Here is a 57,671-nt window from a genome sequence, read left to right as displayed (position 1 = left end):
TATTCATCATAATTTAATGGTGTTACAAGGGCAGAAAATAGAAGATATAACAGAGGTTAGTTCTCACCCTATGGCTTTGTTGCAGTGTAAAGAATATTTTAGGCAATATCCGCACATTAAACTTGTGGAAGATGTTGATACGGCAGAAACGGCAAAGCGCATACAAGAGCAAAAATTAAAGCATGTAGCTGCCATTGCACCAAATGTAGCTGCAGAATTATATGAGTTGGACATCGTAGCGAGCGACATACAGACTATTAAAAATAATGCTACTCGTTTTATCATTGTAAAGACAAAAAACAATGCGTTGCCAGAGGCTGAAATTACTAAGGCTTCTATACGGTTTATAACCGACCATAAAAGGGGAAGTTTGGCGGCTGTGCTTAATGTTATGAGCGATTGTAGATTGAATTTGACAAAAATACAGTCATTACCGGTAATAGAAACACCATGGAAATATGCATTTTTTGTGGATGTAACTTTTGCCGAATATGCAGATTTTACAAAGGCGAAAAGTCTGTTGAACATCATGGCAGAGGACTTTAAGATTTTGGGTGAATATAAAAATGTAAGACAATGATACGTACCGCTGAAAGGTTAAATACCGTACAGGAATACTACTTCTCAAAAAAGTTGAGAGAGGTACGTGGCTTAATGGCACAAGGTAAGCCTATTATAAATATGGGTATTGGTAGTCCAGATTTAGCTCCGTCTAAAGAAGTATTGAATGCAATACAGGATGCGGTATTAGAAAACGGTGCCCACCAATACCAAAGCTACCAAGGTTTGCCACAGTTGAGAGCAGCTATCGCAAATTTCTATAAGAAGAAATTCAGGGTTGATGCTGATCCAAATACCGAGATTTTACCCTTAATGGGCTCAAAGGAGGGTATTATGCATATTAGCCTTGCATTTTTAAATGAAGGCGATGAGGTTTTAATTCCAAACCCTGGTTATCCTACATATACATCGGTTACGAAATTGGTAGGTGCAGTACCTGCATATTATGATCTGACCGAAGAAAATGGATGGTTTCCAGATTTAGAAGAACTGGCAAAGCAAGATTTAGCTAGGGTAAAGATCATGTGGTTAAGTTACCCACATATGCCAACTGGTGCTACGGCTACAAAAGAACAGTTTGTAAAAATGGTGGAATTTGCTCAAAAGCATGAAATACTTTTGGTAAATGACAATCCTTATAGTTTTGTCTTAAATGCTGAACCGGCAAGTATATTAAGTATACCTAATGCAAAAGAGGTTTGTTTAGAGCTTAATTCATTGAGCAAAACATTTAACATGGCAGGTTGGCGTGTTGGTTTTGTTTTGGGTAGCGAAGATCATATCAATGCTATTTTAAAGGTGAAGAGTAATATGGACTCTGGTATGTTCTACGGAATTCAGAAAGGTGCCATAGCGGCATTGGAGAGTAGTGATGATTGGTTTGCTGATTTGAACACGGTATATAATGAAAGAAGAGAATTGATTTATCAACTGGTAGACAAATTAGGTTGTACATATGATAGAAATGCTGTTGGCTTGTTCGTTTGGGCAAAATTACCGGAAGGTAGTACAACGTCAGAAGAATTTATAGATAATGTATTGTATACCAAAGACCTGTTTATTACTCCAGGTACCATATTTGGTAGTAATGGCGAAGGCTATATTCGCTTTTCACTTTGTATTTCAGAAGATAAAATAAAAGAAGCAATCGCAAGATTTTAGTGTGATGAATGTATTTGTAATAGGTATCGGTTTAATAGGTGGTTCTTTAGCGAAAGACATAAAGTCGGCAGTCGACAATGTTACCGTTTATGGCATAGAATCCAATGCATCAAATTTAGAAGAGGCATTGTCCTTGGGCATTATTGATCAAAAAGCCACCTATCAAGATTTACAATTAGCGGATATGGTCATTGTAAGTATACCGGTTGATGTTATGGTTACAGAGCTTCCGGTTATATTAGATGCTGTACATGAAGATTGCGTAGTTTTTGATGTGGGATCAACCAAATCTTTAATCTGTAAGGTGTTGGAAAATCATCCAAAGAGAAGAAATTTTTTAGCGTGTCACCCTATTGCAGGAACAGAATTTTCTGGTCCGTCAGCGGCAATACATGATTTGTTCAAAGACAAGACCAATATTATTTGCGAGGTAGAACTAACTGCATTTAAGCTTCAGGAAAGAGCTTTGAAAGTTTTTCAAGCTATTGGTATGAGAATTCGCTATATGAACCCTGTGGCTCATGATAAGCACATAGCTTACGTATCACATTTATCGCACATAAGTTCATTTATGTTGGGTAAAACGGTGATAGAGAAAGAGAAAAACGAACGCGATATTTTTGATATGGCGGGTAGTGGATTTGAAAGTACGGTACGTTTGGCAAAAAGTTCGCCGGCCATGTGGACACCAATTTTTAAACAGAATAAAGAGAATGTGGTAGAGACATTGGAAGAGTACATTCAAAATCTTACGGCATTTAAAGAAATGTTGCAGAAAGATGATTACGAGGGCATTTATAATGAAATGAATAATACGAATAAGATTAAAGGAATATTAAAAAGAAATACCGTTAAACAAGAAATAGAATAAGTAAAAATGGAAAATTCAAAACAAATGAGAACATGGTTGGATGATTTAAACCTTGACCATCCACTAGTAATAGCAGGGCCATGTAGTGCGGAAACAGAGGAACAAGTGTTAGGTATAGCACACTCTCTAAAAGATACCGATGTAAACTATTACAGAGCTGGTATATGGAAACCTCGTACTCGCCCAGGAAATTTTGAAGGTGTTGGTGCTTTAGGTCTTAAGTGGCTACAGAAAGTTAAGGAAGAAACAGGTTTAAAGACAGCTACGGAGGTTGCAAACCGTGCGCACGTAGAGTTGGCATTAGAACATGATATCGATTTATTGTGGATTGGTGCAAGATCAACCGTTAGTCCTTTTATAATGCAAGAATTGGCAGACGCTTTACAGGGGACAGACAAGATTGTATTGGTAAAAAATCCGGTAAATCCAGATTTAGCTTTATGGTTAGGTGGTATCGAAAGATTGCATACTGCAGGTATAAAAAAATTAGGTGCAATACACAGAGGTTTTTCTACATACGAGAAAACAAAGTATAGAAATATACCAGAATGGCAAGTAGCGATTGAATTTCAGAACAAGTTCCCTGATCTTCCATTAATAAACGATCCTTCGCATATTACAGGTAAGCGTGATATGATTTTTGATGTATCTCAAACTGCTTTAGATTTGAATTTTGACGGATTGATGATTGAAACGCACCACGATCCAGATAACGCATGGAGTGATGCTGCACAACAGGTTACGCCGGAGAAATTGGTTCAAATCATGAGAGATCTTAGAATTAGAAAAGAAAGTGATCCAGAAGCGGAATACAATTCAGAATTAAGTAACCTAAGAGCTCAAATTGATATCATCGATAATCAATTAATTGAGACATTGGGTAAAAGAATGAAAGTATCTGACGGTATTGGAGCACTTAAAAAGCAAAAAAACGTAGCGGTACTTCAGTCAAATAGATGGAATCAGATTCTAGGGGCAATGATTCTAGAAGGGGAAAGTAAAGGACTTAGTGAAGAGTTTGTTCTTCGTATGTTCAAGGCTATTCACCAAGAGTCTATCAACCACCAAGAGAAGATAGTAAACGCTTAAAGTTAGCTTAACTTTATAAAAACAAAACATCCGTAATATGCGGATGTTTTTTTTATGGCTCATTTTTAATAAGTAAGAAAAAGATTACATCTAAACAATAACCATTATAATGAATCGTTAGGGGACTAAAGAACCATTTTAACCAAACCAAAAGTATGAAGAAAATAGTATTAGTTGCTATCATGTTGATTGCATCATTTGCGGTAAAAGCACAATCTTATGTAGGCTTTTTGACCGATAATTACAGTGGTGTAAACAGTGTAATCTCCAACCCGGCGAATATCGCTGATTCTCGGTTTAAAACCGATATAAATTTAGTGGGTGCAAGTGCTTTTCTTGCCAATGACTATGTAGGTGTAGGGTATTCGAATTTAGTTTCAAGTGATTTTGATTATGATACAGACGCTATTCTGACATTATCTGATAATAATAACTTTTCCGGAAATGTAGATATCCTAGGACCGTCATTTATGTTTAATATAGGCAAGAAATCTTCCATTGCCATTTTTACCAGGGCAAGAACCTTTGTTACCGGAAATGAATTTAACGGTGAAAGTATTGATGACCTTGATGATAGCATTGATGAAAGTCAAGATTTTATAGTAAACGAAGGAGATTTTTTTGCATCTGGACATGGCTGGGCAGAAGTTGGTCTTACCTATGCACAAGAGTTAATGAATAATGAAGAGCATTTTCTAAAAGGAGGCCTTTCATTTAAGTATCTTAAAGGTTTTGGTAATGCCTACGTATCTGGTAGAAACGTAACCATAGATTATGATGCCGATGGTGCTACGTTACCAGACAGTTCCACTATTGGAACCTTAGAGTCTACCGGCGATTTAATCTATGGTCGTGCAGATGACTATGATGATGATAATTATGATTATGAAGTGCCAGATGCAAGCGGATTCGGATTCGATCTTGGTTTCGTGTATGAATGGAGACCAGATTATGAAGATTATGTGGTAACGGGTGCTGACGGAGAAAAAACCGTGATGAAAGATAAAAACAAGTACAAGCTTAAATTTGGTTTGTCACTAACAGATGTTGGTTCGGTAAATTACAAAGGTAGTTTGGTAGATACCTATAATATCAATAATACCATTACACAAGACGATTATGATAATATTGAAGATTCAGATGATCTTCAGAATTTATATACGTTCACACAAGCTACAGAAGATTTAAAGGCAGGTTTGCCAACGGCATTACATTTTAATGCAGATTGGAATATTAAAAATCATTTTTATTTAAACTTCAATACAGATTTGTCTATGCGTTCTGCAGGTGAGAATAACCTTAGAACTGCAAATGTATTTTCTTTGACCCCTCGTTTTGAAAGTAAGTGGTTCAGTTTTTATTTACCTGTGAGTAGCTATCAGTATAGTGGTATGCAAATAGGTGCAGGGTTACGTGCCGGACCTTTATATATTGGATCTGGTTCATTGATTTCTACATTTACAAGAAATGAAATTCAAGGAGCGGATGTATACGCAGGATTAAAAGTGCCTGTTTATTATGGTCAGCCTAAAGATTCTGATGGAGACGGTATTCCAAATAAAGAAGATGGTTGTCCAAAAAAAGCAGGTCCAATAGAAAACAACGGTTGCCCTTGGGGAGATACGGACGGAGATTCTGTTTTGGATAATGAAGATCAATGTCCAGATGAAGCAGGACCAGTTGAAAATAACGGTTGTCCATGGATTGATAGTGATGGTGATTCCATAATGGATAATGAAGATCAATGTCCTGATGAAGCTGGTCCACTAGAAAACAGCGGATGCCCTTGGCCAGATTCTGATGGGGATTCTGTTTTAGATAAAGATGATGAGTGCCCAAATGAAATGGGAACAGTAGCTAATAAGGGTTGTCCAGAGCCTGTGGTTACCGCTGAGGTTCAAAAATCATTGAACGAGTATGCAAAAACAATCTTATTTACCACGGGTAAATCTACACTTAAAGATGAATCCACACCTGTTTTAGTAGATATCATTAGTATTTTAAATGAATATCCTAATGCTAATTTCACCATTGAAGGTCATACGGATAGTATAGGTTCAGAAACTACTAATCAGAAATTATCTGAGAAGAGGGCACAAGCCGTATTACAATTTTTAATTAATGGAGGTATTTCTGCGGCTAGGTTAACAGCCGTAGGTTATGGGGAAAGCAAACCAATTGCCACGAACATGTATAAAGATGGTAGGCAGAAGAATAGACGTGTTGAGATTAATTTAGCCCAATAAACTCAAGTAGATAATAATAGAAAGCCCGGTATAAACCGGGCTTTTTTTATGATAATTAGTTTTATCTTTTAAAGATGTATCGGGTAATGAAAATACCTTGTCCGTCTGTATTACCGGCATCTGCTTCAACTCCGCTGGTAACAAAAACAAGTTCCCATCCATTTTGTGCCATATCACTCAGTTTGGAAGAGATAAGGGCATCATTTGCTGCAATGTTCTGAAAACGAATTCCTGCAATATTATAAAAGTTAAGCAATTTGGTTTCTTCAAAATCCTTAACCCTAATATCTCCACGTTTAGATTTGTTTCGTGTATTGTCATCTTCGGTCTGCTCAGATGTAAATTCCTTAAAATCTCTATCGGCATTGGCATCTATAATTCTGGATCTACCTAATCCGCTAGGTACAATAGATTCAACGCTGGTAATGACCTTGTATTCCTGTGCTGTAATTGTGGTGATTCCCATAAGGGCAAAAAAGCTAAATAAAATGATTTTTTTCATGTTAGTGTTTCTTCTAAATAGATTAATTAATGAGCATTGAAAGTAAAATGTAAAAAGAAGAATACAAAGAAATGCTCTTTATATCATTGTAAAATAATATGAAACCCTTACGTAGATATACCAGAAAACCAGTAGTCAAAAAAAAGTCCCGATACTAAAAGCATCGGGACTACTACCTATAAAATTATGTTTTGTTTCTATTGAATAGAGAAATCAAAAACCGATTGGTTCTCTCTACCTTGAGGTACTTGGCCTTGGTAGATAAAGCAATACTCACCTGGCTCTAAAGAATCTGGCGTAACTTTAAACTTGTTACCTTCAATTTCCTCAATAGCAAAATTTAGTGCATATTTAGGATCTATACCACTGCTGCTAGTGATCCAGCTACTTTTACCTGTAATTACCTCTCTAAGATTCTTTTTCTCTTTAACGGTAAGTTTAACCAAAACAAACTCGTTAGGATTACTTGCCATTCTAAACCACCAGTTAAAGATACCGGTATCTCCACCTTGGTTGTTTTGCATGTTGTCCACTTGAGTTACACTTGGGTCAAAGATGAACGTAAATTCTGGTCTGCTTTGGCGAATTACATTGTTGGATTGTGTTTTAGGTAACTGAGCTTTCTTTTTAGAATTGATCAATCCAGATACCAATTTCTGCGCCACTTGGTTAGAATTTGAACCAGAGAATACACTTGGTTGTATTAATTTATCTTCACCGCTAGCATCGGCATAGTAAATACCAGTTTTAGATTTTGTGTTTTGTTTTGATTTATCCATGATCAAGGATAATATTTCAGAAGAAACCCCTGCATTTTTCATAGCGCCTAGAGCGGAAATAGAAGCATCGAATTTAACATCCGAAGTGTTTATTTTATCTATGATCATATAATCGTCGAAACCTAGTTCAACCATTTGTACTACAGATTCGTTGGTAATAGTTTCTTGGGCCGCGCCAAAAGTGAATGCTGATAAAGCTAACATCAGCAATGATTTTTTAATGAATTTCATTTTCTTGATTTTGGTTGTTATTTAATGTTATAGTTCTAAATTCAAATTTATGTTAATTTTTATATTTAAAGCAGTTACTTTGTATAAATGGAAGGATTTTTGGGTAAATGGTAGGAATTGTTTATAAATCTACGGGTAGTTGGTACACTGTTAAGGCAGAAAATGGTGATTTCTATGAATGTAGAATAAAAGGGAAGTTTAGAATTAAAGGAATAAAAAGTACGAATCCTGTTGCTGTTGGTGATAGCGTTCGCTTTGATGTTGAGACCATTGGCGATGATACAAACGGTATTATACATGAAATAGAAGATCGTAAAAACTACATTATACGTAAGTCGGTCAACCTCTCTAAACAGACCCATATCATAGCTGCCAATTTAGATCAAGTCTTTCTATTGGTAACATTGAACAATCCGCCTACATACCCTGTTTTTATAGATCGATTTTTAATTACAGCCGAAGCATATGAGATTCCTGTAGTATTACTTTTCAATAAAGTAGATACATATGAGCCAGAAGAATTGGATGAAATTAAGTTTTTGGCGGCCTTATATCGTAATATAGGTTATACCTGTATTGGTATTTCTGCGGCTACAGGTAAGAATGTAGATAAGGTCAAAGAAATGATGAAAGGTAAAACCTCTATGTTCTCTGGTCATTCCGGTGTTGGTAAATCAACGTTGGTAAATGCGATAGAGCCTGATTTGGATATTAAGACCAAACAAATTTCTCAACAACACGCACAAGGTCAGCATACCACCACATTTGCGGAAATGTTCGATCTTAGTTTTAATGCTAGAATTATAGATACGCCCGGTATTAAAGGTTTTGGTATTGTAGATATGGAAAAGGAGGAGATAGGAAACTATTTTCCAGAGTTTTTTGAACTGAAACAAGACTGTAAGTTTAATAACTGCATTCATGTAGACGAGCCAAAATGTGCCGTTAAAGACGCTTTAGATGCTGGAGATATAGCATGGAGCAGGTATAATAGTTACTTACAGATGATAAAAGGTGAAGATGAAAATTATAGGGTTGATATACACGACGATAAAAAATGAGAGTAGTACTGCAAAGAGTTTCAAAAGCAAGTGTAACGGTTGAAGGTGCTAAAATAAGTACAATTGAAGGTGGAGTACTAATTCTTTTAGGTATCGAAAATGAGGATACACAAGTTGATATCGATTGGCTTACGAATAAAATTGTCAACCTTAGAATATTTAATGATGATGACGGAGTGATGAATACTTCGCTTTTAGATACGAATGGTGATGCTATTGTAGTTAGTCAATTTACGTTGCATGCCAGTACAAAAAAAGGGAATCGCCCGTCTTATATAAAAGCCGCAAGACCAGAAGTAGCTACACCATTGTACGAAGCTTTTATTAGCACTATGGAATCTAAAATGGGCAAAAAAGTAGGCACGGGAATATTTGGTGCAGATATGAAGGTAGAATTATTGAATGATGGACCAGTAACTATAATAATTGATACAAAAAATAAAGATTAATGAACATCAAAAACGCACAACTAGAAGTTGATAATTGGATTAAGGAACACGGCGTTCGTTACTTTAACGAGCTTACCAATATGGCGCAGCTTACAGAAGAAGTAGGGGAGGTTGCTAGAATTATAGCAAGACGTTACGGTGAGCAAAGTGAAAAAGAGTCTGATAAGAACAAAGATCTGGGCGAAGAATTAGCAGATGTAATGTTTGTAGTGCTGTGTTTGGCAAATCAAACAGGTATCGATTTGCAACAAGCTTTTGATAAAAAGTTAGATTTAAAAACAAAGCGTGATCATGACCGTCATCACAACAATAAAAAGTTGAAATAGACGTATATTTGTCGCTCTATTTTAAAATCACACGCATTGAAACTTCACCTAACTGGTCCATCGAATACAGAGCTTAATGATACCATAACTATTACGGGTTCTAAAAGTGAATCTAACCGTAGTTTATTATTATCCGCATTATTTCCCGATATAAATATTGAGAACATTTCAAACTCCGATGATGCCCAGGTAATGGCAAAGGGATTGAAAATTTCAGAAGGTACGGTAGATATTCATCATGCTGGTACGGCCATGCGTTTTTTAACCGGATATTTCTCTTCTCAAGAAGGTAAAGAAGTGGTGTTGACGGGATCCAAAAGAATGACCGAAAGACCTATAAAAATACTTGTAGAAGCATTAAGAACCTTAGGGGCAGAAATCTCTTATTTTCAAGATGAAGGTTATCCACCTATAAAAATAAAAGGGCAACGTTTAGTAAAAGACAAAGTAAGTTTACCTGCAAATGTGAGCAGTCAGTACATTTCTTCTTTATTGTTAATTGCACCAAGTTTAGAAAACGGATTGGAATTAGAACTGGTCGGTAAAATTACATCGGTACCTTATATAAAAATGACCTTGGCATTGCTTGAAGAAATAGGTGTAGAAACCTCTTTTGAAGGTAATAAGATTAAAGTATCGCCAAAAGCAAAAGTAGAGCCAACAACATTGGTGGTTGAATCTGACTGGAGTTCAGCATCTTATTTTTATGGAATTTGTGCACTTGCCGCTCCGGGTACTGAAATCACGTTATCTGCATACAAGCAGAAGAGTCTTCAGGGAGATAGCGTACTTGCCAGTATTTATACTTCATTTGGTGTGGAGACTACTTTTGGCAATAATACGGTTACCTTAAAGAAGACCGATAAAAAGATAGAAGCTAAGAATGAGTTTAATCTGGCAAATGCTCCAGATATAGCCCAAACAATTGCGGTTACCTGCTTTGGTTTGGGGGTAGGTTGTTATTTAACCGGACTGCACACGTTAAAGATCAAAGAAACGGATCGTTTAGAGGCTTTGCATACAGAACTGTCTAAATTAGGAGCAAACATATCCGTAACAGATAAAACGTTGACTATAATACCATCTGTAGGCATTCTGGAAGATATAGCTATAGATACCTATAACGATCATAGAATGGCTATGGCTTTTGCTCCATTGGCTATGAAAACTACTCTTTTTGTGAATGATGCAGAAGTAGTTTCAAAGTCTTATCCAGATTTTTGGAACGACTTAAAACAGCTTCATTTCGGGATAAAAGAATTATAATTAGTGTTTTACTTGACAAGGCCTATCTGCAGATTGTATATTTGCAGCCGCAATTTGCTACATTAAATATAACAGCTACATGAAATTATCAAATTTTAATTTTGAGCTTCCAGACGAATTATTGGCGGAGCATCCATCTGAAAATAGAGATGAGTCTAAATTAATGGTAATCCACAGAGATACCGGAAAAATTGAGCACAAGATGTTCAAAGACATGATCGACTATTTTGATGAAGGTGATGTTATGGTTTTGAACAACACTAAGGTTTTTCCTGCACGTTTATACGGTAACAAGGAAAAAACAGGTGCTCGTATAGAAGTTTTTCTTTTACGTGAGTTGAACGAAGAGCAACGTCTTTGGGATGTTCTTGTAGATCCAGCACGTAAAATACGTATTGGTAACAAGCTATATTTTGGTGATGATGAAACGTTGGTAGCTGAGGTTATTGATAATACTACATCTAGAGGTAGAACATTACGTTTCTTATATGATGGCGCTTACTTAGATTTCAGAAGAAAACTAAGAGAGCTGGGTGAAACACCTTTGCCAAAATATATTAAGAGAGATGTTGAGCCAGAAGATGAGGGTCGTTACCAAACTATCTATGCAAAACATGAAGGTGCAGTTGCTGCCCCTACTGCTGGTCTTCATTTTTCTAAGCACTTATTAAAGCGTTTAGAAATTAAAGGTGTTGATTTTGCTGAGCTTACATTGCATGTTGGTTTAGGTACTTTTAACCCAGTTGAGGTTGAAGATCTTTCTAAGCATAAAATGGACAGTGAAGAAATGTTCATTGATGAAAAAGCTGCTGAAATCGTTAATAATGCAAAGTTACAGAAGCGTCGTATTTGTGCTGTAGGTACAACTGCAATGCGTGGTTTGGAAAGTGCGGTTTCTTCTAAGCAAACATTGAACACATATGAAGGTTGGACGAATAAGTTCATTTTCCCTCCGTATGATTTTAGTATTGCAAATGCCATGATTACCAATTTCCACTTGCCAAAATCTACATTATTGATGATGGTATCTGCATTTATGGGTCATGATTTAATGAACAAAGCATATAAAGAAGCAATATTGGAAAGCTATAAGTTCTATTCTTATGGTGATGCCATGTTGATTATCTAAGTATATAGCATACCTTATTTTATAAGGACAAAGTTAAAATCCCGCTTTATCTACATATTGAGAAAGCGGGTTTTTTATCACTAGTAATACCTACCTTTAAGCAGATGGAAGAAATAAAGAAAAAAGATATCCGGGCACTAACGCGAGAGCAGCTTAGGGAGTTCTTTGTTTCTAATGGTGACAAAGCTTTTCGTGGTAATCAGGTTTATGAATGGTTATGGCAGAAAGCAGCGTACTCTTTTGATGTGATGACAAATCTATCAAAAAAAACTAGGGAAATGCTAGAAGCTAATTTTGTTATCAACCATATTAAGGTAGATCAAATGCAGCGTAGTAGTGACGGTACCATAAAAAATGCCGTTCGTTTACATGATGATTTAATTGTGGAGTCCGTACTCATTCCCACAAAATCAAGAACCACTGCCTGTGTATCTAGTCAGGTAGGTTGTAGTTTAGACTGTAGGTTCTGTGCAACGTCTCGTTTAAAACGAATGCGTAATTTAAATCCCGATGAAATTTACGATCAAGTAGTTGCTATTGACAATGAAAGTAGATTGTATTTTGAAAGACCGTTGAGCAATATCGTTTTTATGGGGATGGGAGAGCCTTTAATGAACTATAACAATGTGTTGAAGGCAATTGATAAGATAACTTCCCCTGACGGATTGGGAATGTCTCCAAAGCGAATTACGGTTTCCACTTCTGGTGTGCCAAAGTTGATTCGTAAAATGGCAGACGATGAAGTAAAATTCAAACTGGCGGTTTCTTTACATTCCGCTGTAGATGAAATACGTACTTCTATAATGCCATTCAATGCCAAGTTTACCTTGAGTGATTTAAGAGAGTCGTTACAGTATTGGTATGAAAAAACAAGAAGTCGGATTACGTATGAATATGTAGTTTGGGACGGAATTAACGATACACAAAAAGATGTAGATGCTTTGGTGGAATTCTGTCGATTTGCACCATCAAAAGTAAATTTGATAGAATATAATCCCATTGATGACGGAGAGTTCAAACAAGCCTCTAACGCAGCCATAGACCGCTACGTAAATTCATTGGAGAAGAATAATATTGTAGTAACCGTTCGTCGTTCTAGAGGAAAGGATATAGATGCCGCATGTGGGCAGTTGGCGAATAAAAGTTAGAAGTACAAAGTATTAAGTAGGAAGTTAGAAAAGAGAAAATAGAGTTTAGAGAATAGACTTGTTACGAAGTGTTATATTCAGCAAAGCTAAACTTAGAAAATACAAAGTATTAAGTAATATGAATTACTGGAGTAATTGCTAACGTAACATCTTAGTACTTTATACTTATTACTTAATGCTAAAAAACGCGAAGCGTTTAAACCAACCACCAACCACCAACCACCAACCACCAACCACCAACCACCAACCACCAACCACCAACCACCAACCACCAACCACCAACCAACAACCAACAACCAACAACACTTTTGCACTTGAACTTGAGTTTTGAACTGGTATTTGTATTTTGAAATTATTTTTTTCCTAACTCCTAACTCCTAACTCCTAACTCCTAACTCCTAACTCCTAACTCCTAACTCCTAACTCCTAACTCTAATAAAACCATTATCTCCTTTCCTAGTACTGTTAACTGCTAGCTTTTGACTAATTTTAGCGTTCTAATACAGAGCAACTGAAAATAGTAGCACAAATAAAGGAACCTGTTTATCAGGAAATGGAGTTGTTTGAATCGAAGTTTAGAGATTCAATGACCTCTCAGGTTGCACTACTCAATAGAATCACCCATTATATTGTAAACCGTAAGGGAAAGCAAATGCGCCCTATGTTCGTATTTCTAACGGCAAAAATGCTGAATAATGGAGAGGTGAACGAGCGTACCTATCGCGGAGCATCGGTTATAGAGTTGATACATACCGCAACATTGGTACATGATGATGTGGTTGATGAAAGTAATAAGCGTAGAGGATTCTTCTCCATAAATGCGCTGTGGAAAAATAAGATAGCTGTTTTAGTAGGCGATTACTTGTTGTCTAAAGGTCTTTTACTTTCTATAGATAATGAAGATTTCGATTTACTTAAAATAATCTCTGTTGCCGTTCGTGAAATGAGCGAAGGCGAGTTGTTACAAATAGAGAAAGCTAGACGTTTAGATATCACCGAAGATGTCTATTATGATATTATCAGACAAAAAACGGCAACATTGATAGCAGCATGCTGTTCTCTCGGTGCTTGTTCAGTAAAGCCCGAAAGCGAAGATGTAAAAACTTTCAGGAAATTCGGAGAACTCTGCGGAATGGCATTTCAAATCAAAGATGACCTTTTTGATTATGGTGGTGCTAAAATTGGTAAGCCCACAGGTATCGATATAAAGGAGCAAAAAATGACCTTGCCGCTAATTTATGCACTAAACCACTGTACCAAAAAAGAGAAAAGTTGGGTCATCAATTCCATCAAGAATCACAACAAGGATAAGAAACGGGTAAAAGAAGTTATTGCTTTTGTAAAAGAAAAAGGTGGACTGGATTATGCCGTGGCAAAAATGCTTCAATATAGAGATGAGGCACTAAAATTATTGAGTACTTATCCAGATTCTGACTATAAAAGTGCTTTGCAATTAATGGTAAATTACGTGGTAGATCGTAAAAAATAATTTTTATTTGTTTTCTAAAAATCTGTATTTCAGGTATTTGAAAATTATTTTTAAAATTTATTTATCTTCAGGCAACTATAAGGGTTTCTTCTGCGTCTATGCTAATAGAAGACCAAACCAATATTTTGAAAATTATACCTTTTTATAAAAACGAGAAGCAGCTCATTAAAAAAGCAACATCGGGTAACCGCGATGCACAAGAGCGCTTGTATAAAAAGCATGCTCCAAAAATGTTGAGTGTCTGCCGTCAGTATATTAAAGATATTCATTTTGCAGAAGATGTAATGGTGCAAGGTTTTCTTAAAATGTTCAACAAGCTAGATACGTTCAAGTTCGAAGGTAGTTTTGAAGGATGGTTGCGGCGGATAATGATCAGGGAAAGTATCTCTTATTTAAGAAAGCAACAGTTTGTAGTGTATGATGATGAGGTGTACGAAAAGAATCAATCTGAAGAAATATCGCAAAGTACAGATTTAGATACAGAGCATATTCAACAATTGATAGATGCTTTACCACAAGGCTATAAAATGGTATTTGTGCTGTATACCGTAGAAGGATATAAACATAAAGAAATCGCAGAAATGCTTTCCATAACCGAAAGCACTTCAAAAACTCAGTTATTAAAAGCCAGAAAATTGCTTCAAGAGCAATTAAGACAGCAAAATATTATAGGGTATGGAAACCGATAAATTTGAAAAACATATAAAAACCAAGTTTCAAGAACGGGAGATTCATCCGTCTGAAAATGGGTGGTCTAAAATAGCATCAGAATTAAAAGATGATGATACAAAGAAGAAACCTGTGTATTTATGGATGGGTGTTGCCGCTAGCGTTATAGTGTTGTTGGGTGTTGCATTATTTTATTTTAATGGTACTAATGAGTTAAACGAATCTCCAATAGAATTGGTAGAGATAGAAAACGAAGATAAGGTCGAAGAGGTAATCACTAAAGACCCAGCTCATCTTAAAGAAGAACAAATAGTTGTTCTGCAAACAGAAACTAAGACAGAGAGTATACCTGTAGAAAAGGTAGAAGTTGAAGTGCCTAATACAAAAGAGAATATCAATTTAAATGATGCTATAGAAGTAGCTGCAGTAGAACATGTATCTACGGATATTTCCAATACTAAATTAGAAGTATCAGATGAGATCATTAATTCCAAAGTTGCGGATATAGTAGCTCAAGTAGATGTTTTGGAGCAAAGTAGCGTGGTTACAGATGCAGAAGTAGATTCATTATTGAAACGGGCACAAGATGAAATTTTAAGAGAGCGAATATTTAATACAGATAATACTGTCGATGCTATGGCTTTGTTGACAGAGGTTGAAGAAGAACTTGATCAATCTTTCCGAGACCAAATTTTTGATTCCCTAAAAGCCGGTTTTATAAAAGTGCGAACTGCAGTGGCAGACCGCAATAATTAATCAATCACAAATCGTTTTATCCTACATCTCTATAAAATGCTATAGGGACAGGGAGCGGAGTTTTATTCATCAAAAAAATCAAAATCGAAATGAGAACAATTACAATGTATTTAATGGTGTTGCTGACACTCTTTATGGTGCAAAATTCAGTAGCGCAAGAAGATTATCAAAAGACGATCGATATTTTAAATGAGCAGAAGCTTAGTATTACTAGGCAAGAGAAAGAAGCATTAAAATTTGAAATAGCGAAAATAGTAAAACAGTTAGAGGGTGGAGAAATTACACAAGAAGAGGCGGATGCTTTGAAAATGAAAGCAGCTGAAAAGCATGCGTTAAATATTGAAGATAGAATAGCTATTATCAACAATAAAATTTCATTGCTAAAAAGGAACAACGGCGAAGTGAAAGAATTGGATACCTTGAATTATAAATTTGCATTTCAAATCGGATTTGGTGATGATGATAAGGATGGAGGTAAACTACTGGGTTTTAGACTTAATGAAAACCAGAATAGAAAAGAACCTATTTATGATAGAAGAACATATTCAGATTTGGTAATTGCAGTGGGTCTAAATAATGCAATAGTTGAAGGTCAGTCTCTTAATGATTCACCTTATAAAATAGGCGGTAGTAGATTTTTTGAAATGGGATGGCAGTGGCGTACCAGAGTATTTAAAAACACAAATTTCTTAAGATTCAATTACGGATTCTCATTTCAGTTTAACGGTTTAAAACCGAAGGATAATCAGTATTTAGTTTCTTTAGATAATGGACAGTCCGAACTTCAAGAGTTCGATTATGAGTTAGACAAGTCGAAATTCAGAATGGATAACCTGGTTTTTCCTATGCATTTCGAGTTTGGACCATCAAAACAGAGTACAAGCGAAAAAAAGATGAGATACTCTTTAAAGAACCAATTCAGAGTCGGAGTTGGGGGTTATGGAGGATTTAATTTAGGCACACGTCAAAAATTAAAATACAACCTTGACGGTGATAATGTAAAGGATAAGTTGAAGCGTAGCTATAATACCAATGATTTAATTTATGGTTTAAGTGCCTACGCCGGTGTTGAAGGTTTTCTATTATATGTGAAGTATGATTTAAATCCTATTTTTAAAGATGCAGCTGTAGAACAACGAAATGTTTCCTTAGGTCTTCGTTTCGACCTTTAAATAAGAAATTCATCAATCAAATTAGCTGTGGTGCCGTGTTTAATTACCGGTTACTGCAGCTAATCAGTTGTTTTAGAAAGTTCTAAATTCATCTCTTCGGTAAACTCATTCTCATAATAACCACGTTTACAGTGACTACATTCTATGGTAGAAGTACTAGAAATTTTAAAAAGCTTGATCCAAAAAATATGAAAGTAGTTCTTTTGGGTAATAGCACTTAAAGTTCCGCGTTGCTGGCAATACGGACATGTACTGTTAAAAAGTTTTTTAGTTTCTGGCTTTCCTAATCTAGTGCCAAAGAATAGAATCATTATTACTATTTTTGATAGTTCTAATTTACACAAATTTATTTCCCTTCTTCAGAGGGTTTAGGCAGGAATATGATTTCAAAAATTTCCATAGATAAGGTTTATGAAACCGCTCGTTTAGAAGAGGTAATTGGTGATTTTGTACAGTTGAAGAAGTCAGGCTCTAATTTTAAAGGACTTAGTCCGTTTACAGATGAACGTTCCCCAAGTTTTATGGTATCTCCCGTAAAACAGATTTGGAAAGATTTCAGTAGTGGAAAAGGGGGTAATGTGGTTGCTTTTTTAATGGAGCACGAGCATTTTACCTATCCTGAGGCTATAAAGTATTTAGCAAAGAAATACAATATTGAAGTAGAGGAGACAGAACAGTCTAACGAACAAAAAGAGCAGGCCAGTGAGCGCGAAAGCATGTATCTGGTGTCTGAATTCGCCCAAACACATTTTAAGGAAATGTTGTGGGAATCTGAGTTGGGTAAGGCAATTGGTTTAAGCTATTTCAAAGAGCGTGGTTTTACAGATGAAACTATTAAGAAATTTGAATTAGGATATTGTCTTGATCAATGGGACGGTTTTACAACTGCAGCATTAGATAAGGGGTATAAACTGGAATACCTCTCAAAAACGGGACTCACTATTGTAAAAGAAGATCCGAACAACCCAAACGGTTCAAGAAAGTTTGACCGATTTAAAGGTCGGGTTATGTTTCCTATTCACTCCTTAAGTGGTCGTGTACTGGGTTTTGGCGGTCGTATTTTGACGAACGATAAAAAGGCAGCCAAATATCTGAATTCTCCCGAAAGTGAGATTTACCATAAGAGTAAGGTGTTGTATGGTATTTACCATGCAAAGCAGTCTATTGCAAAAGAAGATAATTGTTATTTGGTAGAGGGCTATACAGATGTTATTCAATTTGCGCAACGTGGTATTGATAACGTGGTGTCTTCTAGCGGAACGGCATTAACGCCAGAGCAAATTAGGTTGATCAACAGATTGACCAAAAATATAACTGTGTTGTTTGATGGGGATGCGGCAGGTCTGCGTGCGTCGCTTCGTGGTATTGATTTAATTTTGGAGCAAGGTATGAATGTACGTGTATGTACATTTCCAGAAGGTGAGGATCCAGACAGTTTTGCCAAGAATAATGAGCTAGATGATGTCATGAGCTATCTTAATGACAATTCTAAAGATTTCATACAGTTTAAGGCGTCACTACTTGTGAAAGAGGCAGATAACGACCCAATTAAAAGGGCGGATACGGTAAGGGATATCGTAAATAGTATTTCTAAAATTCCCGATCGTATACAGAAAGAGATTTATATACAAGAGTGTGCCCAGATCATGAATATATCTGAGGCAGTATTGTTCAATACACTAGCGCAGATAGGCAAGAAGGAAGATAAAAATGTACAGGCGCAACAGAAAGAGGAACAAAAGGCTTTTGATGTTGTTCGAAATACCAATGAGGAAAAACAAGAAAAAGTAGATGTACAGTATTTGTTAGAGCGAAAAATTATTGAATCGCTTATGCTGTACGGTAATCATAAAGAGGAGTTTGAGGATTTGGTATTGAAAGAAAACGATGCCGGAGATTTAGTGTTGGAGCCAGAAATATCAGAAATTAAGGTGTACGAGAAAATCTACTTGGATCTGCAAGAAGATGAAATAGAGCTAGCAAACGAAGATTTTCGTAAAATGTATGCTAAGTTAATAGAAGCCTTAAATGAAAAAGAGGAATTTTCAATAACAATGTTCGTCAATAGTCTAGAGCAAGAAATGGCCAATCAGATATCTTCAATTTTAATGGAAGAAGAACGTTATGTGTTACATGATTGGGAGCGTAAAGAGATATTTCCTAAGAGTAAAGAAATAGGGGTGGCACAGTTGGTAAGTGAAACCATACTTACGCTACGTTGTTTTTTGATTAAAAAGAGAATGAGTACGTTGCAAAATACTACTGAAGATGCTACAAGAGATAATAGAGAAGTGCTAGAAGAAATTATGAACTACATTCAGTTAAATAAGTTGCTTAACAAGAAACTAAATAGAGTATTATCTTAATATTGGTAATAAATCTAAAATAAAAAAGACCTGCTTTTAACAGGTCTTTTTTTATTTTCTACAGTTGTAAGAATTTAGTACAATTCTAAGGCTTTTGCCTGTTGTAATAAATCTACCATGTTGTCTACATTTAATTTTTTCATTAAACGAGCTTTATAGGTACTAACTGTTTTTTCGTTTAGGTTTAAGCCTAAAGCAACTTCTTTGTTACGTTTACCACTAGCTAAAAGTTTTAATACTTCTATTTCTCTAGTAGATAGTTTTCTAAAGAACCTTCTTGGTTTTTTAGTTCCTTCATCAAAAGCAAGACGTTGTGCAAGTTCGTTTGTAATGAACATGCTACCTTCACTTACTTTAGTTACTGCTGCAGTAATGTATTCTACACCAGAAGATTTAGATAAATATCCAAAAGCACCTGCTCTTATAGCGCTTAAGGCGTAAACATCTTCAGATTGACCGCTGTACATAAGGACTTTTACGTCCGCGTAATCTTTTTTGATTTTGCGTAATGCCGCTATTCCATTAATATCTGGAATATCCATTTCTAGCATGACCACATCGGGGGTTGTGTCTTTGAGTTTTTCAAAAAGTTCTTCGGTAGTAGCTACCTCATCGATCAGTTCAAATCCCTCAGCGGATTCTAGAACCTTCCTAACTCCCATTCTAATGATAGGGTGGTTATCCGCTATTAAAACTTTGATCATTAATTATTTTTTTTATAGATTTCAGGACCTATTTTTGTCTGAAAAGACAACATGCAATGTAAGGCTTAAAATTCTAAATTAGAAGTCAAAGTTGCATTATTTTACTATTAACGTAAAATTTTAAGCTTTATTTTCGATTTAATACCCTGATTCTTAGTTGAGTTGTTATTTTAACTCTTTTGGTATCTCACAAACAGGTATTGGTAACATCTTATGTTGATTCATGGTATTCAGTCGCATAAAGATAGTATAAACTTCCTTTTTTCTTCCTTCAAAATCATCAATTGTTTTACCCTCGTCTTTCATGTTCATTGCCCATTCTAGCTCGGGGTAAGAGGCACCTATCTGATCTTCATCTGTTCTGTCATCGCCCCACAATCCGTCAGTTGGTGCAGCACCAATAATTTCTTCGTTTACACCTAATACCTTGGCAATTGCATACACTTCGGTCTTCATTAAATCAGCGATCGGGCTTAAATCTACACCGCCGTCACCGTATTTGGTGTAAAATCCTACTCCAAAGTCCTCCACTTTATTTCCCGTTCCCGCTACCAGATATCTTTCTAGGGCTGCGAAATAGTATAAACTGGTCATGCGTAAACGAGCTCTTGTATTGGCCAAAGACATAAATCTGTCCTCTTCATTGTCAACACTAGGTAGTGCATCCACTAAACTATCGAATACAGGTGTAAGGTTTACCGGTTGTCTTTTCACATTCGGAAAATTAGCGGTCAGCCAATCAATATGTCTAGAGGCACGGTCACTTTGGTTCTCTGCTTGGTGAATTGGCATCTCAAGGCAAAGTAGCTCTAAACCGGTCTTTGCACAGAGGGTAGAGGTAACCGCAGAATCAATTCCGCCAGATATACCAATGACAAAACCTTTCTGTTTTGCATTTGTAGCATAATCTTTTAACCATTTAACAATGTGCTCAATTACCTTTTCCGTTTGCATACCGCTCTAATTATTTAGTAAAATCAATTAACTTTGCCCTAAAAATAAGTTGAACACTGTAAATAATAAAATGTATTGTAAAATACTTGCCAAGGTCAAACCTATTTTTATGCTATTATCAGTTTTTTTCATTCTTTCTAGCTGTAATGATAGTGATAAGGTAGCAGAAGAGATTGCCGCTATACCTATGGATCTTAAAATTTCTCGATTTGATCGTGAGTTTGCCGCTTCTGGTGAAAAAGGTTTGCCTAGTTTACGTAAAATGTATCCGTATTTGTTTCCGGCACCAGATAGTGTTTGGATCGCAAAAATGGAAGATTCCCTTCAAATAGAATTATTTCAAGAAGTGGGCAACGCATTCCGCAGTTTTGAAGATGAAGAAGAAGGTTTGGTTCAGTTGTTTAAACATGTTAAATACTATTTTCCGCAGTATAAAGTTCCTAAGGTAATAACAGTGACCAATGATGTTGATTATAATAACAGAATTATTTTAACGGATAGTTTGTTGTTCATTAGCCTTGATAATTACTTGGGGTCTGAGCATAAGTATTATGGTGGTTTTCAGCGTTACATAGCACAATCCTTAGATCGCAATTATCTAGTTAGTGATGTTGCAAGCGCATTTGCCAAGCAGGTTGTACCAAGACCTAGAGACCGCACATACCTTGCCCGTATGATTTATTTTGGAAAAGAACTATACCTTAAGGATAAACTAATGTCCATGGCTAGCGATGGAAAAAAAATAGGGTATTCTCAAGAAGAAATAGACTGGGCTATAGCAAATGAAGAGCCTATGTGGAGAAATTTTATAGAGAACGAATATCTATATAGCACCGACAACAAATTAAATCAACGATTTTTAGAACCAGCACCCTTTTCTAAATTTGGATTAGAGTTGGACAATGAGTCACCAGGAAGGTTAGGTCGTTATATAGGCTGGCAAATAGTACGTGCCTTTATGGAAAACAATGACGTAAGCATGATGCAGTTAATGCCAATGCCTGCAGATGAAATATTTAAGAAATCAAATTACAAACCGAGAAATTAGATGGCAGATTTACATACTTCAGAAATTACACTGCGCGTAGGATTAGATGAAAATAGAATTCCGGAAACATTAAACTGGTCTGCACAAGACGGTGGTATAGAGAATGAAGCCGCAAAGGCAATGTTATTGTCCGTTTGGGATAGCAAGAACCAAGAGTCGTTAAAGATTGACTTGTGGACTAAAGATATGCCGGTAGATGAGATGAAAACATTCTTTCACCAAACCTTGGTTTCTTTGTCAGATACTTTTTTAAAGGCAACACAAGACGAAAAAATGACAGCTACCATGAAAGATTTCTGTGATTACTTCGCAGAAAACCTAAATCTTAAAGATCAAGGCTAAGCAGTTTTCAACTTCTTTTTTCCTTTTGTTTTTTTAATCCAGTAAATAATATAGGCAGTTCCTAATACGGATGGGGTAAGCCATGCCCAAAGATTATCTTGGTGCATACCTGCAACTATAAATGCAGTAACAGAGGCTATTAGAGCACCTAACATTCTGCTTAGGTGATTTATGAGCCAAAGTTTTCTGTTTTCTAACGTGGTCTTAAATAGTTTGTAATCGCCAAAGGTTAAAAAGAGACCGGTTAGACCAAATACTAGATATAGGATACTGTGAGAATAACCTTGTATAAGTCCGGTAGTACCAAAGCCGATCATTAATAGTGCGCAAACAGCCATAATTGCTGAAACTAAAATATCGGTCAAGTTCGCTTTTGTTTTTTTGGTCGATTTAAAGGTAAGCGCTCTATTACCTGCCAGTATCATGTAAATAGTAAAAATACCGATCAGGAATAAAAAAGTATTGATGTGATTGGGCATTCTAGCCACCACTAAAGAAATAGCAGAGCTTATAATCATAGACCAAGAAAACCATTTGCCCAACCGTTTATGGTTTAGCAGTCCTTTTTTTACAACAATACTTGCTATGCCGGTAATAAGTCCCACACCACCAAAAAAGGCGTGTATGTAAATGAATATTGTAATGATGCTCTCCATGGTCGGTTGGTTTTATGTTACTCAAAGATGGGGGAATTTTTGCTTAGAAAATAAGTTAAGTTACTCAATTGTAAGTTTTAGGTGCTGAGTTGTGTTGGGAGGTAATGAGTAAAAAGTATTAGGTACAAAGTATTAAGTAAAAAGTAAACGTCATTGCTAGGAATTTTTCGCGACGTGGTAACCTGTGGTCTTTATATTAACATTGTCAGTTCGATTGGTTTTATGATGTAGCATAGCGGAAGCATAAAAGTGTATCGAGAACAGGTTAGGAACACGATAGGTTCTTGATACCTACACATCGGCAGGCAGGCAAATTTTCTCATACTTCGAAAATTCACTCGAACTGACAATACGTTTTGCTATGGTAAAGAGTCTTAAGCAAAAAGTAAACGTCATTGCTAGGAATTTTTCGCGACGTGGCAATCTGTGGTCTTTATATTAACAATGTCAGTTCGAGTGGTTTTATGATGTAGCATAGCGGAAGCATAAAATTGTATCGAGAACAGGTTAGGAACACGATAGGTTCTCGATACAAATTTTCTCATGCTTCGAAAATTCACTCGAACTGACATTTCGTTTTTAAAAAGACTAATTAAAGAAAATCAAAATTTGGAGTTTCTGAGAACGGCTTAATACTTAATACAAAAAACGCGAAGCGTTTAAACAACCATCAACGAACAACCATCAACGAACAACCATCAACGAACAACCATCAACGAACAACCATCAACGAACAACCATCAACGAACAACCATCAACGAACAACCATCAACGAACAACCATCAACGAACAACCATCAACGAACAACTACTTCCTATTCTTCTTCGGCTTACAGGTCATGCAAAAATCGGAAAGGGCATTGATTTCATCAATCACCTTGTTATGTTCTTTTTGAAGTAATTCGGCATCTTTCCCAAAATCGGTGGCTTTGAAGACTTGAGCACTTACAGTGTTCATTTCCTCTTGTAGCTCATTGAAAATAGGTTGAAATAAACTAGCGTCGCTAAAAGCACCTTTTTCCTCGTAAATTTTCTTGCGAATTTTTCTAGAATACAGCTCTACCAAATCAAAATCGTACCGTCCGAATTGTAGTAGCTGATTTGCGGTCAACGAATCTGGGGCAACCAAAACAGCCAGGTTTTTTTGAAAAATAGCTTTTACTTTGTCGTTGAAGTTTTTGGTAAACATGAAAGAGACCGAATTCATGTTAAAACTAAAATCAATTTTAGCACCTGAATAGATAGAATAGGAGGTAAGCGTAGAGTCAATTTCCGATTCTGGAGATTGGTAGTCACTCAATTGTAATTCGTAATCTGGCGTCCATGCCATTGGTTCTTGAGCAAATACCAATGAAGATGAAAATGCTATGAATAAAGTAAATATGAATTTTTTCAAGGGAATTGTATTTTCCATCGAATGTACTATAAAAAATAATCTGTAAAGTAGATTGGTGAAATTTTGAATATTAAAGTTTGTTAAAACCTACAACTGAAACTCCGTCTGGTTAGTTCCGGTATCAAAAATATTGGGGTAGTGCTCGCGTGCATTCCGTTCCATAAATTCCATAGGTACATCTTCAAAGTGACCGTAGTCTTCCAGGTACTCCATAAATTGCGTTCCGTCTGCACTGAACTCCTGTAAAACAGCATCATTTTCACCATCAAAATCTAAAGGAGCAACATGAAGCATTTCACATAACGATGCATTGAATGTAGGGGATAGCTTCAGCCATTTATCGTTAATATATGCATCTACCATACCGTGGGGCGTAAGTTCGTTTGAGCCAAATTTCTCTATTAATCGTTCTACGCCAATATGGTTTTTAACTTTCGCCAAATGAATTCTAGCGGGTATACCAAGGGCACGAAGTCCTGCGATTAAAATGATAGACTTATCGATACAGTGACCCTTTGGGCGTTTTACAATTTCACTGGCTCGGTATTTTTCTTTGTTGAAGCTTAAGCTATATGGGTCATATCGCCATGTATCGCGTACTTTGTTGTAAAGTGCGATAGTAATTTCTTTCTCGGAAAGTGAAGTGTTTTTAAAATCTGATACTAAATCTTGTATCTCGTCACTTTCATAATCAAAAAAATAGGTAGGGGATAGGTAGTCCATAGAAGTTTCAATTTGAAAATTATTTCATGTTCAATTTACGAAATAGATTTGGCATACATGCTTCGTCAATGGTAGAGGGTTTAAATTAAGTAGCTATTGTAAAGTGGAATAGAGAAAATAGATGATAGAGAATAGACTTGTTTTATCAGAAGCTTAAAATCAGTATTAAGTACAAAGTATTAAGTAATAATTGTAAAGTTTAAAGAGAGAAAATAGAGTGTAGATGTTAGACTTATTTTTAATTTGTATTTAGCTAAGCTAAATTGTTTACACAGCCAATAGCCAATAGCCAATAGCCAATAGCCAATAGCCAATAGCCAATAGCCAATAGCCAATAGCCAATAGCCACTGAAAACTGAAACTGCCAACTGTTACTGAATACTGAATACTGCCTACTAAAACCTAAAACCTAGTTTTTAAATTCTTCCGGTCTACTTTGCCAAATGTGAATATACTGCCCTGTAGACATTCTACGGGCCATGTCTTTAGCTCTCGTAGCCAATTCGCCCTCGTACAGTTCGTCAATGGTTTCAAACCAAAGTTGTAGCCATTGTGCAAAGTGGTCTTGTGATATGGAATGATGGAGATTTTTATCGACCTTGACGTGGGCCTTAGACGGACTTCCCCTAAACGTGCGGACACCAAAAAGATTAGACTCCCAGAAATCTGTGAGTTTGCTTAAATGTGTAGGCCATTGCTCGTCGGTAATATGTCCGTTGAAAATGGGTCCTAGCATTTCGTTTTGCCGTATTTTATCGTAAAAGGTATGTACCAATACACGCACATCTTCTCTATTGGTAATTTGGGTCATAGTCTCTTTTTATGAATCGGCAACAACTTTTTCTATTCGTTCAGCGGCATCTTGTTTAGAAAGGGTAAGACGCACAATACTGTCGGATTTTGCTAAAAGGTCATGCGGAACATTGGCAGCTAAGGTAATGATATCTCCTTGTTTTAGCATATGAACTTTGCCTTCAACACCAAAGTCAATACTCCCTTCAACTATATGGATGATAATGGAAAAAGGAGCCTTGTGCTCTTTCATGAGTTGCCCTTTCTTTAAAAGAATTCTAATCTCTTTTGAGAAAGAAGTTTCTAAAAGAACTTTGGTGACTATTTTATCATCGTTAAAATCTAAATTTTCAGTGAAAGATACCTTTTGCATGCTCGTATTTTTACAATAGTATAAAACATTGGTATGCTAAACTATGACACTTCTCAGGTTACGGAAAGAGCAATTCGCTTTTGTTCCGTATTTTCTTATAGTGTTAGATAAAATTATGACCCTATGTAATTTCTTTTTTACTTCGGATTTTTGCCGTTCCGTGGGTCTTGTTTAAGCACCTTGGCGGTGGTACGGTAAAAGGTGGGCGAATAAGAATAAAACTCATGAGGTTGCTCAAAAAACGTTTCTAACGTAATGGCAAAAAGCTCCATTAAATTAGTGCCGCCATAGTCTCTAAAAATGGTGTATTTACCTTCACGTATAAGTGGTATTTTTTTAGTAGCCAGTTCTTTCCAAGCGTTGAGATCCGTATCATTGAATACCTTAGAGAAGTAGGAACCTTTAGCATGTTCAATAATCAGGCAATGGCTGAATTCGTGTATGGCAATGTTTAGTCCGTCATCGTTAATGATAAAACCCTTCTCTACGGCAGGCCATGACATGTTTACACGCTTGGTAACCGTATTTACATCACCATCATATAAAACATCTCTGCCTGTGTATGCGTATGAAGACGGAGTAACGAATACGGTTTTAAAGATGCTTAAAACATCTTGCTTTAGACCAAAAGTAATCTCAACAAAAGCACTGGAAATGACCAGTTTCATTTCTGTAGTAAGTTCAAAACCTTCCTTAGAGCCAAAATTTGTAGTATTTAAGAACAACAAAGTTCTCACCACAAAAGACTGTTGGTGTTTTTTGGATAAGGCGGTATAATACACGTTCCATTTGCTAAGCACTTCATGGCATTCATGCTTGCTGCTAGATTTTAGAAAAAAGTTGACGAAGGTATGTTTTACGTTCAAGTAACTGGTTTGGTTAGGAGTATGGTTTTTTGTTGAGGTTTAGCGAAGAACGCTGGCGTAAAATTAGTATTATTCGGTGATAATGACACTACCTTTTAGTTCATTTTCGGTAGGTTTTTCAAACCAGGTTTCCATGAAATCGAAATTCTCTTGGCTAACTTCAAACTCAAACGTAGCTCCTTTTTCGGTGTTGCGCTGTTGTACACGTTGCCATCTGGTTTCTTTAGAAATATCTAAATAGTGAAGTTGAATCTCGAACCCATTAGATGCTGCAAAAGCTCTAAATTTTTCGCGATGTTCAAATTTCGATAATCCCAAGTCTAAAATAGCATCGGTATCAGATTCCTCTAATTGCGTTACCAAATTTAATATCATCTTCTCAGCCCGTTCAATACGTTCTAAAAACCATGCTAATCCGTCGGTTGCAGTTTTGTCTGGTAGAAATAAGGTATTATTCCAAGTGTCTATAGAGAAAATCACACCTTTTGTTTTCTTTTTTAGTTCGTTTGAATAGGTTGTTTTACCTGAACCTGTATTACCGACGATGAGGTGTAGCATGTTTTTATTCTAAATTTAAGAAAAACACTATTATTTCATCAGAATCCAATATTAAATTAGAATTTTTATAATTCCAATTGTTTACCATCATTCTTTAGCCTGAAGAATTTCTCTTGCTTAATAAGCAGACCTTCGGAATTTTTGTTTGGCCAGTTTTTATTATAATCTTTTGGGTGTTTCACATCAATAGCATAAACTTTTCCATTAAATAGTTTTTTTACAGACCATTGTAGGGTGTGACCAACAATAATATCGGTTGCATTAAATTTTTCAATTCCTTGGGTAACATCTTCCTGTGATAGGTCATCTTTAAAATAACCTCTGTACCAACAGATTCCTTTTTTGTTAGAAGTAACTAATTGTTCAATAGTCTCTTCAGGTTTCGGAAAATAGGATAGGTGATAATTGTCTCTGTTTATTTGATTGGCCTGGTCTAATGTAATGTCATATCTGGCTATATCTGGGTGAATGCCTCCGTGAGCAAATAAATGCCCGTTAATACGCTCTATAGTATTTTTAGAAGCCATCCATCGTCCTAGAAAAGCGTTTTTATTATAGAGGTCATGGTGTTGTTTTTCTAAAATAGAGGCAACACCGTAATACTTGTAAGAAGCCGATTTAAATTTACCTTGCATGTTGTAAAGCTCATGATTGCCAATAATAAAATGTACGTGTCCGCCATTATTTTTAGCATCTTGTTCCAGTTTGTAAATGAACCAAAGTACTTGGGTAGTAGAAAAACCTCTATCCACAAAATCACCAACAAGTACAAGATGACCTTTCTTAAAAATCCAATTTAAGTTGGTGTCTATTACGTTGTGGGTAATTAAAAAATCGCGAAATGTTTTATAACCACTTTCAATATCAGAAATGGCTACAATAGGTTGGTTGTCGGTATAGGAGGTTGCCGGAATTTCAAATTCAGACCTGATTTTAAAACTAAAACTAGAGTTGTCTAAAGGAAATTGGCTTATAGCGGCAATGTGTTCTTTACTATTGTGCGTTGTTTTGTCCACATAAAAACCATCAGTTTTATTCCCTCTAATATATTGTACGTTAATGGTGCTGTCATTTTCATAAAATACATAAGGACCTTCCCTGTCTAAATTAAGGCTTAGTGGATCGGTACCGTAAGCCACACTTCCGTTTAACGAGACAACGACGATAATGCCAATGATTAATAAAACTATTATAGTGCCGAGTACATTTTTAAAATAGCGAATAATTCTTTCTTTCATGTTACTTGATTTCATGTTCGTTTTTTGATTGATGATGGCGCAAACATGGGGGCAAAAGAATAGACCTAAAATTTTATGTGATATACTTATATAATTGGAGGCTATACTTGCAACTGGGAGTGTTGAACTGTTTTTGACCTAGTTTAAAAGTTGTTTGTAACAGAAATAGATGCGTTTGTCACTATTAATTATTTGCGGTAGTATTTCTTTTATTTTTGTAGCATGATGCAATTTTTAAAGAAAAATAATTGGCTGGTAGTCAAAGTAGTGGTGCTAATAACTATACTGATCCCTTTGTCAATTACCACGTATGAGTTTATTATCTTAGGTAATGAATCTGTTGTTTTTCTGGCAGATTACCCATCGGTAGTAGGTGTAATCGTGGTTGTTTATTATTCACTCTTACTAGTGGTTGGGTTGCTATGGCTAATAAAACAATTGATCGCCATTTTAAATTTAAAAAATGAAACCAAAAAAAGTGAGTTGTTGCATTTGCAAAGTCAGGTGAACCCGCATTTCTTTTTTAACATGTTAAACAATGTGTACGGTATGGTTGATAAAGATACCGATGGGGCTAAAGACCTTATTTTAAAGTTGTCAGATTTAATGCGGTATAGTATTTATGAAGGGGAAAAGGAAACTGTTACGTTGGCAGAAGAGATTTCGTATTTACAAAATTACATAGCGTTACATAAAATGAGGTATCATAAGAAAATTGATATTGAGTTTATAATAGATGTAGTAGATGATACATTAAAAATAAGACCATTGTTATTGATTATTCTATTAGAGAATGCCTTTAAACATGGTGTAGAGAATTTGCGGGAAAAAGCATATGTTGCCATACATTTAAAAACCGGTAACGAAAGATTACTTTTTGAGATAAAAAACAATTTTGATCAAAATGAAATTACAGAGACAAAAGGGATAGGTCTCAAAAACTTAAAACGAAGATTGGCGCTGGCATATCCTAAAAAGCATCAACTTAGTGTAGAAAAGAACAATATAGTATTTAAAGCACAATTAGAACTACACGTATGATTACATATTTAATTATTGATGATGAACCAATAGCTCATGAAATCATAAAAGGCTATGGTGATTTGTTGTCAAATATGAAATTAGCTAAGCATTGTTATGACGCTATAGAAGCATTGGCCTATTTGCAGGGTAATCAAGTAGATTTAATTTTTTTAGATTTAAATATGCCCAAATTAAAGGGATTCGATTTTTTAAGAACACTACAGAATCCTCCAAAAATTATAGTCACTACAGCCTACAGGGAGTATGCTTTAGAAGGGTATGAGCTGAATGTTATAGATTATTTATTAAAACCATTTAGTTTTGAACGGTTTTTGAAAGCCATCAATAAAACCATACAACAAAAAGGTTATTCACTACAATTAGAAGCTATAAAAAATGTAGAAGAATCGTTCATTTTTCTATACAGCGATAAAAAGCATATTCAGGTAAAATTGAATGATATATTACTTGTTGAAGCAGCCGGAAACTATTGTAAGGTTATTTTAATCGAAGGTCAGATTCTAATTCGAGAAAAAATATCAGATGCATTAGAAATGCTTGCTGAAGATAAATTCATTCAAGTACATAAATCATTTATAGTAGCAAAAAAACATATTGAAACTTTAGAGGGCAATAGAATACAAATAAAAGAGCATCAAGTTCCCATAGGTAAAGTATATAAAACTAAAGTTCTTGATTTTCTGAAATTATAAGAGGCACTTTTATCTACTTGCTAAAATGCTACTCATTAAACGGTATTAATTTTTTACCCATTCGCCTCTTTCGCCTGTTTTTCTAAATCAGCAATATTTTCAAATTTTTGAAGTGGTAGTTCTTTATTGGTCGCTTTTATTTCAGCAACTAAGGCAAGAATTAAATCTAAGGGTTTAGCTTCATAGCCAAACATATTTTGGTCGAATTCAATACCTGCTAATATTCCGTCATTTTCCATGCCTACACCCCAATTTTCTATGAAATCAACTAATGCTATTTCTGTAATCTGGTAGTTCTCCCAATGGTTTATGGTACAAGATTTTGCTCTGCCATTTTCTGCCCAAAAACATAGTATGTCAACAGGTTTACCACGTTCATTTTCATAATGCGCAGAAGCTGAGGTGGCAAAGCCTTCATGATTTTGAAGCGCATAAACAATGTCTGTTTCGCAAACCGTTTTTATAAATTTCTTGTATCTATTTGCAATGATATCTGAGCCTTGTTGTTCCATGTATTGTGTTTGTGAATAGGGTTTGTGAATAGGGTTTGTTTAAATTAATTGACTTGATATTTCATTAACCTGTTCCTCGGTCAAGATAGGCTCAAAGTAATTAATATAGGCATTAAGTTCTCTCAATAATTTTACACTTACATATTTAAATTGAGTGTTAGGTTTATTGTTGATCATGACAATAAGATTTCGAATCGGAATTTTTTGTTCTCCCCAATGATGGTCATGCAAAGTTATGTTTTCTGAAATGTATATGTAAAGCGCAAAATTTAATCTTCTAATTTGTTCTATAGGCGACCTAAGGCTAAATGAATTGACAGACTTCTTGCTCCAGTTTTTTGTTTCTATTATAAAAATTCCAGCTTTTGAAATTAAAAGGTGGTCTATTTGTATAGAGTAAATTCTCTCGTTTTGTTGTTGGTAAAAAATTGGTGGAGAAAATTCTAATTTGAAGTCGTTAATTAAAACGTAATCGTCAGAAAGTTTTTTAATTTCTTTTACAACCAAGTTTTCTCCTATTGCTCCAGAAATTAGGTTTTTACATTCTTCTAAAACATCACGGGTGTATTCCACATCAGCAATTTTAAGATTAGCTCTTGTTTCAATCAATAATTGCTTGTCAGTTTCATATTCGTATATAAAATGCTCGTCAATTTTAATTTTTTGAGATAATGGCTGAACAACTTTATTGATTATTTTAGATTTCCTGACTTTAAAATCATTGCGTTGTTTGTTTAAATAATAAAGCTTTACACTTGATAGTAGTTTGTTTATAAAATTAAGACCGTTCTTTTTATGAATTATATCAATTTTTGATTGTAAATCTGCAATTTGTCCATCAATCTTTTCTGTCGCTAAGTTGCTTATTTCAACCCTTTTTTGGGTGTTGCTTTTAAGACGTATACAGGTTTTATGATATTCTTCATTCAGTTCGTTTTTAGTGTAATTTAGAACTGCTTGTTTTTCCGAATCAAATTCTTTTAAAAATTCTTTAATTTCTTTAACAGATTTAAATCTAGTAACACCTCTACTTTCTAACTCATATTTTAGAGATTTCAATGATTCTATGGTTCTGTATATTCTTGCCATTAAGGATAAATCTTTAAAAAGCGATAACGTATTTACTATTGATTAGTTGTCTTGTGATTTATAATTATCTAAAAAAAAAGCTCAAAGAATCTGATTTTAGAGTCTATGAGCTTAGAATAATATTGTATCAGATTCAAAGAAGAATTTGTTTGTTTTTGAGCTCATTGTAATACATAATTAAATTTAATCAACAATATTTTTCATAATTAATTCTATAACTTTATTGTAATATTCGATTCTTTTTAAAGGTTTTCCAATTATAAGGTTGACATTCAGGTTGTCAGCACTATTTCGCCATTGTATTTTTCCGCTATTGGTAATTATTGCGACTTGTTTTTCTATTTCAACTTCTCTGTTTAACTCAAGATTTTCAAAAGTCACTTTGCTCAAATCGATATATGATAAGTCAAATTTTAAAAAATTAATTATAGATTCTTTTTCAATAGAATTTTCCACTTTCTGAATTAAATTATTCGTTATTTTCCTGAATTGATTAATGGTTAAGTTTGTGTATTCTTCTGTTGGAAGTTTAGATAACATAAGTTTTTCCTTCTCTTTTTGAATTCGAATATTAAATAACTCTCTTTCTATATTTGCAAACTCTTTCCTATTCTTTGATATTTTAATTTCAATTAATTTCAATGATTTTTGGCGTTCAGAAAATTCAGAATTATACTCATTTAATATTTTCCTTATTTTGATGTTATCCAAAATCAAATACGAGCAAATTGCAATTAAAATAATTATAAAAGTAATATTCATGTCTGAACGGGGATATTAAATTTTGCCTGATGGTTTATGTATGAAACGAAATGTAAAAAAGCAGCTTATTTTTAATATAAACACAGAGCCAGATTTTAAAATTTGTCGTTTTTTGTAAATAAACAAAATCTTTCAGTTTAACTCTTATAAGCTATATTTTATTTACGTTGTTATAGAAAGTTATAATTTCAATTTATCCACTAATGCTATTAAAGATTTAGTGAAATTTGAAATGTGTGAATATTCTAATTAACAATCTTTATTTGGTATTTCGTTTCTCTAATTTTGTTCAATGGTCTCGGCTATTGACAGTTGGGGATTTCATGCTCTAACTTTTTATTTTAGAACAGACTTTTTATTATGGTTATACTTTTCTTTAATCACTTTATTCCCAATTGTTTATAGCTATTTTGTAGCTAATACTTTCTTCATTTAATAGCTATGAATTACAATCCAAGTTCAATAGATTTTAAATTGTATAGATTGATTTGGTCAATTTTATCCTCATGAATTATTATTGATAGTTTTGCGGGATATTTGAATTTCATTTCACTTAGTTTAAATGTCCATAGCATTATCTTTAATAAATCCTCGTCACCTATATTTTTGTGCTCTTTCAGTCGAGTTATCCCAGAGCCAAAAATGGGAACAGAAACATTTTTTTGTGCATAAATGCGGTTGACTCTATCCCAAAAGTTAATTAAAAATTCTATGTATTCAGGCATAGTCAAAGTTGCCTTATTATGTTCGTCAAACTTAGAAAATGCAGTTATTATATAATCATCATGCACAAATAATGTACTAAGTTTAAATTTAACTTTTTTACCTCCTCTTGTCCTTTCAAATTCGTTGTCAATTATATCTGAACTATCTGAATTTTCTACAATAAATGTATCAAGTTCATTTAGATTATCATTAAAAAATCGATTAATAAAAATACCGTTAAGAGATTTATTGGATATAATTTTATCATCTACTATTGTGTCAAAGAATTCATTAAAAGGTATTGTTTTTAGTCCTTTCTCAGAAAATAAGTCTCCGCATTTGATATTTACATTACTGCCCTCAATATCAATATTTATATTGGTAAGATTATTAGCTCTGTACCAAATAAATAAATAAATCAAAATTAATACTACAAATGCTGCATAACCAAAGTATTTTAAACAATTGTTGTATTGGTCAGGAATGATATTAAAAAGTAATATGAATGACAAAATACCAGAAATTACTGAAAAGTAAATCCAGAATTTGTTTCTTACATTTTTATCTAAAAAATTAACTTTCATATTTACTTAGTTATAAAAATAGTCTCCAGCTTCTTTTTTAGAACCCTCCCTTAAATTGACATTATTTAATGCTTTCCGAATAATCACTTTGTTCATTGGAACATGTAGCACAGGCACGTTCGATTTTGAATCTCTAAAAATTGGTAGCTTGTTCCACAATGCTTTCACAATATTATTCAAGCCAGTATTAGCATTATTTAGTAAATCTTCTTTTGTTTTTAAGTCTGGATAAATAACAATTATTGGAAGGTTTAATGTATTAGTTCCATAATCTATTTCTTCTCTCAACGCTCTAGAACTTTTTGTATTTTCACTTAAAAATAATATGATGTTTTTAGAGTTTCTTAATCTTTGCCTCAGTCTTGGTTTAAGTGTTAATTCCCAGTCACTGTTATCACGAACATTATAAGTTGTGTCATGAGCATTATTAAAAGGAAAAGAAGAGTCAGAACCTTTCCATGCCTTTAATATACTATAATAACAAAAATCTTTGGTAGCATGCGCTCCAAGAGATGATTCACTAAAAGGCTCACTAACATAAAACGCGCTATAGTTTTTACTCATAATTTTGGTTGTTTTTTAACTTTCTGTAATGTCTGATTTGCATTGGCTGCAACGTATTTGTATAATAATAGTTGTGGATTTTTATGCGAGGATTTTCCGAAGGAAAATCAGAAGTTACAAACACGCAACGACCTTTGATTAAGCACTAAATCGCAATTATTTTTATACGGTGTTTGCATTAGTTTTTATTTTATTCACGAACCTTATCAAATCTTTTTCTGGATCAATTTCTATTTGATAATAATTATCAAAATCAATCATTATTCCGTCTCGAGTTCTTTTATCAACAGCAATTGCTAAATCGTCATTCCTATAACCTGCGAAATGTGCTTCAGTACCAAATGGTAGTTCGTCTCCTTCAACCATTAACTTTATTCCCAATTCGGGTTTATAAACTGTTTTCAAACTATAAGGGAGTAGTAATGGTTTGATGTCTTCAATAGACTCAACTTTATCTACTCTTCCTTTAAGTTTATTTTGGAATTTTTTCCTTGATTCAAGCGTTGTGTATCCTATTAATTTATAATTCCCCCTATGAATTGATTTTTGATGTTTGTCTACTGCTTGCTTACTTGCTTTTATAGATTTTAAAATTTCTTCTTTTTCGGCTTTAGTAATTGTTTTTGCAGAATTTCTAATCGTTCGTACTAATTTCAGAAAAAAACTATCAAAACCACTTGAAATAAATTTAACTCTATCATTGTCGGGAAGAACAACTTCATCGGTTAAATCTGCATGAAGTAAATCCGAAATTTCATCAGGAACATTACATTCTTTATATTTTATAGGAATTATTTTTGAATTCAATCCAGTGCGATTATTTTTAATAGCTCTTTTCAATTCAAAATTTACCCAATCAGAATTTATAGAGGAAGGTGATAAAATGATTACTAAATGCGAGGAATCATCTAAAGCATTTTCAAGTTTATTAACCAATTTATCTCCTAAATCAAGTTGGTCTTCGTCAAACCAAGTTTCAATACTATTTTCTAATAAACTGTCTTTTAATAATCGAACAAATTTTTTGTCCTTACTACTATGTGATATGAATACTCTCATTTTGTTCAAATTAATGCCAACGTACGTATAAACTGACCAGAGTACGTTTATTTCCTGTTTTGGAGGGTTAAGCTTACTTAGCTAATATACCACTAAAGAATAAACCTACAATTAACATTTCAAACTCCATTACGGGAAACCATAATCGGTTAAAAAATATGTATGGTTTGGGTATTTTTACGACCAAAAGGTCATGTCAAAGAAAATTCTATTTATCTATAATGCCAATAGCGATACGGGCAGTAAAATGCTAGATTTCGCCCATAAAATCATTAACCCAGCTACCTATAACTGCAATCTCTGCAGTTTAACCTATGGTAGTTTTACCGAGAACAAGCAGTGGAAAGGGTTTAGGGAAAGTTTGTTAGCTAAAGGCTACGAGTTAGAATTCTTTCATAAAGATGAATTTCAAGAAAACTATAAAAGCAAATTTGGGCATAAGTATACCTATCCTATTATATTGGTAGAAACAGATCATGACCTAGAGGTGTTGGTGTCTGCCGAGAAGTTGAATGCTATGGAGACGGTGGAGGAGTTGATCGCTACGCTTAGTTGATGGTTGTCGGTTGTCGGTCTTACTCTGTCTCTGAGCTTACTCGGTCGCTGAGCGTAGCCGAAGTGATTCGTGTTCCAAACAAAAAGATAGCCGCGTTTTGCTCGCTATGACGTTGACGAGGAAGTTTTCAGTAAGCAGTTTCAGTTTTCAGATGTTTTCGTTAGCGAGTACCACTGTCAGTTCGAGTGAATTTCGAGGTACTAGAAATTCGCTTGCCCGCCGATAAGGAGGGTATCGAGAACAGGTTTGGAACACGCAAGGGTTCTCGATACAATTTTAGGCTTTCGTTGCACTCATGCTAAAATCACTCGAACTGACAATGCGTTTACGAGATGGGTGTCGTGTTCCAAATAAGCATATAGCCGCGCTTTGCTCGCTATGACGGAGAGATTTTAATATTCGTCTTTGCGAGGAGCTTATCGTGACGTGGCAATCTGTTGAAGGTGTGTTCTGTATTTGGTTGTTGGTCCCGCTTGGTTGATGGTTTTTGGTTGTTGGTTGTTGGTCTCACTCGGTCGTAGAGCTTACTCGGTCGCTGAGCGCAGCCGAAGTGATTCGTGTTCCAAAGTTCTCGACTGCGCTCGAAGTGACATTTCGGTTTTAAAGAGTAAAAAGTACAGCGTATGAAGCCGTAAGTAATTAAAGAGTACAAAGTAATAAGTACAAAGTATTAAGTAGTGGATGTGCAATGTAAAGAGAATAGCAAAAAGCGAACAGCTCTGAGTACGAAGTACAAAGAACTAACACAAACAGCTATGTACTTAATACTTAATACAAAAAACGCGCAGCGTTAAAAAAAACTGCCAACTGATACTGCCAACTGAACACTAGAACAAGTACTTAATACAAAAAACGCGCAGCGTTAAAAAACGAACAACCAACAACCAACAACTACTTCGTTGCCTCAAAAAACTTCTCGTTGATATCATCTATGTACGCCAGTACTTCATCACGACCGCTACGGTGGCTAGAGCTGGTTACAAAATGTGGCGGTGCTTCTTCCCACATATCGGCTAAAAGTTTGTCCAGATATTGTTTTACCTGGCGCTCAATGGCTTTCGGTTTCAATTTATCTGCTTTGGTGAAGATAATGGCAAAAGGTACTCCGTTTTCACCCATCCACTGCATGAACTCCATATCTATAGGTTGTGGATCATGGCGAATATCTACAAGTACAAAAGAACACACTAGCTGCTCTCGTTGTAAAAAGTAATTGGTGATATATTTTTGAAAGGTATTTTTATCTCTTTTAGAAACACGGGCATAACCGTAACCGGGTAAATCTACCAGAAACCAATTTTCATTGATTTTAAAATGGTTGATCAATTGTGTCTTACCAGGTCTGCCAGATGTTTTTGCCAAGCTTTTACGCTCGGTCAACATATTGATCAAAGAAGACTTACCAACGTTAGAACGACCAATAAAGGCGTACTCGGGTAAAGGCTCTTTCGGGCATTTGGCAACATCAGAGTTGCTCATTACAAAGTCGGCCGACTTTATTTTCATCCGTAGGGTATTTAGAAATTGTTTTTCGTCAACCACTCATCAAGAATGGTATTGAATTGGTCTGGGTGCTCCATCATAGGTGCATGTCCACATTTATCCATCCAAAATAAATCTGAATTAGGTAAAAGCTCATCGAACAGTTCTGCAACGTCTGGCGGAGTAACCGTATCATTTTTTCCCCATATAATACAAGTAGGGGTTTTCATGCTAGGTAGATCTTGCGCCATGTTATGGCGAATGGCACTTTTTGCAATTGCCAAAGTCTTCACCAATTTTACACGATCATTGACCGTAGCAAAAACTTCATCTACAATCTCTTTGGTGGCAACTGCCGGGTCATAGAAAACATCTTGTGCCTTCTTTTTAATGAACTCATAATCACCACGTTTTGGGTAACCATCGCCCATAGCGCTTTCATAAAGTCCAGAACTACCGGTAATCACCAAAGCTTTTACTTTGGCAGGGTATAATTTGGTGTGTAAAAGACCAATATGGCCACCTAAAGAGTTGCCTAAAAGAATAACATCATCCAGCTCTTTATAGTCAATGAATTTCTTAAGGTATTTGGCAAAATTCTTTACCGTTGTCTTTAACATCGGCATTGAGTATAGGGGCAATTCAGGAATCAGTACTTTGTAACCTTTAGGAGGGAAATAAGTATTCACTCCCTCAAAATTACTGAGTCCGCCCATTAATCCGTGTAGAATAATAATGGGTTTTCCTTCGCCTTTTTCTATATACTTAAATCCTCCGTCGTTGATCAATTCGTTTTCCATGCGCACTACTCATCAGTAATTGTCCAAATATAGGTAATTACCGAGAATAGCAAACAACTCTTTTCGATAAGGTGACCACAAGAAACTTTAAGAATTCACTTTTTCAAGATTTAGGGGCTGAGTGGGAAAATTATCCCATAAAATCCGATGAAGTGCAAAAACGTGTTCAAAAGTGGGGTAATTTATTAACAAAGTGGTTTTTAGTGGTAAAATGTGGTAATAATATTTATATATTTGAGTTATATAAACTAAACAGAACCAATTTGGACATCTTTTTCTTTGGGACATTTAACTGCAAAGCTGATGCTAAGGGGCGTATTATGCTCCCTGTTGCGCTGCGCAATCAAGTGGCTCCGATCTTAAAAGATGGCTTCTTTATCAAAAAATCATATTTGAGCGAGTGTTTAGAATTATACCCTGCTTACGAGTGGCACAGAGTAATGGCAGAATTGAACGAAAAGAGCAGGTTCGATGAAGAAAACCTACAGTTCATAAGAATGTATACTGCGGGGCTTCGTCAAGTAGAAGTAGATGCTACCGGTAGATTATTGATACCTAAAGACATTATTTCATTAGGTGGTATTACCAAAGAAGTGGTGATTGCACCAATTGGTAAAAGATTAGAGATTTGGGACAAGAAGGCGTATGACGAATCTATAAACGCAACGAAAGAAGAGAAGGTGAAGTTGGCAAAGCGTGTAATGTTAGGTGAAAAACCAAGTGGAGATGTATCATAATCCTGTATTGCTGAAAGAATCGGTAGACGGTTTAAACATCAAAGAAGATGGTATATATGTAGATGTGACATTTGGTGGTGGCGGTCACTCTAAAGAGATATTAAAAAGATTGGGCAAGGAAGGCAAATTATATGCCTTTGATCAAGATGAGGATGCGCAGGCAAATGCATTAGGTGACCCAAGATTTACGCTGATAGCGGAGAATTTTAGATACATCACCCAGTTTTTAAAGTTCTATGGCATAAAGAAGGTAGATGGTATTCTTGCGGATTACGGAGTGTCATCGCATCAGTTTGATCAAGCGGAAAGAGGATTCTCTACGCGTTTTGATGCGGATTTGGATATGCGAATGAGCAAGCGCAATACACTATCAGCTTTTGAGGTAGTGAATAAGTACTCATATGATGACTTGCGTAAGGTGTTGTTCGAGTACGGCGATATTAGAAACGCGAACGCCATGGCAAAAGTAATTGTTGCCAGTAGGGAAGAAGAAGAGATACAGACTACCGATGCATTGAAAACAGTGTTGAAGCAGTTTTTGCCGGAACATAGGCAACATAAAATATTGGCACAGATATATCAAGCGATTCGCATAGAGGTGAATCAAGAGATAGAAGTGATCAAAGAGTTTTTGGAGCAGGCTCCAGGTTTATTGAATGAAAAAGGAAGGCTAAGTGTAATTAGCTACCACTCTTTAGAAGACAGGCTTGTAAAAAGATTTATAAGAGCAGGACAGTTTGAAGGAGAGCCGGAAAAAGATTTTTACGGCAATATAGATGTACCGTTAAAAAAGGTTGGTGGATTGATAGTGCCGACTAAAGAGGAAATAAAATTGAATAACAGAGCACGTAGTGCAAAATTAAGAATAGCAGAGCGTAATGGCGAAAAGTAAAGTGAAAACAGGTGTTTTTGACCTTTTGAAGGGTAAATTTTTGGTGAGCGATGACGCCCCTAAAAATTGGCTGTTCATTATTTTCATTTCGTTTTTGGCAACGGTTATGATCAGTAGCTCTCATAGTGCCGATCAAAAAGTACACCGCATTGCTTTATTGAATGAAGAAGTAAAAGAGTTGCGTAATGAGTTCGTAGATATGCGATCAGATGTGCAGCAGCTAAAATTAGAATCGAGCATTACCGGTAAAATATCGGAAAAAGGACTGTATCCTTCAGAGAATCCCCCGCAGAAAATTAAGGTGAAATCTTTAAAAGAGGAGGAATAATGGCAGCGACGGATAAAAGCATATTAAAAAGGCTCTACATAGTGGCGGGTTTCATGGTGCTCTTTGCGGGTGCTGTGTTGTTTAAGCTGGTTTCTATTCAAATTGTAGATGGCGAAAAATACCAGGCATTGGCAGATACGCGTACCGAGCGTATGTTCACCATTGAGCCGAATAGAGGTAACCTATATTCAGATGACGGTAGCCTTTTGGCAACTTCAGTATCTAAATACACTATACGTTTTGATGCCGTAACGGTAAGTAGTGAAGATTTTAAAGAAAATGTAAAACCATTGGCAGATGCCTTGGCCAAGCAATTTGGTAAAACGTCTTCTCATTATCAGCAACTTTTAAGAAAAGCGAGAGAGAATAAAAATAGGTATGCGCTAATTGTGCGTAATCTAGATTATTCTGAATATATGGCAGTAAAGGAATTTCCGCTATTCAATAAAGGAGCGTTCAAAGGCGGACTCATTATTGAGCAGAAAACGAAAAGAGAGCATCCTTTAGGTAAAATTGCCGAGCGTAGTGTTGGGTATGAGCGTGTAGATGAAAACGGATATTATACTCGAGTGGGTATGGAAGGTGCTTTTGGGGAATACCTAAGAGGAATTTCAGGGAAGCGTTTAAAGCAAAAAATCGCAAAGGGACAGTGGAAGCCAATTGGTAACGATAATATCATTGAGCCAAAAGATGGTTATGATGTGTATTCTACTATAGACATTAATATACAAGATATAGCGCACCATGCATTATTGGGTCAGTTAGAGAAATATCAAGCGGATCACGGTACGGTAATCGTAATGGAAGTGAAAACGGGTGAGGTAAAGGCGATATCGAATTTGGGTCAGACCTCAGAAGGTAAATATTACGAGCGATTGAATTACGCCATCGGTGAATCTCACGAGCCTGGTTCTACTTTTAAATTAGTGAATTTGGTGGCTGCTTTAGAAGATAAGGTGATAGATACCAGTTCTGTTATTGATACCGAAAAAGGAGCTTGGAAATTATATAAGCATACTATTAGGGATACCAAACGTGGAGGTCACGGTGAAATTACCATGTCAGAAGCTTTTGAGGTGTCGTCAAATGTTGCCTTTGCTAAAATGATTCATGAAGGGTATAAGAATGACCCAGAGAAATATGTGAACAGATTAATGAGCATGGGTATCCATAAAGAATTAGGACTTCCGGTAGTTGGCGAAGGAAAACCTGTTCTGCGTTACCCAGGTGATAAAGGATGGTCAGGTCTTTCATTGGCGCAAATGGCTTATGGCTATGAGGTATCTATGACTCCGCTACAAACATTGGCATTCTATAATGCTATTGCAAATAATGGCGAAATGGTAAAGCCGCGTTTGTTGAAAGAAGTAAAAGAGTGGAACAAGACGATTGAGAAGTTTGATAAAAAGGTATTGAACCCTGCAATTTGTTCTCAGTCCACCGTAAAGAAAGTACAGCAGATATTAAAGAATGTAGTGGAGAAAGACCATGGAACGGGTCACCGTATGTATTCAAAGAATTTCTCTATGGCGGGAAAAACGGGTACAACTCAGACGAATTATGTGTCTAAGGATAGGTCGAAGTATGAATATGTTTCTTCGTTCGCAGGATATTTTCCGGCAGATGATCCAAAATACTCTTGTATAGTGGTAATCCATAAGCCAGACAAAAGTGTTGGGTATTATGGTGCAGATGTATCTGGTCCGGTATTTAAATCTGTAGCACAAAAAGTATATGCAACATCACCTTTAACAAGTGAGGTAGATGTAAAAAATGTGTTGATCGCTAAAAATGAAGATTCTCACCAAGGATACTATAAGGTGGCACAGGCAAAATATGCTGCAATGCCAAATGTAAAAGGTATGTGTGGTATGGATGCCGTTGCAATTCTTGAGAATTTGGGTATTGAAGTAGAGGTAAGAGGAAATGGCAAGGTAAAAAAACAGTCCATTACCAAAGGCACCGATTTAAAATCAGTGAAAAAAATAGTATTAGAATTAATATGATGCAATTAAAGGACATATTATATGGAGTGCGTATTACTGCTGTTAGCGGTACTACCTCTTGTGATATAGCATCAGTTCGTTTTGATTCTCGCGAGGTGCAAAAATCTGATGCCTTCGTAGCTATAAAAGGCACGTTGACCGATGGTCATAAATATATTGATCAGGTAGTTGCTGCAGGTGCAAGAGCAATAGTTTGCGAGCAGTTACCAGCTGAGATGATAGATGATGTAACGTATGTGCAAGTAGAAAGTGGTAATCAGGCATTGGCATTGATGGCTTCAAATTACTACGGTACACCATCAAAAAATTTAAAATTAGTAGGTGTTACGGGTACCAATGGTAAAACCACGGTATCTAGTTTGTTATATCAGTTATTTAAAAAAGCAGGATACAAAGTAGGCTTGTTGTCCACCATTAAAATCATGGTAGATGATACGGTTTATCCAACAAAACATACTACTCCTGATGCATTGGTGATCAATCAGCATTTAAAATTGATGAACGATGCCGGTGTAGAGTATTGCTTTATGGAAGTAAGTTCTCATGGTATTCACCAGAAAAGAACCGAAGGTTTGGTGTTTGAAGGGGCAATTTTTACGAATCTGTCTCATGATCATCTAGACTATCATAAAACATTTGCAGAGTACCGCGATACTAAAAAGATATTGTTTGATCAGTTGCCAAAAACGGCATTTGCATTGACTAATGTAGATGATAAGAATGGTTTGGTCATGTTGCAGAATACTAAGGCTAGAAAAGCAAGCTACGCCTTAAAGAACTATGCAGATTACAGAGCACAGATTTTAGAAAATCAGTTCGACGGTCAATTGTTGAAAATCAATGATCATGAGCTATGGACAAAATTAATAGGTCATTTCAATGCCTATAATATGCTAGCGATTTTTGCGACAGCAGATTTATTGGGATTGGAGCAATTAGAAACCCTTCGCTTGTTGAGTGAATTGGAGAATGTAGATGGAAGGTTTCAATATTATATATCTAAGAAAAGAATTACGGCTATAGTTGATTATGCCCATACGCCGGACGCCCTAAAAAATGTGCTTGAGACAATCAACACGTTGAGAACTGGAAATGAAAACGTCATCACCGTTGTGGGGTGTGGTGGCGATAGAGACAGATCAAAGCGTCCGGTAATGGGTAATATCGCATCTGAAATGAGTAATAAAGTTATTCTCACTTCAGATAATCCTAGAACTGAATCCCCTACTGAAATTATTGCAGAAATGGAGGCGGGGGTAGAACCTCAGAATGTAAAGAAGATTTTATCCATTGAAAATAGGGAGCAAGCCATAAAAACGGCATGTCAACTAGCAGACGATAACGATATCATATTAGTAGCCGGCAAAGGTCATGAGACCTACCAAGAAACCAATGGCGTACGCATAGATTTCGACGATTTTAAAATAGTAAAAGAGCTTTTAGCAAGCTTAGAAAAATAACCAAAGCTTAGTAGCAAAGAATACAGATTATATGTTAACCTACCTGTTCGAATATTTAGAAAAACAATACCAGTTGCCTGGAGCTTCGCTGTTTCAGTTCAGCACATTCCGTGCGGCAATGGCTATTCTGTTTTCATTGATGATTGCGACAGTGTACGGTAAGCGTGTAATTCTATTTTTACAAAAGCAACAAGTAGGAGAGACTATTCGCGATTTAGGTCTGGATGGTCAAAAGCAAAAAGCAGGTACGCCAACAATGGGTGGGGTTATCATCATCATGTCCACATTGATACCGGTATTGCTGTTTGCGAGGTTAGAGAATATTTATATTATACTACTGATATTCACCACGTTGTGGATGGGAGCAATTGGCTTTTTAGATGATTACATCAAAGTATTTAAAAAGAATAAAGAAGGGTTAAAAGGTCGTTTTAAGGTCTTAGGTCAGATAGTATTAGGGCTAATAGTAGGTGCAGTACTTTATTTTCACCCAGAGGTGACCATGCGTGATCATGACAAAACAATTATTACGCAAGACTATACGGTAGAACAAGTAAAAGGCGCTGAGATAAAGTCGACCATGACTACGGTACCTTTTTTTAAGAACAATGAGTTTGATTATGGTAGTCTAATATCATGGGCGGGCGATGGAGCAAAAGAATATGCGTGGTTACTGTTTATACCAATTATCATTTTGATAGTAACTGCAGTATCTAACGGCGCAAATTTAACTGATGGAATAGACGGACTTGCGGCAGGTACATCCGCAATTATTGTATTTACGCTGGGCATTTTTGCCTTGGTATCTGGTAACATTATTTTTTCTGATTATTTAGACATAATGTACATACCACGAGTAGGTGAGTTGCTAGTATTCATTACCGCCTTTGCAGGTGCATTAATCGGGTTCTTATGGTACAATGCATTTCCAGCACAAGTGTTTATGGGAGATACGGGTAGTTTAACCATTGGTGGAGTAATTGCCGTAATCGCAATTATAGTACGTAAAGAATTATTGATACCCGTGTTATGCGGAATCTTCTTTGCGGAGTCGCTTTCAGTGATGATACAAGTAGGGTATTTTAAATACACAAAGAAAAAATTTGGTGAGGGTAGACGTATATTTTTAATGTCTCCATTACATCACCATTATCAAAAAATGGGATACCACGAAAGTAAGATCGTAACCCGTTTTTGGATTGTAGGTATACTATTGGCAATTGTAACTGTAGTGACCTTAAAAATTAGATAATGGCATTACTGGTAGTTCTTGGAGGAGGAGAAAGTGGAGTAGGAACAGCCATTTTAGGATTGAAAAAAGGATACGATGTTTTTGTATCCGATAAAGGAAAAATTAAAGAGAAGTATAAAAACGTTCTTGAACATTTTGGAATTGATTGGGAAGAAGAACAGCATTCTGAAGACCGCATACTAAAAGCCGATTTGGTAATGAAGAGTCCGGGTATACCAGACAAAGTACCCTTGGTAAAGCAGTTGGTGTCGAAAGGTGTTCCTGTAATATCAGAGATAGAATTTGCATCAAAATACACCAATGCAAAAATCATTGGTATCACAGGTAGCAACGGAAAAACAACGACTACCATGCTAACTAACCACATTTTGGCAAATGCCGAATTGAAAGTGGGTATGGCAGGAAACATTGGTGATAGTTATGCGAAAATGGTTGCAGAGAATGATTTTGAGTATTACGTGCTTGAGATCAGTAGTTTTCAATTAGACGGCATAGTAGATTTTAAACCACACATTGCCGTGATTACGAATATTACACCAGATCACTTAGATCGGTATGAGTATGAGTTTGAAAACTACATAGCATCGAAATTTAGAATTGCAGAAAACCAAGACGAAAACGATTATTTGATTTATGATGCAGATGATACAGTTTTGGTAGAATGGCTGAACAAGCACCCGGTTAAATCAAAATTAATGCCCTTTTCATTGAATAAAGTATTTGAACAAGGCGCATTTATAGAACAAAGCGAGATAATAATAAAAACAACAACAGATACTATTAGCATGACGAAGAACACTTTGGCCTTAGAAGGTCAGCACAATGTAAAGAACACAATGGCAGCGGCAACAATTGCCAAATTAGTCGGTATCCGTAAGGAAACTATAAGAGCTTGTGTTTCTAATTTTCAAGGGGCTCCCCACCGTTTGGAAAAGGTGTTGAAAATACATCATGTGGAATATATCAATGACTCAAAAGCAACGAATGTAAACGCTGCTTATTACGCATTGGATAGCATGAAAACACCTACTGTTTGGATCGTAGGTGGTGTAGATAAGGGCAATGAGTACATGGAGTTAATGCCATTGGTACGTGAAAAAGTAAAAGCGATTATTTGCTTAGGTGAGGATAATGAAAAAATCAAGCATGTATTCGGTAATGCTGTGGATCTATTGGTAGAAACCTATGCCATGGAAGAAGCTGTTAAAGTGGCTTATAAAATTGCAGAGCGTGGTGATACGGTTTTGTTATCACCGGCATGTGCAAGTTTCGATTTGTTTAAGAACTATGAGGATCGCGGCGATCAATTTAAGAACTGTGTAAAGAACCTATAAGGTGTTGAATATATTTCAAAATATAAAAGGAGATAAAGCTATTTGGGCCATTGCGGCACTCTTGGCCTTATTTTCATTTCTACCAGTATATAGTGCCAGTAGTAATTTGGTATATGTTGTAGGTAGTGGTACGCCGGTTGGGCACTTGGTAAAACATGCCATACTGTTGTTTTTAGGCTTTGGAATTATTTACGGGGTACATAAAATACCTACGCACTTTTTTAAAGGGCTGTCCATGATAGCGTTGCCCATAGTGTTGGTATTGCTCATATTCGTATTGGCGCAAGGTACTTCAAGTGGTGGTACCAATGCCAGTCGTTGGATTCGTCTGCCTTTGGTAGGTTTCGGTTTTCAGCCCTCTAACTTGGCGGCAGTAGTGTTAATGATATATGTAGCGCGTTATTTCTCTAAGGTTAGAGATATTAAAATAACGTTTACAGAAAGCATAGTGCCATTGTGGTTGCCTGTATTTGCTGTAGTGGCGTTAATATTACCAGCTAACTTTTCAACTGCGGCTATTGTTTTCTCTATGGTTATGGTATTGTGTTTTTTAGGAGGATATCCTATGAAATATTTATTAGGTATTGTAGGAACGGGAGTTCTGTTTTTGTCCATATTCATATTAACGGCAAAAGCGTTTCCAGATTTATTTCCGAATAGGGTAGATACATGGATGAGCAGGATAGATAGTTTCTCTAACCCTGAAGATTCAGAAGGAACCTATCAAATAGAAAGAGCAAAAATTGCCATAGCTACAGGTGGAGTAATGGGTAAAGGAGCGGGTAAAAGTGTGCAAAAGAACTTTTTACCACAGAGTTCATCAGATTTTATCTATGCGATTATCGTTGAAGAATATGGTTTAATAGGTGGATTTATTTTGATGCTATTTTATTTGTTTCTGTTGTTTAGGATAGTGGTCGTCGCTAACGGATGTGCATCGATCTTTAGCAAATTATTAGTGCTAGGGGTAGGATTACCTATTGTTTTTCAAGCACTAATAAACATGGCGGTTGCGGTAGAATTATTTCCGGTAACGGGACAGAATTTACCATTGATCAGTAGCGGTGGTACCTCTAGTTGGATGACCTGTTTGGCAATAGGAATCATTTTAAGTGCAAGTAATAAAAGTATAGCGCAGGAGAGTGCTTCTGGCAATGATGTTGATATAGATGAAACGAACCCTTTAGAGATTTTAAGTGGGCAGTTATAAGTTCATTTTATCAGGAGGAGGTACTGGCGGACATATTTATCCGGCCATTGCCATAGCGAACGAATTGAAAAGGAGGTATCCTGATGCGGAGTTTTTGTTCGTAGGAGCGAAGGATAGAATGGAGATGGAAAAAGTGCCGCAAGCAGGATATAAAATAGAAGGATTGTGGATTACGGGAATTCAGCGAAAACTGACCCTTAAAAATCTACTTTTTCCAATAAAATTGATAAGTAGCTTAATGAGAGCAAATAGCATCGTATCGAAGTTTAAACCACACGCCGTAATTGGTACGGGTGGTTTTGCTAGTGGTCCGTTGTTAAAAATGGCAACCACTAAGGGTATACCTTGTGTATTGCAAGAACAGAATTCCTTTGCTGGTATTACCAATAAACTATTAAAAGACAAAGTGAAAAAAATCTGCGTGGCCTATGATGGCATGGAGAAATTTTTCCCGAAAGATAAAATTGTAAAAACGGGTAATCCTGTACGTTCAGATTTGGTGGTATTGAAAGCTACTAAAAATGAAGCTTTACAGTATTTTGAATTGAATGCCGATAAGAAAACACTTTTAGTATTAGGTGGAAGTTTAGGGGCAAGACGCATCAACCAATTGGTAGCGGATCATTTAGAATATTTTGAGGCATTAGGATTGCAAGTGATATGGCAATGTGGAAAAGGGTATTACGAAACCTATAAATCGCATCAGTCAGAGAATATTAAAGTACATGCTTTTTTAAACTCGATGGATAAAGCTTATGTAGCTGCAGATTTCATCATTTCAAGAGCAGGTGCAGGTGCAGTGTCAGAATTGTGTTTGGTTGGGAAACCAACATTCTTTATTCCGTCGCCAGTTGTAGCAGAAGATCACCAAACTATGAATGCATTATCTCTTGTTGGTCATAACGCTGCAATTATGATCAGGGAGAAAGAGCTTGATACAACATTTAAAACGGAGTTTGAATCGGTATTTAAATCCGAAGAAAAGCAACAAGAATTATCAAAGAATATTAAGTCGTTGGCATTACCAAATGCAACATCTGATATCTGCGATGAAATAGAAAAATTGATCAAATAAAATGAACGTAACGCAAATACATAGGGTGTATTTTATAGGCATTGGGGGCATAGGTATGTCTGCTTTGGCGCGTTATTTTGCGTTCATTGATAAAGCGGTTGCAGGGTACGATAAAACCGAGACTCCGCTTACACAAGAGTTGGCAAGTTCAGGTATTGACATTCATTATTTAGATGACATCAAAAGTGTTGCAGATGAGTTTAAAGACGATGTTGAGCACACTTTAGTAGTGTATACCCCTGCGGTACCATCTACTCATTCGGAGTATCAGTACTTTTTAAATAATGGGTTCACGATTAAGAAACGCTCAGAGGTACTTGGTTTAATTACCAAAGACTCTTTCTGTTTGGCAGTTGCCGGTACGCATGGTAAAACAACGACCTCTAGTATTTTGGCGCATTTGTTAAAAGAAACAGGAGTAAAAATGACGGCGTTCTTAGGCGGAATTTCAGAAGATTTTAATAGTAATTTCCTTTTAGAAGGAACAGACTATTCGGTAGTTGAAGCAGATGAATTTGATCGTTCATTTATGCAGTTGACGCCAAATGTAGCGTGTGTTACGTCTATGGATGCTGATCACCTTGATATTTATGGTGATGCGCAAGAATTGGAAAGAACATTTGTTGATTTTACCAAACGCTTAAAACCGGGTGGTAAACTATTTGTTCGTAATGGTTTGCCTTTAGAAGGGTTGACATATGGTATAGAAGACGATTCGGATTATTGCATTCGAAACATAAAAATAGAACATGGCACCTACATATTCGATTTGGAGACCCCTGACCTCAAACTAGAAGGGGTTGAATTCAACAAACCTGGGCGACATAATCTGTTGAACGGTTTGGTAGCTTTCGCAATGGCGATGCAAGCAGGTTCCCCACCGCATCGCCTTGCAGAGGCATTAGCAACATTTAAAGGAGTGCAAAGGCGTTTTTCATACAAAATTAAAAATGATGATTTCGTTTTTATAGATGATTATGCGCATCACCCAACAGAAATAAATGCTGTTTTTGAAGCAGTTGCAGAAATGCATCCAAATAAAAAAGTATTGGCGATTTTTCAGCCACACCTGTTTTCAAGAACACGTGATTTTGCAGATGAGTTTGCAAAAAGCTTGTCGCAATTCCAGAATATTTTGTTGCTGGATATCTATCCGGCTAGAGAAGAACCACTTGAGGGGATAACATCAGAATGGTTGTTGGAAAAGGTAAATAGCGGTAATAAAAAATTAATTTCGAAAGAACAAATCCTTTCTGAAATAAAAAAACAGGATCCTGATGTTTTACTAACAATGGGAGCCGGAGATATAGGTTTAGAAGTTGTGAAAATTAAAAAAGAAATGTCGTATGCAGGTTAATTGGAATTTTATAAAGTTAGCGGCTTTAGTTCTAGTAATCATGGGGTTATATGCTTTTTCAAATGAGCGTAATAGCGCTAAAAATGTTACGGGAATGAAGGTAGAATTCATTGGGGATCAAAATTTGTACCTCACTGAAGGAACGGTTAATAAATTGTTAATACAAAATTACGGTAGCCTTGATAATGTGCCTAAAGAAAATATAGTTTTGAATACTGTAGAAAAGGCCCTTGAGGCCAATGAAATGGTGAAAAGTGCACAAGTCTATCTAACAATAGATGGTCAGCTAACGTCTAAAATTGTTCAAAGGAAACCAATAGGGCGCATAGAAGGGAACACAAAGTTCTATTTGGACGATGAAGGAAAGAGAATGCCTCTTTCAAATAATCATTCGGCTAGAGTTCCTATCATCACAGGCAATATCAGTGGTAAAAGCCTTGAGGATGTTTATGTCATATTGGAACACATAAATATGGATGATTTTTTTCGGGAATCTGTAATTGGTATTCATATCAAAGGAGAGGAAGAATATCAGTTACGATTAAGGCTTAACAATTTTGTTGTAAACATAGGCGGTATTGAAGATTTAGATGCCAAGTTTAGCAATTTTAAGGCGTTTTATGTCAAAGCGAACAAGGATGAGACCTTGGAGGATTATGCAGAAGTAAGTTTAGAATTCAATAACCAGGTGGTGTGCACTAAAATATAATAAAATGGAACAAACTAAATATTCAGTCGGTTTAGACATAGGAACAACGAAAATCGTTGCCATAATCGGAAAACAAAACGAGTATGGTAAAATTGAGATTTTGGGTATCGGTAAGTCCAAAAGTTTAGGTGTACACAGAGGGGTGGTAAATAACATTACCCAGACCATAAAATCTATACAGCAGGCGGTTGAAGAGGCAGAAGCAAATTCTGGTCTTAAGATTGGATCTGTTGTTGTTGGTATTGCCGGTCAGCATATTAGAAGTTTACAGCACAGCGATTACATCACCAGAAAAGATTCTGAGGAGGTAATAGGAGAGGAAGATGTAGACTTGTTATGTAATCAAGTGCACAAATTGATTATGCTACCAGGTGAGGAGATTATTCATGTGTTACCACAAGAATACAAAGTTGACGGGCAAGCGGAAATCCGTGAACCTGTTGGTATGTACGGTGGTAGGCTAGAAGCTAACTTTCATGTAGTGGTTGGGCAGGTAGTTTCCATTAAAAACGTAGGTCGTTGCATTAAAAGTGCAGGATTGGATTTAGGAAATATAACACTAGAGCCATTAGCATCATCTGACGCAGTACTGAGTCAAGAAGAAAAAGAAGCTGGTGTAGCATTGATCGATATAGGTGGTGGTACAACTGATCTTGCCATTTTTAAAGATGGTATCATTAGGCATACTGCGGTTATTCCTTTTGGTGGTGGAGTTATTACCGAGGATATAAAAGAAGGATGTTCGATTATTGAGAAGCAAGCCGAATTGTTGAAAACCAGATTTGGATCTGCTTGGCCAGGTGAGAATAGAGATAATGAAATTGTGTCCATTCCAGGTTTACGTGGTAGAGAGCCAAAAGAGATCTCATTGAAAAATCTATCTAAGATTATTCACGCTCGTGTAGTTGAAATTATTGAACAAGTGTATGTAGAAATTAAAAACTACGGTCATGAAGAGCAAAAGAAAAAATTGATTGCAGGTATCGTGTTAACAGGTGGTGGTAGCCAGTTGAAGCATTTAAAGCAATTAGTAGAATATATAACAGGTATGGATACTCGTATCGGGTACCCTAACGAACATTTAGCTGGCGATTCTGATGAAGAAGTTGCTAGTCCATTGTATGCAACAGCTGTTGGTCTTTTAATGAATGCCATTAAAAACCAAGAGAAGTTGAAATTGACGCAAGAAGAGATTTTACAAGAACAGGAACTAGAGCAAGAAGAAGAGTTGGTGTATGCAGATCGTGATACGGAAGCAGTAGCTCGCCCTAACTTGCATAAAGAAAGAAAATCCGTTTTTGATAAGTGGTCTGAAAAATTGAAAGAATTTTTAGATAACGCAGAGTAATAAGCATAGCATAAGAGAATACATAACCAGTAATAATTAGAATATGAGTAAGAACAGCGAATTTGATAATATCTCCTTTGATCTACCAAAGAATCAAAGCAACGTTATAAAAGTCATTGGTGTAGGTGGCGGTGGTAGTAATGCCATTAATCACATGTTCCAGGCAGGAATTAACGGAGTTGATTTTGTAATCTGTAATACGGATTCTCAGGCTTTAGACAATAGTCCGGTGCCAAACAAAATACAATTAGGTGTATCATTAACAGAAGGTTTGGGTGCTGGTGCCAATCCTGAAGTAGGTGAACAAGCTGCCATGGAAAGCATGGAAGAGATTAAAAGTATGTTGGATACAACTACTAAAATGATATTCATTACTGCTGGTATGGGCGGGGGAACAGGAACTGGTGCTGCTCCCGTAATTGCCAAGTTTGCAAAAGAAATGGATGTTCTTACTGTTGGTATCGTTACTATGCCGTTTCAATTCGAAGGTAAAATGAGAGTTGAGCAGGCACAACGAGGTATTGAAAAATTGCGTAATAATGTCGATTCGCTGATCGTCATTAATAACAATAAATTAAGAGAAGTATACGGTAACCTTGGTTTTAAAGCTGGGTTCTCTAAGGCTGATGAAGTATTGGCAACTGCTGCTAGAGGTATTGCAGAAGTTATTACACATCACTATACACAAAACATAGATTTACGTGATGCTAAAACAGTACTATCAAATAGTGGTACTGCTATAATGGGGTCTGCTATTTCATCTGGTTCTGCTAGGGCTAATGAAGCGATTATGAAAGCATTGGATTCTCCGTTGTTGAACGATAACAAGATTCAAGGAGCTAAAAACGTATTGTTATTGATTGTTTCTGGTGCACAAGAAATAACAATTGACGAGATTGGTGAAATCAATGATCATATTCAAATAGAAGCAGGATACGGAGCAAACATTATTATGGGTGTTGGTGAAGATGAGAGCTTAGGTGAGGCTATTGCTGTAACGGTCATTGCTACTGGGTTTAATATTGAGCAACAAGATGATATTGTAAATACCGAGTCTAAGAAAATTATCCATACGTTAGAAGAAGGACAACGTGCAGAAGCAATGTTGTTATCTAACCAAAAAACAGTTCATACTTTAGAAATGGACGATGAGGAAGAGGAGGTAAAACAAGTCAAACCCGTAAAAAAGTATGAGTTCGTTGAGGAAGAAGATTTTGACTTGATACCTACAACGAACTATATTAAAAATTTCAATGTTTTTTACGAGGAAGTATTAGCTAAAAATGTTTCAGAAGAAGATTTTGTAATCGTAGATGCACCATCGGCTTTTAGAGATATTGAAGTAGTTGATCCAGAAGAATTACAAGTTGATGAGAAAGATGATCAATTCGCAGTAGGGTTCGATAGATCATCAAAAGATGAAGAGGAGAAAGAGAATGTAATCATGTTTGACTTGCATGATGAAGTAAAAGATATTGATGTAAAAGAAAGCATTGAAATTGTACCGGTCTTAGAATACAATAAGAATGGTGAAAAACGCTATAGCTTGGATGACTATATGCAGTTAGAGAGTAAACTGACTGGAGCAAAGTCTAAAGCAGAAGAATTTGAGCCAAAGGTTGTTGAAGATGAGTTGGTATTCGAAAGAAAGACAGTAGCACCAAGTAGGGAGGCAAGTCCAGAGGAACCGTTAGATCCAATGGAAACACCTATTGAAGAATTGTTGAGAGATAGAGCTGACGAACGCAGAAGAAAACTAAAAGATTTCAATTATAAGTTTAAAAACAACGCCCCTACAAGTTATGACGAAAAGAAGCCGGCATACCAAAGACAAGGAGTAGATTTAAATGAAAGTTCAAGAGAAAAAAAGATATCTAGAACTTCTTTAAGCGGAGATAGTAATGATGATATTCAGTTAAGATCTAACAACTCATTTTTACATGATAATGTAGACTAATAGTAAGTCTTACAATATTTTTAAAACCCGAAAACTAATATAGTTTTCGGGTTTTATTTTTTATCTTCGCAGACCAAAATAAAAGAGATATGGCTTTGCAGCAAAGAGTAATGGAACAGTTGAAATTAGCAATGAAAGCAAAGGATTCCGTAGCACTAGAATCGCTTAGAGCTATAAAATCTGCATTGTTGGTTGCAAGTACGAGTGGAGGTGAAGAAATTACCGAAGATAATGAAATACAGATTGTACAGAAGTTGGTAAAACAAAGAAAAGATAGTGCAGCCATTTTTATAGAACAAGGAAGACAAGATCTTGCTGATCCAGAATTAGCCCAGATTGCTGTCATAGAGCAATTTTTGCCAGAACAACTTACTGAAGAAGAAGTAGAAAAAGTTGTAGTTCAAACTATAGATGCTACCGGTGCTTCAGGTATGAAAGATATGGGTAAGGTGATGGGGATTGTTTCTAAGGAATTAGCGGGTCAAGCAGACGGTAAGTTGATTTCTACAATCGTAAAAAAGAAATTGGCATAATATAGATTCGTATTAGGGCATTTTTAATTTTGCTAATTGCTAATTGCTAATTGCTAATTGCTAATTGCTAATTGCTAATTGCTAATTGCTAATTGCTAATTGCTAATTGCTAATTGCTAATTGCTAATAAAAAATTATGGCCTCGTGGCGCAACTGAATAGCGCATCAGATTTCGGCTCTGAGGGTTGGGGGTTTGAATCCCTTCGAGGTCACTTAAATTTAAGGTCTTGCTTTTGCAAGACCTTTTTTTGTTTTAAATAATACGATTGTTTTAATTTGGTGATTGTACTTTTTGACAAACGCATATCTGTATTACTATGTTTTGATGCTGTTATTTTTGAATATTAAAGTACAGTTGGATAATTAAATATTATTATTCTGTATTGCATAAACTCAAATTGTAATGGTTCTTAATGAATAGTTGTTTAATAATCTTCCGTTTGCTTACATCAATAATTAGATACATTATATAGGTGTAGAATTAAATACACTTTTTTTGACTATCCATTTTGTCATTTAGTAAGGGCGAAAATTAAATATTGATACGTTTTTCTGTTTTTATTCGAGTAATAGATGGAGGAAATGATGAGTATTTGAAGCTTGTTTTGTTTTTTAAATTATGGTTTGTAGTTTAAAATACTAGCAGGGTTATAGGTAGAATATGTTACTTAATGCTGCAGTGGGTTTAATGGTTGAATTATCACCTCATTTTATCCTTCTCCAACCCTGTCAAAATCATGCAGTTATGTTTTGGTCAAAAAACTTTCGTTTTTTATTTTAAAAAATGGTTGTGTAATTAATAATAGTGTGTACATTTGCACCCCGCTAGCGAGGAAGATTGATTTGGAATCGGGAGTGGGAAATAGGTTCTTAGATATGTTGTTTTGGTCTGACGAAAAAAAGAAAATAATTTTTTTTCGATAAAAGTTGTCAGGTTAAAAAACAGTTGTATATTTGCAGCCGCTTAGGGAAACACCTAAGGGAAACGAGGCTAGGAAATCGAGAGATTTTGAGCTGAGTGGATAGAAGTTCATTGAAATATTGTGGAGATAAGAATCGAGTTCAGGTGAGGACCTGGGCGAGAGGAACAAGAATTAAGGAAACATGAAAATTCAGTATGTCTTAGGATATATATAAGGAATTGAATCGAGAGTCGGGGCCGGGATTGATTTTGACTTCGTTGGGACGAATATTTACAAAACAACGATGAAGAGTTTGATCCTGGCTCAGGATGAACGCTAGCGGCAGGCCTAACACATGCAAGTCGAGGGGTAACATTTGTGCTTGCACAAGATGACGACCGGCGCACGGGTGCGCACCGCGTATGGAACCTACCTTGTACAGGGGAATAGCCCAGGGAAACTTGGATTAATGCCCCGTAGTACCGTGACCCGGCATCGGGATACGGTTAAAGCCTTCGGGCGGTATAAGATGGCCATGCGTCCCATTAGCTAGTTGGTAAGGTAACGGCTTACCAAGGCTACGATGGGTAGGGGCCCTGAGAGGGGGATCCCCCACACTGGTACTGAGACACGGACCAGACTCCTACGGGAGGCAGCAGTGAGGAATATTGGACAATGGAGGAGACTCTGATCCAGCCATGCCGCGTGCAGGAAGAATGCCCTATGGGTAGTAAACTGCTTTTATACGGGAAGAAAAAAGAGTACGTGTACTCTACTGACGGTACCGTAAGAATAAGGACCGGCTAACTCCGTGCCAGCAGCCGCGGTAATACGGAGGGTCCGAGCGTTATCCGGAATTATTGGGTTTAAAGGGTCCGTAGGCGGGCCGATAAGTCAGGGGTGAAAGTTTGCAGCTCAACTGTAAAATTGCCTTTGATACTGTTGGTCTTGAGTTATAGTGAAGTTGCCGGAATATGTAGTGTAGCGGTGAAATGCATAGATATTACATAGAACACCGATTGCGAAGGCAGGTGACTAACTATATACTGACGCTGATGGACGAAAGCGTGGGGAGCGAACAGGATTAGATACCCTGGTAGTCCACGCCGTAAACGATGGATACTAGCTGTCCGAGGCCTTGAGTCTTGGGCGGCCAAGCGAAAGTGATAAGTATCCCACCTGGGGAGTACGTTCGCAAGAATGAAACTCAAAGGAATTGACGGGGGCCCGCACAAGCGGTGGAGCATGTGGTTTAATTCGATGATACGCGAGGAACCTTACCAGGGCTTAAATGCATATTGACAGGTCTAGAGATAGATTTTCCTTCGGGCAATTTGCAAGGTGCTGCATGGTTGTCGTCAGCTCGTGCCGTGAGGTGTCAGGTTAAGTCCTATAACGAGCGCAACCCCTACCGTTAGTTGCCAGCATGTCATGATGGGGACTCTAACGGGACTGCCGGTGCAAACCGTGAGGAAGGTGGGGATGACGTCAAATCATCACGGCCCTTACGTCCTGGGCCACACACGTGCTACAATGGTAGGTACAGAGAGCAGCCACGTCGCAAGGCGGAGCGAATCTATAAAACCTATCACAGTTCGGATCGGGGTCTGCAACTCGACCCCGTGAAGCTGGAATCGCTAGTAATCGGATATCAGCCATGATCCGGTGAATACGTTCCCGGGCCTTGTACACACCGCCCGTCAAGCCATGGAAGCCGGGAGTGCCTGAAGTCCGTCACCGTAAGGAGCGGCCTAGGGCAAGATCGGTAACTAGGGCTAAGTCGTAACAAGGTAGCCGTACCG

57 protein-coding genes, 1 tRNA gene and 1 rRNA gene (2 of these 59 running past the window's edge) are annotated in these 57,671 nt (G+C 36.2%); 38 read left to right on the top strand and 21 right to left on the bottom strand.

Annotated elements, in window-relative coordinates; all coding sequences use genetic code 11:
* From P177_RS15730 to P177_RS15710, 5 genes are all read left to right on the top strand, one after another.
* Positions 1-580: the 3' portion of a prephenate dehydratase gene (locus P177_RS15730; protein WP_036156268.1), read on the top strand. Its footprint begins 248 nt before the window's first position; only the last 580 of its 828 coding nucleotides appear in the window; its start codon lies off the left edge, out of view; it ends in the stop codon at positions 578-580.
* Positions 577-1,722 (top strand): pyridoxal phosphate-dependent aminotransferase, encoded by a 1,146-nt coding sequence (locus tag P177_RS15725; RefSeq protein ID WP_036156266.1) that lies wholly within the window; start codon positions 577-579, stop codon positions 1,720-1,722. Before P177_RS15730 ends, P177_RS15725 begins: the two co-directional genes overlap by 4 nt.
* Before the next feature lie 4 nt (positions 1,723-1,726).
* Positions 1,727-2,593, top strand: a complete 867-nt coding sequence (locus P177_RS15720; protein WP_036156264.1) for a prephenate dehydrogenase — start codon at positions 1,727-1,729, stop codon at positions 2,591-2,593.
* A 6-nt stretch (positions 2,594-2,599) separates the two neighbouring features.
* Complete coding sequence (locus P177_RS15715; RefSeq protein ID WP_036156262.1) at positions 2,600-3,682, top strand: bifunctional 3-deoxy-7-phosphoheptulonate synthase/chorismate mutase type II; 1,083 nt, start codon at positions 2,600-2,602, stop codon at positions 3,680-3,682.
* A 155-nt stretch (positions 3,683-3,837) separates the two neighbouring features.
* Positions 3,838-5,928, top strand: a complete 2,091-nt coding sequence (locus P177_RS15710; RefSeq protein ID WP_036156260.1) for a DUF5723 family protein — start codon at positions 3,838-3,840, stop codon at positions 5,926-5,928.
* A gap of 61 nt (positions 5,929-5,989) precedes the next feature.
* On the opposite strand, the gene P177_RS15705 is transcribed toward P177_RS15710, so the two are convergent.
* Together P177_RS15705 and P177_RS15700 are read right to left on the bottom strand one after the other, a co-directional pair.
* Entirely contained in the window at positions 5,990-6,430 is a 441-nt protein-coding gene (locus tag P177_RS15705) for a hypothetical protein (RefSeq protein WP_036156258.1), read from the bottom strand.
* A 197-nt stretch (positions 6,431-6,627) separates the two neighbouring features.
* Positions 6,628-7,440 carry a hypothetical protein gene (locus P177_RS15700; protein ID WP_036156256.1) on the bottom strand — a complete coding sequence of 271 codons (813 nt, stop codon included), beginning with the start codon at positions 7,438-7,440 and terminating at the stop codon, positions 6,628-6,630.
* A 107-nt stretch (positions 7,441-7,547) separates the two neighbouring features.
* Between P177_RS15700 and rsgA the strand changes: the two genes are divergently transcribed.
* The 11 genes from rsgA to P177_RS15650 all read left to right on the top strand — a co-directional run bounded on the left by rsgA (position 7,548) and on the right by P177_RS15650 (position 16,905).
* Entirely contained in the window at positions 7,548-8,501 is a 954-nt protein-coding gene (rsgA, locus tag P177_RS15695; RefSeq protein ID WP_036156254.1) for a ribosome small subunit-dependent GTPase A, read from the top strand.
* Positions 8,498-8,950, top strand: a complete 453-nt coding sequence (gene dtd, locus P177_RS15690; protein WP_036156252.1) for a D-aminoacyl-tRNA deacylase — start codon at positions 8,498-8,500, stop codon at positions 8,948-8,950. Before rsgA ends, dtd begins: the two co-directional genes overlap by 4 nt.
* A complete protein-coding gene (locus P177_RS15685) occupies positions 8,950-9,276 on the top strand; it encodes a nucleotide pyrophosphohydrolase (RefSeq protein ID WP_036156250.1) in 327 nt (108 codons plus the stop codon). Before dtd ends, P177_RS15685 begins: the two co-directional genes overlap by 1 nt.
* Before the next feature lie 36 nt (positions 9,277-9,312).
* Positions 9,313-10,542, top strand: coding sequence for a 3-phosphoshikimate 1-carboxyvinyltransferase (aroA, locus tag P177_RS15680; RefSeq protein ID WP_036156249.1), 1,230 nt, complete (start codon positions 9,313-9,315; stop codon positions 10,540-10,542).
* Positions 10,543-10,621: 79 nt separating this feature from the next.
* Positions 10,622-11,671, top strand: coding sequence for a tRNA preQ1(34) S-adenosylmethionine ribosyltransferase-isomerase QueA (gene queA, locus P177_RS15675; protein ID WP_036156247.1), 1,050 nt, complete (start codon positions 10,622-10,624; stop codon positions 11,669-11,671).
* A 104-nt stretch (positions 11,672-11,775) separates the two neighbouring features.
* Positions 11,776-12,819, top strand: coding sequence for a 23S rRNA (adenine(2503)-C(2))-methyltransferase RlmN (rlmN, locus tag P177_RS15670; RefSeq protein ID WP_036156245.1), 1,044 nt, complete (start codon positions 11,776-11,778; stop codon positions 12,817-12,819).
* Between the two features lie 175 nt (positions 12,820-12,994).
* Positions 12,995-13,150: a hypothetical protein gene (locus P177_RS20240; protein ID WP_167333120.1), complete on the top strand. Its 156-nt coding sequence runs from the start codon at positions 12,995-12,997 to the stop codon at positions 13,148-13,150.
* Between the two features lie 180 nt (positions 13,151-13,330).
* Positions 13,331-14,308 carry a polyprenyl synthetase family protein gene (locus P177_RS15665; RefSeq protein ID WP_036156243.1) on the top strand — a complete coding sequence of 326 codons (978 nt, stop codon included), beginning with the start codon at positions 13,331-13,333 and terminating at the stop codon, positions 14,306-14,308.
* Between the two features lie 125 nt (positions 14,309-14,433).
* Positions 14,434-14,997: an RNA polymerase sigma factor gene (locus P177_RS15660; protein WP_036158614.1), complete on the top strand. Its 564-nt coding sequence runs from the start codon at positions 14,434-14,436 to the stop codon at positions 14,995-14,997.
* Positions 14,984-15,733 carry a hypothetical protein gene (locus P177_RS15655; protein ID WP_036156241.1) on the top strand — a complete coding sequence of 250 codons (750 nt, stop codon included), beginning with the start codon at positions 14,984-14,986 and terminating at the stop codon, positions 15,731-15,733. The genes P177_RS15660 and P177_RS15655 overlap by 14 nt, the downstream gene beginning before the upstream one ends.
* 89 nt (positions 15,734-15,822) lie before the next feature.
* Positions 15,823-16,905, top strand: coding sequence for a hypothetical protein (locus tag P177_RS15650; RefSeq protein WP_036156239.1), 1,083 nt, complete (start codon positions 15,823-15,825; stop codon positions 16,903-16,905).
* Between the two features lie 59 nt (positions 16,906-16,964).
* On the opposite strand, the gene P177_RS15645 is transcribed toward P177_RS15650, so the two are convergent.
* Complete coding sequence (locus P177_RS15645; protein WP_036156237.1) at positions 16,965-17,216, bottom strand: zinc-ribbon domain-containing protein; 252 nt, start codon at positions 17,214-17,216, stop codon at positions 16,965-16,967.
* A gap of 69 nt (positions 17,217-17,285) precedes the next feature.
* Between P177_RS15645 and dnaG the strand changes: the two genes are divergently transcribed.
* Positions 17,286-19,271 (top strand): DNA primase, encoded by a 1,986-nt coding sequence (gene dnaG, locus P177_RS15640; RefSeq protein ID WP_036156235.1) that lies wholly within the window; start codon positions 17,286-17,288, stop codon positions 19,269-19,271.
* 74 nt (positions 19,272-19,345) lie between these two features.
* Here dnaG and P177_RS15635 read toward each other — a convergent pair whose 3' ends face one another.
* Positions 19,346-19,975, bottom strand: coding sequence for a response regulator (locus P177_RS15635; protein ID WP_036156232.1), 630 nt, complete (start codon positions 19,973-19,975; stop codon positions 19,346-19,348).
* Between the two features lie 165 nt (positions 19,976-20,140).
* Positions 20,141-20,929, bottom strand: a complete 789-nt coding sequence (nadE, locus tag P177_RS15630) for an NAD(+) synthase (protein ID WP_036156230.1) — start codon at positions 20,927-20,929, stop codon at positions 20,141-20,143.
* A 70-nt stretch (positions 20,930-20,999) separates the two neighbouring features.
* Between nadE and gldB the strand changes: the two genes are divergently transcribed.
* Positions 21,000-21,977: a gliding motility lipoprotein GldB gene (gene gldB, locus P177_RS15625; protein ID WP_051941870.1), complete on the top strand. Its 978-nt coding sequence runs from the start codon at positions 21,000-21,002 to the stop codon at positions 21,975-21,977.
* Positions 21,978-22,319: a gliding motility protein GldC gene (gene gldC, locus P177_RS15620; protein ID WP_036156228.1), complete on the top strand. Its 342-nt coding sequence runs from the start codon at positions 21,978-21,980 to the stop codon at positions 22,317-22,319.
* Here the strand turns inward: gldC and P177_RS15615 are convergent.
* The 8 genes from P177_RS15615 to P177_RS15580 all read right to left on the bottom strand — a co-directional run bounded on the left by P177_RS15615 (position 22,316) and on the right by P177_RS15580 (position 28,920).
* Positions 22,316-22,975 carry a hypothetical protein gene (locus P177_RS15615; protein WP_036156226.1) on the bottom strand — a complete coding sequence of 220 codons (660 nt, stop codon included), beginning with the start codon at positions 22,973-22,975 and terminating at the stop codon, positions 22,316-22,318. The genes gldC and P177_RS15615 overlap by 4 nt on opposite strands.
* A gap of 807 nt (positions 22,976-23,782) precedes the next feature.
* A complete protein-coding gene (locus P177_RS15610; RefSeq protein WP_036156225.1) occupies positions 23,783-24,388 on the bottom strand; it encodes a hypothetical protein in 606 nt (201 codons plus the stop codon).
* Between the two features lie 69 nt (positions 24,389-24,457).
* Positions 24,458-25,093 carry a transglutaminase-like domain-containing protein gene (locus P177_RS15605; RefSeq protein WP_036156222.1) on the bottom strand — a complete coding sequence of 212 codons (636 nt, stop codon included), beginning with the start codon at positions 25,091-25,093 and terminating at the stop codon, positions 24,458-24,460.
* Between the two features lie 409 nt (positions 25,094-25,502).
* Entirely contained in the window at positions 25,503-25,904 is a 402-nt protein-coding gene (locus tag P177_RS15600; protein WP_036156221.1) for a group III truncated hemoglobin, read from the bottom strand.
* Positions 25,905-25,913: 9 nt separating this feature from the next.
* Positions 25,914-26,258, bottom strand: a complete 345-nt coding sequence (locus P177_RS15595; protein ID WP_036156219.1) for a cupin domain-containing protein — start codon at positions 26,256-26,258, stop codon at positions 25,914-25,916.
* Positions 26,259-26,395: 137 nt separating this feature from the next.
* A complete protein-coding gene (locus P177_RS15590) occupies positions 26,396-27,124 on the bottom strand; it encodes a zinc-dependent peptidase (RefSeq protein ID WP_084684712.1) in 729 nt (242 codons plus the stop codon).
* Positions 27,125-27,193: 69 nt separating this feature from the next.
* A complete protein-coding gene (locus P177_RS15585; RefSeq protein WP_036156216.1) occupies positions 27,194-27,682 on the bottom strand; it encodes an AAA family ATPase in 489 nt (162 codons plus the stop codon).
* 65 nt (positions 27,683-27,747) lie between these two features.
* Positions 27,748-28,920, bottom strand: a complete 1,173-nt coding sequence (locus tag P177_RS15580; protein WP_036158605.1) for a metallophosphoesterase — start codon at positions 28,918-28,920, stop codon at positions 27,748-27,750.
* 222 nt (positions 28,921-29,142) lie between these two features.
* On the opposite strand from P177_RS15580, the gene P177_RS15575 reads away from it, so the two are divergent.
* Together P177_RS15575 and P177_RS15570 are read left to right on the top strand one after the other, a co-directional pair.
* Complete coding sequence (locus P177_RS15575; RefSeq protein WP_036156215.1) at positions 29,143-29,961, top strand: sensor histidine kinase; 819 nt, start codon at positions 29,143-29,145, stop codon at positions 29,959-29,961.
* The gene (locus P177_RS15570) at positions 29,958-30,656 is read left to right on the top strand and encodes a LytR/AlgR family response regulator transcription factor (protein ID WP_036156213.1); all 699 of its coding nucleotides are present in this window, start codon (positions 29,958-29,960) and stop codon (positions 30,654-30,656) included. Before P177_RS15575 ends, P177_RS15570 begins: the two co-directional genes overlap by 4 nt.
* A gap of 53 nt (positions 30,657-30,709) precedes the next feature.
* On the opposite strand, the gene P177_RS15565 is transcribed toward P177_RS15570, so the two are convergent.
* From P177_RS15565 to P177_RS15540, 6 genes are all read right to left on the bottom strand, one after another.
* Positions 30,710-31,168: a DUF2750 domain-containing protein gene (locus P177_RS15565; protein ID WP_036156211.1), complete on the bottom strand. Its 459-nt coding sequence runs from the start codon at positions 31,166-31,168 to the stop codon at positions 30,710-30,712.
* Positions 31,169-31,207: 39 nt separating this feature from the next.
* The gene (locus P177_RS15560) at positions 31,208-32,227 is read right to left on the bottom strand and encodes a nuclease-related domain-containing protein (protein WP_167333119.1); all 1,020 of its coding nucleotides are present in this window, start codon (positions 32,225-32,227) and stop codon (positions 31,208-31,210) included.
* A 213-nt stretch (positions 32,228-32,440) separates the two neighbouring features.
* Complete coding sequence (locus tag P177_RS15555; protein WP_036156207.1) at positions 32,441-33,019, bottom strand: hypothetical protein; 579 nt, start codon at positions 33,017-33,019, stop codon at positions 32,441-32,443.
* Positions 33,020-33,465: 446 nt separating this feature from the next.
* Positions 33,466-34,308, bottom strand: coding sequence for a macro domain-containing protein (locus P177_RS15550; protein WP_036156205.1), 843 nt, complete (start codon positions 34,306-34,308; stop codon positions 33,466-33,468).
* 6 nt (positions 34,309-34,314) lie between these two features.
* A complete protein-coding gene (locus tag P177_RS15545) occupies positions 34,315-34,872 on the bottom strand; it encodes a TIR domain-containing protein (protein WP_036156203.1) in 558 nt (185 codons plus the stop codon).
* Positions 34,873-35,034: 162 nt separating this feature from the next.
* Entirely contained in the window at positions 35,035-35,931 is an 897-nt protein-coding gene (locus P177_RS15540; RefSeq protein ID WP_036156201.1) for a toll/interleukin-1 receptor domain-containing protein, read from the bottom strand.
* Positions 35,932-36,124: 193 nt separating this feature from the next.
* Here P177_RS15540 and P177_RS15535 point away from each other — a divergent pair, with 193 nt between their 5' ends.
* Positions 36,125-36,487, top strand: a complete 363-nt coding sequence (locus P177_RS15535; protein WP_036156199.1) for a hypothetical protein — start codon at positions 36,125-36,127, stop codon at positions 36,485-36,487.
* Positions 36,488-37,378: 891 nt separating this feature from the next.
* Here P177_RS15535 and yihA read toward each other — a convergent pair.
* Complete coding sequence (gene yihA / locus P177_RS15530; RefSeq protein ID WP_036156198.1) at positions 37,379-37,993, bottom strand: ribosome biogenesis GTP-binding protein YihA/YsxC; 615 nt, start codon at positions 37,991-37,993, stop codon at positions 37,379-37,381.
* Positions 37,994-38,004: 11 nt separating this feature from the next.
* Complete coding sequence (locus tag P177_RS15525; protein WP_036156195.1) at positions 38,005-38,769, bottom strand: alpha/beta fold hydrolase; 765 nt, start codon at positions 38,767-38,769, stop codon at positions 38,005-38,007.
* 71 nt (positions 38,770-38,840) lie between these two features.
* Between P177_RS15525 and P177_RS15520 the strand changes: the two genes are divergently transcribed.
* The 16 genes from P177_RS15520 to P177_RS15445 all read left to right on the top strand — a co-directional run.
* Positions 38,841-39,506, top strand: coding sequence for a division/cell wall cluster transcriptional repressor MraZ (locus tag P177_RS15520; RefSeq protein WP_245233053.1), 666 nt, complete (start codon positions 38,841-38,843; stop codon positions 39,504-39,506).
* Entirely contained in the window at positions 39,496-40,398 is a 903-nt protein-coding gene (gene rsmH, locus P177_RS15515; RefSeq protein ID WP_036156193.1) for a 16S rRNA (cytosine(1402)-N(4))-methyltransferase RsmH, read from the top strand. The genes P177_RS15520 and rsmH overlap by 11 nt, the downstream gene beginning before the upstream one ends.
* On the top strand, positions 40,385-40,726 hold the full coding sequence (locus P177_RS15510; RefSeq protein ID WP_394330707.1) for an FtsL-like putative cell division protein: 342 nt from the start codon (positions 40,385-40,387) through the stop codon (positions 40,724-40,726). Before rsmH ends, P177_RS15510 begins: the two co-directional genes overlap by 14 nt.
* A complete protein-coding gene (locus P177_RS15505; RefSeq protein ID WP_036156191.1) occupies positions 40,726-42,732 on the top strand; it encodes a penicillin-binding protein in 2,007 nt (668 codons plus the stop codon). Before P177_RS15510 ends, P177_RS15505 begins: the two co-directional genes overlap by 1 nt.
* The gene (locus P177_RS15500) at positions 42,729-44,192 is read left to right on the top strand and encodes a UDP-N-acetylmuramoyl-L-alanyl-D-glutamate--2,6-diaminopimelate ligase (protein ID WP_036156189.1); all 1,464 of its coding nucleotides are present in this window, start codon (positions 42,729-42,731) and stop codon (positions 44,190-44,192) included. The genes P177_RS15505 and P177_RS15500 overlap by 4 nt, the downstream gene beginning before the upstream one ends.
* Before the next feature lie 31 nt (positions 44,193-44,223).
* Positions 44,224-45,444, top strand: coding sequence for a phospho-N-acetylmuramoyl-pentapeptide-transferase (gene mraY / locus P177_RS15495; protein ID WP_036156187.1), 1,221 nt, complete (start codon positions 44,224-44,226; stop codon positions 45,442-45,444).
* Positions 45,444-46,778 carry a UDP-N-acetylmuramoyl-L-alanine--D-glutamate ligase gene (gene murD / locus P177_RS15490; protein WP_036156185.1) on the top strand — a complete coding sequence of 445 codons (1,335 nt, stop codon included), beginning with the start codon at positions 45,444-45,446 and terminating at the stop codon, positions 46,776-46,778. The genes mraY and murD overlap by 1 nt, the downstream gene beginning before the upstream one ends.
* Before the next feature lies 1 nt (position 46,779).
* The gene (locus tag P177_RS15485) at positions 46,780-47,988 is read left to right on the top strand and encodes an FtsW/RodA/SpoVE family cell cycle protein (protein ID WP_036156183.1); all 1,209 of its coding nucleotides are present in this window, start codon (positions 46,780-46,782) and stop codon (positions 47,986-47,988) included.
* Positions 47,975-49,063 (top strand): undecaprenyldiphospho-muramoylpentapeptide beta-N-acetylglucosaminyltransferase, encoded by a 1,089-nt coding sequence (gene murG / locus P177_RS15480; RefSeq protein ID WP_036156181.1) that lies wholly within the window; start codon positions 47,975-47,977, stop codon positions 49,061-49,063. Before P177_RS15485 ends, murG begins: the two co-directional genes overlap by 14 nt.
* Before the next feature lies 1 nt (position 49,064).
* A complete protein-coding gene (murC, locus tag P177_RS15475) occupies positions 49,065-50,420 on the top strand; it encodes a UDP-N-acetylmuramate--L-alanine ligase (protein ID WP_036156179.1) in 1,356 nt (451 codons plus the stop codon).
* Positions 50,410-51,129, top strand: coding sequence for a cell division protein FtsQ/DivIB (locus tag P177_RS15470; protein ID WP_036156177.1), 720 nt, complete (start codon positions 50,410-50,412; stop codon positions 51,127-51,129). Before murC ends, P177_RS15470 begins: the two co-directional genes overlap by 11 nt.
* Positions 51,130-51,133: 4 nt before the next feature.
* Positions 51,134-52,477: a cell division protein FtsA gene (gene ftsA / locus P177_RS15465; protein ID WP_036156175.1), complete on the top strand. Its 1,344-nt coding sequence runs from the start codon at positions 51,134-51,136 to the stop codon at positions 52,475-52,477.
* A 43-nt stretch (positions 52,478-52,520) separates the two neighbouring features.
* Positions 52,521-54,434 carry a cell division protein FtsZ gene (gene ftsZ, locus P177_RS15460; protein ID WP_036156173.1) on the top strand — a complete coding sequence of 638 codons (1,914 nt, stop codon included), beginning with the start codon at positions 52,521-52,523 and terminating at the stop codon, positions 54,432-54,434.
* 89 nt (positions 54,435-54,523) lie between these two features.
* Positions 54,524-54,967, top strand: a complete 444-nt coding sequence (locus tag P177_RS15455; protein WP_036156171.1) for a GatB/YqeY domain-containing protein — start codon at positions 54,524-54,526, stop codon at positions 54,965-54,967.
* Between the two features lie 138 nt (positions 54,968-55,105).
* Positions 55,106-55,179 (top strand) — tRNA-Arg (locus P177_RS15450).
* A gap of 991 nt (positions 55,180-56,170) precedes the next feature.
* Positions 56,171-57,671, top strand: a 16S ribosomal RNA gene (locus P177_RS15445); it runs 26 nt beyond the window's last position.

This window comes from Maribacter forsetii DSM 18668, from assembly GCF_000744105.1.
GTDB classification, from domain to species: Bacteria; Bacteroidota; Bacteroidia; order Flavobacteriales; family Flavobacteriaceae; genus Maribacter; species Maribacter forsetii.
This window is presented reverse-complemented; position numbering and strand designations above follow the sequence as displayed.

Bases quoted from the DNA above. Each gene is read 5' to 3' on its own strand.
- P177_RS15545 (WP_036156203.1), bottom strand. From the start codon at position 34,872: ATGAGTAAAAACTATAGCGCGTTTTATGTTAGTGAGCCTTTTAGTGAA.
- P177_RS15580 (WP_036158605.1), bottom strand. From the start codon at position 28,920: ATGAAAGAAAGAATTATTCGCTATTTTAAAAATGTACTCGGCACTATA.
- P177_RS15605 (WP_036156222.1), bottom strand. From the start codon at position 25,093: ATGGACTACCTATCCCCTACCTATTTTTTTGATTATGAAAGTGACGAG.
- gldB (WP_051941870.1), top strand. From the start codon at position 21,000: ATGTATTGTAAAATACTTGCCAAGGTCAAACCTATTTTTATGCTATTA.
- P177_RS15455 (WP_036156171.1), top strand. From the start codon at position 54,524: ATGGCTTTGCAGCAAAGAGTAATGGAACAGTTGAAATTAGCAATGAAA.
- P177_RS15615 (WP_036156226.1), bottom strand. From the start codon at position 22,975: ATGGAGAGCATCATTACAATATTCATTTACATACACGCCTTTTTTGGT.
- rsmH (WP_036156193.1), top strand. From the start codon at position 39,496: ATGTATCATAATCCTGTATTGCTGAAAGAATCGGTAGACGGTTTAAAC.
- P177_RS15570 (WP_036156213.1), top strand. From the start codon at position 29,958: ATGATTACATATTTAATTATTGATGATGAACCAATAGCTCATGAAATC.
- P177_RS15585 (WP_036156216.1), bottom strand. From the start codon at position 27,682: ATGCTACACCTCATCGTCGGTAATACAGGTTCAGGTAAAACAACCTAT.
- P177_RS15550 (WP_036156205.1), bottom strand. From the start codon at position 34,308: ATGAAAGTTAATTTTTTAGATAAAAATGTAAGAAACAAATTCTGGATT.
- murC (WP_036156179.1), top strand. From the start codon at position 49,065: ATGAACGTAACGCAAATACATAGGGTGTATTTTATAGGCATTGGGGGC.
- P177_RS15505 (WP_036156191.1), top strand. From the start codon at position 40,726: ATGGCAGCGACGGATAAAAGCATATTAAAAAGGCTCTACATAGTGGCG.
- P177_RS20240 (WP_167333120.1), top strand. From the start codon at position 12,995: ATGCTAAAAAACGCGAAGCGTTTAAACCAACCACCAACCACCAACCAC.
- P177_RS15655 (WP_036156241.1), top strand. From the start codon at position 14,984: ATGGAAACCGATAAATTTGAAAAACATATAAAAACCAAGTTTCAAGAA.
- dtd (WP_036156252.1), top strand. From the start codon at position 8,498: ATGAGAGTAGTACTGCAAAGAGTTTCAAAAGCAAGTGTAACGGTTGAA.
- P177_RS15610 (WP_036156225.1), bottom strand. From the start codon at position 24,388: ATGGAAAATACAATTCCCTTGAAAAAATTCATATTTACTTTATTCATA.
- P177_RS15535 (WP_036156199.1), top strand. From the start codon at position 36,125: ATGTCAAAGAAAATTCTATTTATCTATAATGCCAATAGCGATACGGGC.
- rsgA (WP_036156254.1), top strand. From the start codon at position 7,548: ATGGTAGGAATTGTTTATAAATCTACGGGTAGTTGGTACACTGTTAAG.
- P177_RS15685 (WP_036156250.1), top strand. From the start codon at position 8,950: ATGAACATCAAAAACGCACAACTAGAAGTTGATAATTGGATTAAGGAA.
- P177_RS15555 (WP_036156207.1), bottom strand. From the start codon at position 33,019: ATGAATATTACTTTTATAATTATTTTAATTGCAATTTGCTCGTATTTG.
- P177_RS15575 (WP_036156215.1), top strand. From the start codon at position 29,143: ATGATGCAATTTTTAAAGAAAAATAATTGGCTGGTAGTCAAAGTAGTG.
- P177_RS15470 (WP_036156177.1), top strand. From the start codon at position 50,410: ATGCAGGTTAATTGGAATTTTATAAAGTTAGCGGCTTTAGTTCTAGTA.
- gldC (WP_036156228.1), top strand. From the start codon at position 21,978: ATGGCAGATTTACATACTTCAGAAATTACACTGCGCGTAGGATTAGAT.
- queA (WP_036156247.1), top strand. From the start codon at position 10,622: ATGAAATTATCAAATTTTAATTTTGAGCTTCCAGACGAATTATTGGCG.
- P177_RS15565 (WP_036156211.1), bottom strand. From the start codon at position 31,168: ATGGAACAACAAGGCTCAGATATCATTGCAAATAGATACAAGAAATTT.
- P177_RS15710 (WP_036156260.1), top strand. From the start codon at position 3,838: ATGAAGAAAATAGTATTAGTTGCTATCATGTTGATTGCATCATTTGCG.
- mraY (WP_036156187.1), top strand. From the start codon at position 44,224: ATGTTAACCTACCTGTTCGAATATTTAGAAAAACAATACCAGTTGCCT.
- P177_RS15705 (WP_036156258.1), bottom strand. From the start codon at position 6,430: ATGAAAAAAATCATTTTATTTAGCTTTTTTGCCCTTATGGGAATCACC.
- rlmN (WP_036156245.1), top strand. From the start codon at position 11,776: ATGGAAGAAATAAAGAAAAAAGATATCCGGGCACTAACGCGAGAGCAG.
- nadE (WP_036156230.1), bottom strand. From the start codon at position 20,929: ATGCAAACGGAAAAGGTAATTGAGCACATTGTTAAATGGTTAAAAGAT.
- P177_RS15720 (WP_036156264.1), top strand. From the start codon at position 1,727: ATGAATGTATTTGTAATAGGTATCGGTTTAATAGGTGGTTCTTTAGCG.
- P177_RS15525 (WP_036156195.1), bottom strand. From the start codon at position 38,769: ATGGAAAACGAATTGATCAACGACGGAGGATTTAAGTATATAGAAAAA.
- ftsZ (WP_036156173.1), top strand. From the start codon at position 52,521: ATGAGTAAGAACAGCGAATTTGATAATATCTCCTTTGATCTACCAAAG.
- ftsA (WP_036156175.1), top strand. From the start codon at position 51,134: ATGGAACAAACTAAATATTCAGTCGGTTTAGACATAGGAACAACGAAA.
- P177_RS15540 (WP_036156201.1), bottom strand. From the start codon at position 35,931: ATGAGAGTATTCATATCACATAGTAGTAAGGACAAAAAATTTGTTCGA.
- P177_RS15650 (WP_036156239.1), top strand. From the start codon at position 15,823: ATGAGAACAATTACAATGTATTTAATGGTGTTGCTGACACTCTTTATG.
- P177_RS15595 (WP_036156219.1), bottom strand. From the start codon at position 26,258: ATGCAAAAGGTATCTTTCACTGAAAATTTAGATTTTAACGATGATAAA.
- P177_RS15635 (WP_036156232.1), bottom strand. From the start codon at position 19,975: ATGATCAAAGTTTTAATAGCGGATAACCACCCTATCATTAGAATGGGA.
- P177_RS15510 (WP_394330707.1), top strand. From the start codon at position 40,385: ATGGCGAAAAGTAAAGTGAAAACAGGTGTTTTTGACCTTTTGAAGGGT.
- P177_RS15725 (WP_036156266.1), top strand. From the start codon at position 577: ATGATACGTACCGCTGAAAGGTTAAATACCGTACAGGAATACTACTTC.
- P177_RS15715 (WP_036156262.1), top strand. From the start codon at position 2,600: ATGGAAAATTCAAAACAAATGAGAACATGGTTGGATGATTTAAACCTT.
- P177_RS15700 (WP_036156256.1), bottom strand. From the start codon at position 7,440: ATGAAATTCATTAAAAAATCATTGCTGATGTTAGCTTTATCAGCATTC.
- P177_RS15645 (WP_036156237.1), bottom strand. From the start codon at position 17,216: ATGATTCTATTCTTTGGCACTAGATTAGGAAAGCCAGAAACTAAAAAA.
- dnaG (WP_036156235.1), top strand. From the start codon at position 17,286: ATGATTTCAAAAATTTCCATAGATAAGGTTTATGAAACCGCTCGTTTA.
- P177_RS15500 (WP_036156189.1), top strand. From the start codon at position 42,729: ATGATGCAATTAAAGGACATATTATATGGAGTGCGTATTACTGCTGTT.
- yihA (WP_036156198.1), bottom strand. From the start codon at position 37,993: ATGAAAATAAAGTCGGCCGACTTTGTAATGAGCAACTCTGATGTTGCC.
- murD (WP_036156185.1), top strand. From the start codon at position 45,444: ATGGCATTACTGGTAGTTCTTGGAGGAGGAGAAAGTGGAGTAGGAACA.
- P177_RS15600 (WP_036156221.1), bottom strand. From the start codon at position 25,904: ATGACCCAAATTACCAATAGAGAAGATGTGCGTGTATTGGTACATACC.